General features: G+C 61.7%; 27 protein-coding genes, 3 rRNA genes and 1 pseudogene. 15 read left to right on the top strand and 16 right to left on the bottom strand.

Annotated elements, in window-relative coordinates:
* Together IX761_RS25325 and IX761_RS25320 are read left to right on the top strand one after the other, a co-directional pair.
* Window positions 1–1,039 (top strand): PAAR domain-containing protein (locus tag IX761_RS25325; RefSeq protein ID WP_228533971.1); only part of this gene is annotated, 1,039 nt, incomplete at its 5' end.
* A gap of 903 nt (window positions 1,040–1,942) precedes the next feature.
* The gene (locus IX761_RS25320) at window positions 1,943–2,254 is read left to right on the top strand and encodes a hypothetical protein (RefSeq protein ID WP_194792225.1); all 312 of its coding nucleotides are present in this window, start codon (window positions 1,943–1,945) and stop codon (window positions 2,252–2,254) included.
* Between the two features lie 94 nt (window positions 2,255–2,348).
* On the opposite strand, the gene ycaC (IX761_RS25315) is transcribed toward IX761_RS25320, so the two are convergent.
* On the bottom strand, window positions 2,349–2,978 hold the full coding sequence (gene ycaC, locus IX761_RS25315; protein WP_194792224.1) for an isochorismate family cysteine hydrolase YcaC: 630 nt from the start codon (window positions 2,976–2,978) through the stop codon (window positions 2,349–2,351).
* A gap of 211 nt (window positions 2,979–3,189) precedes the next feature.
* Between ycaC (IX761_RS25315) and IX761_RS25310 the strand changes: the two genes are divergently transcribed.
* A complete protein-coding gene (locus IX761_RS25310; RefSeq protein WP_194792223.1) occupies window positions 3,190–4,101 on the top strand; it encodes a LysR substrate-binding domain-containing protein in 912 nt (303 codons plus the stop codon).
* Window positions 4,102–4,333: 232 nt separating this feature from the next.
* Here the strand turns inward: IX761_RS25310 and IX761_RS25305 are convergent, their stop codons facing one another.
* From IX761_RS25305 to ycaC (IX761_RS25295), 3 genes are all read right to left on the bottom strand, one after another.
* On the bottom strand, window positions 4,334–6,307 hold the full coding sequence (locus IX761_RS25305; RefSeq protein ID WP_194792222.1) for an amidohydrolase: 1,974 nt from the start codon (window positions 6,305–6,307) through the stop codon (window positions 4,334–4,336).
* A gap of 64 nt (window positions 6,308–6,371) precedes the next feature.
* Window positions 6,372–6,923 carry an antibiotic biosynthesis monooxygenase gene (locus IX761_RS25300; protein WP_194792221.1) on the bottom strand — a complete coding sequence of 184 codons (552 nt, stop codon included), beginning with the start codon at window positions 6,921–6,923 and terminating at the stop codon, window positions 6,372–6,374.
* A 58-nt stretch (window positions 6,924–6,981) separates the two neighbouring features.
* Window positions 6,982–7,611 carry an isochorismate family cysteine hydrolase YcaC gene (gene ycaC, locus IX761_RS25295; protein WP_194792220.1) on the bottom strand — a complete coding sequence of 210 codons (630 nt, stop codon included), beginning with the start codon at window positions 7,609–7,611 and terminating at the stop codon, window positions 6,982–6,984.
* Between the two features lie 256 nt (window positions 7,612–7,867).
* On the opposite strand from ycaC (IX761_RS25295), the gene IX761_RS25290 reads away from it, so the two are divergent.
* Entirely contained in the window at window positions 7,868–9,295 is a 1,428-nt protein-coding gene (locus IX761_RS25290; RefSeq protein WP_194792219.1) for a mechanosensitive ion channel family protein, read from the top strand.
* Window positions 9,296–9,471: 176 nt separating this feature from the next.
* Here the strand turns inward: IX761_RS25290 and IX761_RS25285 are convergent, their stop codons facing one another.
* From IX761_RS25285 to IX761_RS25255, 7 genes and pseudogenes are all read right to left on the bottom strand, one after another.
* Window positions 9,472–10,335 carry an ABC transporter permease gene (locus IX761_RS25285; protein ID WP_194792218.1) on the bottom strand — a complete coding sequence of 288 codons (864 nt, stop codon included), beginning with the start codon at window positions 10,333–10,335 and terminating at the stop codon, window positions 9,472–9,474.
* A gap of 13 nt (window positions 10,336–10,348) precedes the next feature.
* Entirely contained in the window at window positions 10,349–11,212 is an 864-nt protein-coding gene (locus IX761_RS25280) for an ABC transporter ATP-binding protein (protein ID WP_194792217.1), read from the bottom strand.
* 6 nt (window positions 11,213–11,218) lie between these two features.
* A complete protein-coding gene (locus tag IX761_RS25275) occupies window positions 11,219–12,238 on the bottom strand; it encodes an ABC transporter substrate-binding protein (RefSeq protein ID WP_194792216.1) in 1,020 nt (339 codons plus the stop codon).
* 18 nt (window positions 12,239–12,256) lie between these two features.
* Window positions 12,257–13,158 (bottom strand): annotated as a pseudogene (locus IX761_RS25270) (TauD/TfdA dioxygenase family protein).
* A 247-nt stretch (window positions 13,159–13,405) separates the two neighbouring features.
* The gene (locus IX761_RS25265) at window positions 13,406–14,764 is read right to left on the bottom strand and encodes an HlyD family type I secretion periplasmic adaptor subunit (protein ID WP_194792227.1); all 1,359 of its coding nucleotides are present in this window, start codon (window positions 14,762–14,764) and stop codon (window positions 13,406–13,408) included.
* A 7-nt stretch (window positions 14,765–14,771) separates the two neighbouring features.
* Window positions 14,772–16,928 (bottom strand): type I secretion system permease/ATPase, encoded by a 2,157-nt coding sequence (locus IX761_RS25260; protein ID WP_194792215.1) that lies wholly within the window; start codon window positions 16,926–16,928, stop codon window positions 14,772–14,774.
* Window positions 16,929–16,973: 45 nt separating this feature from the next.
* Window positions 16,974–18,311 (bottom strand): TolC family outer membrane protein, encoded by a 1,338-nt coding sequence (locus IX761_RS25255; RefSeq protein ID WP_194792214.1) that lies wholly within the window; start codon window positions 18,309–18,311, stop codon window positions 16,974–16,976.
* Window positions 18,312–18,659: 348 nt separating this feature from the next.
* On the opposite strand from IX761_RS25255, the gene IX761_RS25250 reads away from it, so the two are divergent.
* The 5 genes from IX761_RS25250 to IX761_RS25230 all read left to right on the top strand — a co-directional run bounded on the left by IX761_RS25250 (window position 18,660) and on the right by IX761_RS25230 (window position 37,633).
* Window positions 18,660–26,573, top strand: coding sequence for a retention module-containing protein (locus tag IX761_RS25250; protein ID WP_194792213.1), 7,914 nt, complete (start codon window positions 18,660–18,662; stop codon window positions 26,571–26,573).
* A 32-nt stretch (window positions 26,574–26,605) separates the two neighbouring features.
* On the top strand, window positions 26,606–27,379 hold the full coding sequence (locus IX761_RS27445) for an immunoglobulin-like domain-containing protein (RefSeq protein WP_194792212.1): 774 nt from the start codon (window positions 26,606–26,608) through the stop codon (window positions 27,377–27,379).
* On the top strand, window positions 27,279–29,519 hold the full coding sequence (locus IX761_RS27440; protein WP_323744615.1) for an immunoglobulin-like domain-containing protein: 2,241 nt from the start codon (window positions 27,279–27,281) through the stop codon (window positions 29,517–29,519). Before IX761_RS27445 ends, IX761_RS27440 begins: the two co-directional genes overlap by 101 nt.
* Window positions 29,491–37,131 carry an immunoglobulin-like domain-containing protein gene (locus tag IX761_RS25235; protein ID WP_194792210.1) on the top strand — a complete coding sequence of 2,547 codons (7,641 nt, stop codon included), beginning with the start codon at window positions 29,491–29,493 and terminating at the stop codon, window positions 37,129–37,131. The genes IX761_RS27440 and IX761_RS25235 overlap by 29 nt, the downstream gene beginning before the upstream one ends.
* A gap of 160 nt (window positions 37,132–37,291) precedes the next feature.
* A complete protein-coding gene (locus tag IX761_RS25230; RefSeq protein WP_194792226.1) occupies window positions 37,292–37,633 on the top strand; it encodes a tryptophan synthase subunit beta in 342 nt (113 codons plus the stop codon).
* A 195-nt stretch (window positions 37,634–37,828) separates the two neighbouring features.
* On the opposite strand, the gene lapD is transcribed toward IX761_RS25230, so the two are convergent.
* On the bottom strand, window positions 37,829–39,781 hold the full coding sequence (lapD, locus tag IX761_RS25225; RefSeq protein WP_194792209.1) for a cyclic di-GMP receptor LapD: 1,953 nt from the start codon (window positions 39,779–39,781) through the stop codon (window positions 37,829–37,831).
* Window positions 39,782–39,791: 10 nt separating this feature from the next.
* Complete coding sequence (lapG, locus tag IX761_RS25220; RefSeq protein ID WP_194792208.1) at window positions 39,792–40,553, bottom strand: cysteine protease LapG; 762 nt, start codon at window positions 40,551–40,553, stop codon at window positions 39,792–39,794.
* 199 nt (window positions 40,554–40,752) lie between these two features.
* Here lapG and IX761_RS25215 point away from each other — a divergent pair, with 199 nt between their 5' ends.
* From IX761_RS25215 to IX761_RS25190, 6 genes are all read left to right on the top strand, one after another.
* Window positions 40,753–41,445, top strand: coding sequence for a GntR family transcriptional regulator (locus IX761_RS25215; RefSeq protein ID WP_194792207.1), 693 nt, complete (start codon window positions 40,753–40,755; stop codon window positions 41,443–41,445).
* A gap of 74 nt (window positions 41,446–41,519) precedes the next feature.
* Window positions 41,520–42,044: a hypothetical protein gene (locus IX761_RS25210; protein ID WP_194792206.1), complete on the top strand. Its 525-nt coding sequence runs from the start codon at window positions 41,520–41,522 to the stop codon at window positions 42,042–42,044.
* A 600-nt stretch (window positions 42,045–42,644) separates the two neighbouring features.
* The gene (locus IX761_RS25205; RefSeq protein WP_194792205.1) at window positions 42,645–43,421 is read left to right on the top strand and encodes a DUF3050 domain-containing protein; all 777 of its coding nucleotides are present in this window, start codon (window positions 42,645–42,647) and stop codon (window positions 43,419–43,421) included.
* Window positions 43,418–44,347 (top strand): diiron oxygenase, encoded by a 930-nt coding sequence (locus tag IX761_RS25200; protein ID WP_194792204.1) that lies wholly within the window; start codon window positions 43,418–43,420, stop codon window positions 44,345–44,347. The genes IX761_RS25205 and IX761_RS25200 overlap by 4 nt, the downstream gene beginning before the upstream one ends.
* A gap of 10 nt (window positions 44,348–44,357) precedes the next feature.
* The gene (locus tag IX761_RS25195) at window positions 44,358–47,789 is read left to right on the top strand and encodes an amino acid adenylation domain-containing protein (RefSeq protein ID WP_194792203.1); all 3,432 of its coding nucleotides are present in this window, start codon (window positions 44,358–44,360) and stop codon (window positions 47,787–47,789) included.
* Window positions 47,790–47,815: 26 nt separating this feature from the next.
* The gene (locus IX761_RS25190) at window positions 47,816–48,283 is read left to right on the top strand and encodes an SRPBCC family protein (RefSeq protein ID WP_194792202.1); all 468 of its coding nucleotides are present in this window, start codon (window positions 47,816–47,818) and stop codon (window positions 48,281–48,283) included.
* A gap of 218 nt (window positions 48,284–48,501) precedes the next feature.
* On the opposite strand, the gene rrf (IX761_RS25185) is transcribed toward IX761_RS25190, so the two are convergent.
* The 3 genes from rrf (IX761_RS25185) to IX761_RS25175 form a co-directional block, all read right to left on the bottom strand.
* Window positions 48,502–48,617, bottom strand: a 5S ribosomal RNA gene (gene rrf, locus IX761_RS25185).
* Between the two features lie 109 nt (window positions 48,618–48,726).
* A 5S ribosomal RNA gene (gene rrf / locus IX761_RS25180) occupies window positions 48,727–48,842 on the bottom strand.
* Between the two features lie 130 nt (window positions 48,843–48,972).
* A 23S ribosomal RNA gene (locus IX761_RS25175) occupies window positions 48,973–49,196 on the bottom strand; the annotation flags it as partial.

The raw sequence follows: 49,196 nt of genomic DNA, 5'->3' as shown, positions 1-49,196 counted from the left end.
GCCCCAACAAGCCTTCACCCCCGCCCATGCCACGGCGACACCCGGCGGGCTTGAGCCCGGTTTCCACATCGTCCAGCGCAGCAGTTCGTTCCCGGAGCTGATCCTGCGGTTGACCGACGGCCACGGCTCGCTGCCCATCGCCCGCTTGCAGCGCCTGAACCCGACCTATGCGCAAGGGTTCAAGGCGGGTGAGATCTTCGTGATCGGCGACCCGGACAACGGGCATGCCTGTACGCGTGAGGAGGCCGAGTTGATGGCTGCGGCGAACAGGGCACGAGCGGCGCTAACTGACCTCTCTCACGAGGAGGCCAACTTCATGATGCGTCATCAAGCGGAGATAGCCGGGTTACTCAGCGATGTGAGCTTAGCCATGGGAGTTAGCCAGGCGGTTATGGCGAAGTCCCTCAGTGAGTTGAAGGACACATTACATCACATAGAAAAGCTACACCAAGATCAGTTCCGCAAACACGGTCACCTTCAAAGCGATATCTTTTTCGCAGAAAGAAAGAAGCTCTTCAACACGCTGGACACAACACTAAGAACAAGCTTCCTCAATAAACAATTAAACCTTGGCACATACGAAACGCTACGTCGGGACTTGGGGTTATCCAGTAAAAGTTTGGTGCACCATTGGAGCAAAGCAGGCATAGCTGGCGATATCCCAGGGTATGCAACCCATCTTGACAAACTGGCAAGCATGTCGAAATACCTTAAGGCGGGTGGCCGAGTGGGTGTAGCACTGGGAGGAGCAAGTTCGTTCTTAAAAATTTATGAAGCTTGCACCGCAGGCAATAAAGAGGCTTGTAACAAAATAGGATTTACCGAGACCGGGAGCTTTATGGGCGGCCTAATTGGAGGGGCCGCGGGCGGGGCTGTGGGTGGCAAAATTGCAGGGTATGCCTGCTTAGGCCTTGGCGCCGGCGCGCCTGCATGCTCAGTCGTAGTGGTAGGCATCAGCTCCCTAGCAATGAGCTTGGTCGGGATGCACAGTGGTGAAAAGACTGGAGAGGTTATCTATGAGCTCCTTGAACAACATTGAAATATCAAGAAAAACACTTGAACTCATAATCTTAGCAACACCATTTACCCTAGGACTTAGTGGATTCTTAATGACTGTACAGCTAGCCCGCTCAGGCCAATTCTATATATTGATACACTCCCTTAGGAACAGCCACTGCCTTGTAACTGCGATTCAAACATGGGGAATGAGCAGTCTAAAGTCGAAAATATCCGTGGTATCAATGCTGAGTGGGGTTGTGCTTCACCCTTCCTATTTTGTGAAGCGCGGCCTTCTAAACGCTAATGACGCTAAAAATCTTCCCGCATACCTAAAGCTCAGAATGAGAATCGCTTCATGGCTGCTTCTTTTAAGCGTTTCATGGCTTTTACTCCTCGCGATATTTCATCACTAGAACACTTGAAGGTACCGCAACGACATGATCACATCACTTCAAGACTTCAAGAACCTACCTCCAGCCATACGCTTGATTCTCTCAGCCGGACCTATAGTCCTAGGCACAATAGGCGTCCTAATGAGTACGCATATCGCAGCCGGAAAAGACTTCATCACCCTCATAACTGCGCTACCCAAAACTATCGAGCTCGACCCCTTAGGGGGATCTTTCAATTCGCGATTCCTAAAATTCAGGTGCCATCTCGTTCACCGCCTTTGCGCCGTGATGCTTTTCCCAAAATACAGCATTCGAAATAAGATGCTTGACCCTGAGGAATACGCGGCCTTCCCGACACTCTTGCGAAAACGAATGGTTATTGCAACCTGGCTGACCATTGTAAGCTTTCTCTGGGGCGCCATTACTTACACCCTAATTAAAAGTAGCACGCAGTGATGGGCTTTCAATTGACTAGCACTGACTATTGGCAAGTCGGGCTAACCCTGAGCCTATTAGTAACACCATTCTGCCTATGCAGCATCGGATTGATCATGAGCAGCTACATAGCCCACAGCAAAGACTTCCACACCCTAACGACAGCACTTTCAAAGAGCATTAACTTGGATCCATTAAGCAAAAGTCTTCACTATGGCTCTCCGCGCTTCAGATCAATCCTGATTCCCAGACTGTCCGCGACCCTGGTCTTTCCGATGTTTAGCATCAGAAAAAACATGCTAGACGCAGGAGAGTACGCCGCCATGCCTAAAGGACTCAAATTCCGCATATTGAGTGCCTTCTGGCTCACCGCCATTGGGTTTGTCTGGATTCTAATTTCCGCTGGCATGATCACATTTGCTGACTAACAAAAAATCACCTAATGGAACAATGAGCACCATGCCCCCTGAAAACCAAAGGCCGGCATCCTTGGAGGATGCCGGCCTTTGGTAAGCGTTTCGATCACTCACCCGCCGTCAGCGCGTTATAGCTGGTGATCAGGTTGCGGTAGTCCGGGATGTGGTTGGAGCACAGCGCCGCCAGCCCTTCGATGTCGTTGCGCCAGTCGCGGTGCAGCTCGCAGGCCACACCAAACCAGGTCATCAGCTGGGCACCGGCCTGGCTCATGCGGTTGTGGGCGGCGTCGCGGGTCATCGCATTGAAGGTGCCGGAGGCGTCATTGACCACGAACACTTCGAACTCTTCTTCCAGGGCCGACAGCGCCGGGAAGGCCACGCACACTTCGGTCACCACGCCGGCGATGATCAGCTGCTTCTTGCCGGTGGCCTTCACCGCCTTGACGAAATCTTCGTTGTCCCAGGCGTTGATCTGGCCGGGGCGGGCGATATACGGGGCGTCCGGGAACAGGGCTTTGAGCTCTGGCATCAGCGGGCCGTTGGGGCCTTGCTCGAAGCTGGTGGTGAGGATGGTCGGCAGGTTGAAGAACTTGGCCAGGTCCGCCAGGGCCAGCACGTTGTTCTTGAACTTGTCCGGCTCGATGTCGCGCACCAGCGACAGCAGGCCGGCCTGGTGGTCCACCAGCAGTACGGCGGCGTCGTCTTTGTTCAGGCGGTTGTAGGTGAATTTGCTCATGGTCGTTGCTCCTAAAGGTTTGAATGTTTGCCGTGCGTTGGGTGTTTCGCGTTGATGAGCAAAGATTAGATTCATCACCTTTGAGGCGGTAGACTGCAAAAACTGGCCTTAGCGTTCTGTTTTATGAACGATAGACGGGCGGTGAAGGCTTCGCGGGTAAACCCGCTCCCACAGCGATCGCGCTGGCCAGCTCAACAACCGGAGAACTGCATTGGAAGACCTCAACTCCCTCTACTACTTCACCCAGGTGGTCGAGCACGGTGGCTTCGCCCCGGCTGGGCGGGCGCTGGACATGCCCAAGTCCAAGCTCAGCCGGCGCATCGCCGACCTGGAGGAACGCCTGGGCGTGCGCCTGCTGCACCGCACCAGCCGACACTGTTCGCTGACCGAGATCGGCCAGGCCTACTACAACCGTTGCCTGGCCATGCGCGTGGAGGCCGAGGGCGCGGCGGAGATCATCGAGCGCAACCGCAGCGAACCGCGCGGGCTGGTGCGCATCAGTTGCCCCACCACCCTGCTCAACTCCTGGGTCGGGCCGATGCTCACTCGCTACATGCTCAAGTACCCGCAGGTGGAGCTGTTCATCGAGAGCACCAACCGCCGGGTCGACCTGTTGCACGAGGGCTTCGACGTGGCGTTGCGGGTGCGCTTCCCGCCGCTGGAGAACACCGACATGGTGATGAAGGTGCTGAGCAACAGCACCCAGTGCCTGGTCGGGCATCCGTCGCTGCTGGCGCAGCTACCGCAGGGCTTCGCGCCGCAGCAACTGAGCGCGCTGCCCAGCCTGCATTGGGGGGGTGCCCAGCGCGAGTACCAATGGGAGCTGTTCCAGGGCGAGGACAGAAGCCACAGCCTGGTGATCCCGCACACGCCGCGGATGGTCACCGACGACCTGTTCGCGCTGCGGCATTTCGTGTTGGCAGGGGTGGGGATCGCGCACCTGCCATGCGTGGCCGTGCGCGAAGACCTGGCCCAAGGGCGGCTGGTGGAACTGCTGCCGGGGTGGAACCCGCGCTGCGGCATCGTCCATGCGATCTTCCCGTCGCGCCGGGGGTTGCTGCCGTCGGTACGGTCGTTGATCGACCATTTGGCCGAGGAGTTCGCGATCAGCGATATGGCTTGAGGGGGCATCAGGCAATTCCGCACCCACACAGACAGCACAGTCAATTGCCTTGCACTGACCTTCTGTAGGAGCGGCCTTGTGTCGCGAAAGGGCTGCGAAGCGGCCCCAGGTTTCACCTGAGTGGCGAATATTGCCGGGGCTGCTTTGCAGCCCTTCGCGACACAAGGCCGCTCCTACACAGAGCCTGTGCAAGCCCAAGGGATGTGGTAGCCGATGGGCCAGCAAAATAACGTCAGAACGCGAAGCACGAACAACCCAGCGCACCCCAGAACCCCTGGAAGTCACTCACCGGTACGCTGGAATGCCGTGCCTTTTCATGGCTGTGCGCATGCACCCCGCAAGGCCCGACGCACTGGTGCACGGCGGCGGCCAGCGGCGCGCCCGCGCGCCAGTGCCCTGGCACCTTCGCCACTGGCGACCACTCTGGCACCACCGGGATCTGCGCCGGCCCCAGCTTGTCGAAATCACCCGCGGCATACACCACCTTGCCATCGACCACGGTCAGCACCGAGTCGATCCACTTGATCGCCTCTTCCTCGACACTGAAGTAGTCCGCCGACAGCGCCGCCAGGTCGGCGAGCTGGCCCACTTTGATCTGCCCTTTCTTGCCCTGCTCACTGGAGAACCAGGCGCTGCCGTGGGTGAACAGCTGCAACGCGACATCGCGGCTCAGGCCACCGTCCGGGTACAGCTCAAGGCCGCCCACGGTCTTGCCGCTGACCATCCAGTACAGCGAGGTCCAGGGGTTGTAGCTGGACACCCGCGTGGCGTCGGTGCCCGCGCCCACCGGCACGCCCTCGGCCAGCATGCGCTTGATCGGCGGGGTGGCCTCGGCGGCCTTGGCGCCGTAGCGCTCGACGAAATACTCGCCCTGGAAGGCCATGCGGTCCTGGATGGCGATGCCACCGCCCAACGCCCGCACCCGTTCGATGTTCTTCGGGGTGATGGTCTCGCAGTGGTCGAAGAACCACGGCAGGCCGTTGAACGGGATGTCGCGGTTGACCTTCTCGAACACGTCGAGCATGCGCGAGATGGACTCGTCATAGGTGGCGTGCAGGCGGAACGGCCAACGCTGCTCGACCAGGTGGCGCACCACCGGCTCCAACTCCTGCTCCATGGTCTGCGGCAAATCCGGACGCGGTTCGAGGAAGTCCTCGAAGTCGGCGGCGGAGAACACCAGCATCTCGCCGGCACCGTTGTGGCGCAGGAAGTCGCTACCGTCGCCCGGCTTGACCTTCTGGGTCCAATTCTTGAAGTCGGCCAGTTCTTCCTTGGGCTTCTGGGTGAACAGGTTGTAGGCGATGCGCACGGTGAGCTGGTGGTTGTCGGCCAGTTCCTGGATCACCTGGTAGTCGTCAGGGTAGTTCTGGTAGCCGCCGCCGGCATCGATGGCGCTGGTCAGGCCCAGGCGGTTGAGCTCGCGCATGAATTGGCGGGTAGAGTTGACCTGGTACTCCAGCGGCAGCTTCGGCCCCTTGGCCAGGGTGGCGTAGAGGATCGCGGCATTGGGCCGGGCGATAAGCATGCCGGTGGGGTTGCCGAACTTGTCGCGCTGGATCTCGCCACCGGGTGGGTTGGGGGTGTCCTTGGTGTAGCCGACCGCCCTGAGCGCGGCGCGGTTGAGCAGCGCACGGTCGTACAGGTGGAGGATGAATACCGGGGTGTCGGGCGCGGCCTGGTTGATCTCTTCCAGGGTGGGCAGGCGCTTTTCGGCGAACTGGAACTCGTTCCAGCCGCCGACCACCCGCACCCATTGCGGGGTCGGCGTGCGCTCGGCCTGGTCCTTGAGCATGCGCAGGGCGTCGGCCAGCGACGGCACGCCTTCCCAGCGCAGCTCCAGGTTGTAGTTCAACCCGCCACGGATCAGGTGCAGGTGCGAGTCGTTCAGGCCTGGGATCACCGTGCGCTGCTTGAGGTCGATGATCTGCGTGCGGGTGCCCTTGTGGGCCATGGCTTCGGCGTCGCTGCCCACGGCGATGAACCTGCCGTCCTTGATGGCGACGGCGCTGGCCTGGGGTTTCTCACGGTCGACGGTGTGCAGTCGGCCATTGAACAGAATGAGGTCGGCGGACATGGGATCTCCTGAAACGGCGGCATGGGCGGAATCGGTGAACGGCAGCGCGCTCCACAGCGCGCCGGCGGCACCCAGCACGGTGCTTTTGGCGAGGAAGGTGCGGCGGCTCTGGTCGGTGGGGTCCTGGCTCATGGTGTTCTCCGTCCGGGTGGTTTCGGCAGGCGGTTGAAGGCTAGCAACGGATTGCCACAGGCGCTCAGCGGCGCAACCAGTCGGCGCAGCGGCGCGTTACCCAGGGCATGATGAAGAACACCACCGGGAGGATGACGCACAGGTTGACCAGCAGGTTGCTCGGCAGCCGGCCCCCGAGCAGCGGAAAGCGCTCGAACAGCGGCGCCAGCAGCATCGGCACCAGCAGGGTCAGCGGGCAGATCACCAGGTAGGTGAGCACGGCCTGCTTCCAGCGCGGTGGGGGCGTCGCCCCGCTGCTGGCCGGGGTGAACCAGAACTCCGCATCGTCATGCACCTGGGTCTGGTCACCCTCCTCCAGCAACGGCAGCACTTGCGCCACCAACGCCTGGCGCTCGGCGGAGTCGACCCAGGCCTGTAGCTGGCCGGCCTCGGCAAAACGCACCACGGTGGTGAACTGGCGGCCGCCGTCGTCGGGGCGGATCACGTTCACATCCAGGTGCCCCGGTTGCCGGCGGGCCACGCCAACGGTGTGACGAAGCCAGGCTTCGTACTGCACCAGGGCGTCGGCACGTACCTTGTGCTGGATGACCAGCGTGACCACGGTGCTGTTGTTCATCGCGCTGTACCTTGAGCGGGGTGAGGCCAGGCGCCGGGCTGGCGCCTGGCGGGGCGGCTTACTTGCTGGCGGTCAGGGCGTTGTAGCTGGTGATCAGGTTGCGGTAGTCCGGGATGTGGTTGGAGCACAGCGCCGCCAGCCCTTCGATGTCGTTGCGCCAGTCGCGGTGCAACTCGCAGGCCACACCAAACCAGGTCATCAGCTGGGCTCCGGCCTGGCTCATGCGGTTGTGGGCGGCGTCGCGGGTCATCGCATTGAAGGTGCCGGAGGCGTCATTGACCACGAACACTTCGAACTCCTCTTCCAGGGCCGACAGCGCCGGGAAGGCCACGCACACTTCGGTCACCACGCCGGCGATGATCAGCTGCTTCTTGCCGGTGGCCTTTACCGCCTTGACGAAGTCTTCGTTGTCCCAGGCGTTGATCTGGCCGGGGCGGGCGATGTACGGGGCGTCCGGGAACAGGGCTTTGAGCTCTGGCATCAGCGGGCCGTTGGGGCCTTGCTCGAAGCTGGTGGTGAGGATGGTCGGCAGGTTGAAGAACTTGGCCAGGTCCGCCAGGGCCAGCACGTTGTTCTTGAACTTGTCCGGCTCGATGTCGCGCACCAGCGACAGCAGGCCGGCCTGGTGGTCCACCAGCAGGACGGCGGCGTCGTCTTTGTTCAGGCGGTTGTAGGTGAATTTGCTCATGGTCGTTGCTCCCAAGGGTTTGAATGTTTGCTGTGCGTTGGATGTTTCGCGTTGATGAGCAAAGATTAGATTCAACACCTTTGGGGCGGTAGATAGCGGAAATTGGCTTTAGCGTTCTGTTTTATGAACGATGAAGTGCGCGGCTTCTTCGCGGGTTTACCCGCGAACAGGCCATCCGCTACAACCCCGCCCCATTGCCTGCCCCCTCAACCTGCTCTATTACTACCCATCAGCCCTCCCCCGCACCGAGACCACCATGCTGGCCCTCATCCAGTCCTACCCGCTGTTGCTCGGCATCCTGCTGATCTTCCTGGACCTGCTGCTGTGGCAGTTGATACCGCTGCATCACCACGTCTGGCGCATCGCCTCGCGCCTGCTGATCTTCCTGCTGTTCAGCGCCGTGCTGCTGACCGCCGGCATGAGCCCGCTGCAACCCGCCCCTTGGGCTGACGATGTGTCACGCAACCTGCTGGCCACGGTGCTGGCGATCGGCTGGTGGCTGTTCGGCGCGCGTACGGTGACGGTGGTGTTCGGGCTGCTGCTGGTGGCGCGTGGCAGCCACGGCGGGCGCCTGTTGCAGGATGTGGTCGGGGCGCTGATCTTCCTGGTCGCGGCGGTGGCAGCGGCGGCCTATGTGATGCAGTTGCCGGTCAAGGGCCTGCTGGCCACCTCGGGGGTGATGGCCATCGTCATCGGCCTGGCCTTGCAGAGCACCTTGGCCGACGTGTTCTCGGGCATCGTGCTGAACACCACGCGGCCGTACCAGATCGGCGATGCGATCTCCATCGACGGCACCGAGGGCAAGGTGGTGGATATCGACTGGCGCGCCACCCGGCTGATCACCGGCAACAGCAGCCTGGCGGTGATCCCCAACTCGGTGGCGGCCAAGGCCAAGATCCTCAATTTCAGCCGCCCGGCCGAGGTGCACGGGGTGTCGATCAGCGTGGTGGTGCCGGCCAAGGTGCGCCCGCAACATGTGTTCGACGCCCTGGAGAAAACCTTGCAAGGCACCAGCATCCTGCTGGATAAGCCGGCGCCCAAGGTGACGGTGAAAGCCTCGACGCTGGAGGCGGTGGAATACGAGGCCAGCGGTTTCATCGCCGACATGTCGCGCAAGACCGAAGTGCGCAACCAGCTGTTCGACCTGGCCCACCGCCACCTGGAGGCCAGCGGGGTGATCTGGAACCTCGAGCTTGGCGCGCAACCGCGCAGCCGCCAGCGCGAGTTGCTGGACGAAGTGCGGGTGTTCCGCTCGCTGAGCAACGAGGAGCGCGACAGCCTGAGCCAGCGCATGACCACGGTGGAATACCCGGCCGACCAGGTGATCCTGGGGATCGGCGAGCGCTCCGAGCATGTGCTGCTGATCAGCCGCGGGGTGGTGCTGGCCTCGGTGCGCGATGGCGAGCGGTTGATCGAGGGCGGGCGCATGGGGCCGGGGGAAGTGCTGGCGCTCGAAGGCCTGCTGGACGACGAGGCGTCACCTGTCGAGTTCCGCGCCTTGAGCGGCTGCGTGTTGTACCGCATCGACAAGGAGCAGATGCGCGGCTGCCTGGTCCAGAGCGGCGATGTGAAGTCGGCGCTGACCAAGTTGCAGCGTTTCCGTCGGCAGAAGCGTGAATCACTGTTGCTGCAAAAGCCGACGGTGGTGAAGAAAGGCGGTTTCCTGAGCTGGCTGCATAAATGACCGGCCCGATTGCCCTAGTGTCCTGTCTCGGAAATAGGCTGTTCACTTTTGGCGGCGTCTTGGGCGTCCGGCCGGCGTTGCCACTCCTCGCCATAGCCCTGCTATGACTCGTCGCGGCGCCTTGGCCGAACACCCAAGCCACTCGCCAAAAGAGAACGTATTTCCGAGACAGGACACTAGCGCTGCATCCCCCAGCGCCGCACCGTCAGCCGCTCCAGGGTGTTGAACACCAGCCCTTCCACCAGCAACCCGATCAGGATTACCACCGCCAGCCCGGCGAACACCTTGTCGGTGTACAGCTCGTTGCGGTTCTGGAAGATGTACCAGCCCAGCCCACCCTTGCCGCTGCTGGCGCCGAACACCAGCTCGGCGGCGATCAGCGTGCGCCAGGCGAAGGCCCAGCCGATCTTCAGCCCTGAGAGGATCGACGGCAGCGCCGCCGGCACCAGGATGTGCAGCACCAGGCGCAGTCCGCGCAGGCCGTAGTTGCGCCCGGCCATGCGCAGCGTCTCGGACACCCCGAGAAAACCTGCGTAGGTGTTCAGCGCCAGCGCCCACAGCACCGAATGCACCAGCACGAAGATCAGGCTGTTGTCGCCCAGCCCGAACCACAGCAGCGCCAGTGGCAACAGGGCGATGGCCGGCAGCGGGTTGAACATCGAGGTCAGGGTACCCAGCAGGTCGCGGCCCAGCTGGGTCGACACCGCCAGGCTGGTCAGGCCGAAGGCCAGGACGATCCCCAGTAAGTAGCCCTTGAGCAGCACCACCAGCGATACGCCGATCTTGGCGAATATTTCGCCGCTGAGCAGCCCCTCCCCCAGCGCCGTGGCCGTCTGTACAAAGCTTGGCAGCAGCAGGTCGTTGTCGGTGAAGCGTGCCACCAGCTCCCATAGCCCGGCCAGCAGCACCAGGATAATCGCTTTGCGCAGCCAGCCTTGCTGCCACAGGCGCTGGGCCAGCGGCAGATCACGCTCCAGCGGCACCCCAGGCAGGGGTTGCAGCTGCACTTGGTATTCCTGGCGAACAGCAGTCGTCGTCATGCCAAGGCTCCTGTCAGTAGACGATGCGGATATCGTTGAAGCCGAGGTCGCTGGCCAGCTCCTGCGTTTCGGCTTCGTCGAACAGCAAGCGGTGGATACGCCGGGCGCTGGCTTGGAAGTCGCTACCACCCAGGCTGCCAAGGTCGTACTGATGGCTGTGCACTTCGGCCCGCACCCGGCCCGGATGGGGCGACAGCAGCAGGATACGGTTACCCACCACCAACGCCTCTTCGATGGAGTGGGTGACGAACAGCAAGGTGAAGCGCACCTCCTCCCACAGCAGCAGCAGTTCTTCCTGCATCTTGCGGCGGGTCAGGGCATCGAGGGCGGCAAACGGCTCGTCCATCAGCAGGATCTTCGGCTGGGTCGCCAGCGCCCGGGCGATGGCCACACGCGCCTTCATGCCGCCGGACAGGGTATGCGGGTAGGCATCAGCGAAGGCCGCCAGGCCGACCTTCTCCAGGTAGTGCAGGGCGCGCGCCTCGGCCTCGGCACGCTTGAGCTGGCCGGACACCAGCAGCGGGAACATCACGTTCTGCTTCACCGTCTTCCAGGGCGGCAGCTGGTCGAACTCCTGGAACACCACGATCCGGTCGGGCCCAGGGCCGCGGACCGGCTGGCCTTGCAAGAGGACCTGCCCTTCACGGGGCTCGATGAACCCGGCCACCGCCTTGAGCAAAGTGGACTTGCCGCAACCGGACGGCCCCAGCAGTACGAAACGGTCGGCGCGGTCGACTTCGAAGCTGACCTGGTGGGTGGCCCGCACCACGCGTTGGGCGGTGCGGTATTCGAGGCTGAGGTTCTCCACCGCCAGCAGCGGTGGGCTGGCGACACAGCTCAGGTTGCTGGCCGCGTGGCCTGGCAATGGGGCGGTCATGCTCGGTCAGCTCCCTTGCAGCGGGTGTTCATCCTGGAAGAAGTAGTCCTTCCACGACGCCGGCTTGTTCTTGATCGCACCGACCCGGTAGAGGAAATCGGCCAGCTTGTAGGTGTTCTTCGGGGTGACGGTGAATTCGTAGCGCGGGTTGTCGATCAGCTTGATCAGCTCATTGCGATCGATCTTGGCCTTGGTCACGCGGATATAGGTGTCGGCGGCGGCCGCCTTGTCCTTCTGGGCAAAGTCGGCGGCTTCGGCCAGGGCATCGACGAAGGCCTTGTAGGTCTTGGGGTTGTCCTGGCGGAATTTTTCGGTGGCGAACAGCAGGGTCGGCGAGTTGGGGCCGAGCAGGTCGTAGCTGTCGAGCACCACGTGCACGTTCTTGTTGGCCAGCACCTGGTCCTGGAACGGCGGGTTGGAGAAGTGCCCGTTGAGCTCGGTACCGCCGGCCAGCAGTGCGGCGGTGGCATCCGGATGGGGCACGGCCAGCGTGTACTTGTCGAGGCGGTTGTAGTCCTTGTCGCCCCACTGCTGGGCGGCGGCGTATTGCAGGAAGCGCGACTGCACCGAGACGCCCACCGCCGGTACGGCGATACGGTCCTTGTCGGACAAGTCGGCGATGGTCTTCACCTTGGGGTTGCTGCTGACCAGGTAGTACGGGAAGTTGCCCAGCGAGGCCACGGCCTTGACGTTCTGCCGACCGTGGGTGCGGTCCCAGACGGTGAGCAGCGGGCCGACGCCAGCGCCGGCAATGTCCACCGAGCCGGACAGCAGTGCGTCGTTGATCGCCGCGCCGCCGGACAGCTGGGCCCAGTCGACTTTGATGTCGATGCCCTGCGCCTTGCCATGCTTCTCGATCAGGTGCTGGTCGCGCACCACATTGAGCAGCAGGTAGACGATGCCGAACTGTTCGGCAATGCGAATTTCGCCCTCGGCATGGGCCACGGTCGGTGCCGCGAGGCTGCCGATGACCAGGCTGGCGCCCAGGCCAATGCTTGCCGCCAGGCGGCTGATGGAGTTGCGCATGATGAAGTTCCTCAGTCGTCAGTACGGGGCGTCGCCCTGGATGGTGGTGCGGTACAGCTTGCGCCGCAGGTGCGCGGGGCAGCCGGCGGCCAGGTGAATCAGCGAACGGTTGTCCCAGAACACCAGGTCGTTGGGCTGCCACTGGTGGCGGTAGATGTTCTGCTCGAGCACGCTCAGGGCGTACAGCTGCTGCAGCACGTCGCGGCTTTCATCGTCGGGCAGGCCGACGATGCGTGTGGTGAAGCCTTCGCTGACGAACAACGCCTGACGGCCGTTTTCCGGGTGGGTGCGTACCACCGGGTGGATGACCTCCTGCACCTGGGCCAGTTGCTCGGCGCTCAGGGTCGGGCGCCAGTTGCCTTCGAACTTGGTCTCGGCATAGCGCGCGGTGTAGGAGTGGGCAGCGTCGCGGCCCTTGATGACCTTGCGCAGGGCATCGGGCACCGCGTCCCAGGCTTTGTGCATGTCGGCGAACAGGGTGTCGCCGCCTTCGCTGGGCAGCTCCTGGGCATGCAGCATCGAGCCGAGGCTGGGCAGCGCCTTGTACGACAGGTCCGAATGCCAGAACTTGCCGGCATCACCGAGGCCTAGGTTGCGACCGTCCTCGACGATGTTGGAAACGATGAGGATTTCTGGGTGGCCGGCGAGCAGGAACTGCTTGAGCACGTGGATCTGCAACTCACCGAAGCGCGGCGGCTGAAGGCGATCTGTTGTTCGGGGGTGATGCGCTGGTCGCGGAACACCAGTACGTGATGGTCCAGGTGGGCGCGGTGGATTCGGTTGAAATCCCCGGCGTTGACCGGTCGGCTCAGGTCCAGGCCGACCAGCTCGGCGCCGACGGCACCGGGGAACGGGCGGATTTCAAAGGTTTGCGGCAGGGCGCTGTCGATGGACGACAAGGCGTTCGAGGCGGCTGGCATTGGTCACTCCCACGCAAGTGCGCGACATCAGGGCGCGCAACGATCGGAAACGCACGGGGATTGCCCGTGTGGGTTCGAGTCGTGCGGCGCGCCGATTGGTCGGCAGGTACGCAGTGGAGTGACTATATGGGAATAAGAAAAAGAATTTAAATACCGTTACGGCATATTCATATGAGGTGAATGTGTGAGGTTCGCCAGCAAGGCTGGCTCCTACGGGTTTGGGGTGCACCCGTAGGAGAGAGCGTCCTCAGCGCTCGCGCAGGGCCTCGCTGCGGGCCTTCATGATCGGCTTGAGCAGGTAGCTCATGATGGTTTTCTTGCCGGTCATGATGTCCACGGTGGCCACCATCCCCGGGATGATCAGCAGCGGCTTCTCGTCGGTGCCCAGGTGGCTCTTGTCGGTGCGCAGCTTGATCAGGTAGTAGGTGGTTTTCTTGTCTTCATCGGTGATGGTGTCGGCACCGATCTGCTCGAGCTTGGCCTTCATCCCGCCATAGATGGTGTAGTCGTAGGCAGTGAACTTGACCGTGGCCTCCTGGCCGGGGTGGAGGAAGGCGATATCCTTGGGCAGGATCTTCGCTTCGACCACCAGGGTGTCGTCCAGCGGCACGATCTCGATGATGTCGCTGCCCGGCTGGATCACCCCACCGATGGTGTTGACCAGCAGCTGCTTGACGATACCGCGCACCGGCGAGGTGACCAGGGTGCGGTGCACGCGGTCATCCAGCGCCTTGCTGGTGGCAGTGGCCTTGTTCAGCTCGGTACGCGCTTCGTTGAGCTGGGTGAGCGCCTCGCTGCGGAACTTGCCGCGGGTCTCTTCGATCTTGCTCTCGACCTCTTTGATCGCCGCCTCGGCGCGGGGGATGGCCAGGGTGGTGGAGTCCATCTGGCCACGGTTCTCTACTTCGGCGCGGCGCAGGCGCAGCACTTCCACCTGGGAGATCGCACCCTGGGCCACCAGCGGCTCGGACATCGAGATCTCTTGGCGCAGCAACTGCAGGCTGTTGGCGTACTGGGCGCGCTTGGAGGTGAACTCGCGCAATTCCTGCTGCTTCTGCACCAGTTGCTGCTGCAGGCCCCCCAGTTCGTCCTGTAGCTGCTGGCGACGGCTCTGGTACAACGACTGTTCGTTGGCGGCCTGGTTTGGGGCGGCCTTGCGCAGCTCTTCGTCGATCTGCAGCGGCTTGTCTTCCACCTCGGCGCTCAGGCGCTGCACGCGCAGGGCCATGGCCAGGCGCGAGGCCTCGGTTTCGTCGACGTTGGAGGCGAAGCGGGTTTCATCCAGGCGCAGCAACGGCTGGCCGACTTCGACCACCTCCCCTTCCTTGGCGAAGATCTCGGCGACGATACCGCCCTCAAGGTTCTGGATTTTCTGCACCTTGGACGAGGGGATGGCCTTGCCCTCCCCGCGCGTCACCTCGTCGATGGGCGCGACGCTGGCCCAGACGATCAGGAACAGGAAGAAGGCGATGATGCCCCAGATGGTCAGGCGCACCACCCGTGGGGCGTCCTCGATCAGTGCCTTGTTGACCTCGGGCAGCGGTTGCCCGGCCAGTGATTCGGAGCCTTTGAAATAGCGGCGCAGGCTGTCCTTGAAACGCCCCATATCCAGCTTATGCAACACTGATCTGCCCCTTCTTCAGCGCATCCATGACGGCGGCTTTCGGGCCATCCGCGACTATCTGCCCACGATCGATGACGATCAGGCGGTCCACCAGCGACAGCAACGAGGCGCGGTGGGTGACCAGCAGCACCGTCTTGCCTTCGATGACCGCGCTCAGACGCTGCTTGAGGCGCTCTTCGCCGGTGTTGTCCATGGCGCTGGTGGGCTCGTCGAGCAGCAGGATCTGCGGGTTGAGCAGCAGCGCCCGGCCCAGGGCGACGTTCTGCCGCTGGCCGCCGGAGAGGTTCTGGCCACGCTCGCCGACTTGCAGCTCGTAGCCATCGGGGTGCAGGCGGGCGAATTCATGCACGCCGGCCAGCTCGGCGGCTTGCAGGATCAGCTCGTCCTCGATGTAGCGCGCGCCGCTGACCAGGTTGTCGCGCAGGGTGCCGGCCAGCAGCTGGATGTCCTGGGGCACGTAGCCGATGTTGTGGCGCAGCTCGCTGACGTCGATCTGGCGAATGTCCACGCCGTCCACCAGCAGCGAGCCGTTGTCCGGTTCGTACAGGCCGACGATCAGCTTGGCCAACGAGCTCTTGCCCGAGCCGCTGCGGCCGATGATGCCAACCTTCTCACCCGGGCGGATGTTCAGGTTGATGCCCTTGAGCGCCTGGTTCTGCTGGTTGGGGTAGGTAAACTCGACGCCGCGGAACTCGACGGCGCCTTGCAGCACCTGGCGGCTCAGCGGGCGCTCCTCGAAGTTGCGCTCTTGAGGCAGCTCCATCATCTGGTCGGTGGCGACCATGGTCACCTTGGCCTGTTGATAGCGTGCCAGCAGGCCATTGAGCTGGCTCAGCGGGCCCAAGGCGCGGCCACTGAGCATGTAGCAGGCCACCAGGCCGCCCATGCTGAGGTTGCCGTCAATGATCAGGTACACGCCGACACAGATCATCGCCACCCCGGCCAGTTGCTGAATCAGCAGGGTGATGTTCATGGCCAGGCCCGACAACACCTTGACCCGCAGCTCCAGGCGGCTGAGGGTGCCGAGGGTCTGCTCCCACATGTACTGGCGCTCGCTCTCGGCGTTGTTGACCTTCACCGCGTCCAACCCGGCGAGGGTCTCGATCAGGCTCGACTGGCGCTCGGAAGCCAGCGCCATGGTGCGCTCCATGGTCGACATCAGCGGTTTCTGCAAGGCGTAGCCGATGCCCAGCGCCAGCGGGAAGGCCAGGATCGGGATCCACACCAGGTGCCCGCCGATGATGGCGATGACCAGCAGGATAAGCAGGGTGAATGGCAGGTCGATCAGGCTGGTCAAGGTCAGCGAGGCGAGGAAGTCGCGCAGGCCCTGGAACTCGTGGATGTTCTGGGCAAAGCTGCCGACCCGTGCCGGGCGGTACTTCATCGACATGCCAACGATGCGCTCGAACAGCGTGGCCGAGATGATCAGGTCGGTCTTCTTGCCGGCCAAGTCCAGGCACAAACTGCGCAGGCCCTTGAGAATCAAGTCGAACACGTAGGCGACGGCGATACCGACGGCCAGCACCCACAGCGTCGAGGTGGCCTGGTTGGGCACCACGCGGTCGTACACGTTCATCACGAACAACGGCGCGGCCAGGGCGATCAGGTTGATCACCAGGCTCGCGGCGATGGCGTCGATGTACAGCCACTTGCTGCGCATCAGGGTGTCGCGGAACCAGGAGCGGGCGCGCGGGATCAGGTTGCCGTGGTTGACGTCGTACTTGTGCTGCGGCTGGGCGAAGAACACCTTGCCGCTGTAGTCGCTCTGCAACGCCTCGCGGGCGACCAGCACCTCGCCGCCGTCACTCTCGCTGAGCAGCACGCGCGCGGTGTCGGCACTCTCCCAGCCAACCAGGACGGCGCTGCGGCCTTCCTTGAGCAGCAACATCGCCGGCATGGCGATGGTCGGGATCTGTTCCAGCTTGCGTTGCAACAGCCGCCCTTGCAGCCCGGCCCGGGCGGCGGCACGGGGCAGCAACTCGGGGCTCAGGCGCTGGGCCGGCAATGGCAGGCCGGTGGTCAGCATGGCCCGGCTGGCGGGCTTCTGGTGCAGGACACACAGGGTCAGCAGACTGTCCAGCAAGGGATCGTCATGCTGACTGCGTGGATCGTGGTTGAGCTGGACTCGGCTGACTTCGGATTCCACGCGGCGCTCTCTTCATCCTTGCGGGGGTGGTCCAAGGGACGCCTGTCAGTTCATGCCTGGCAGGTTCACCTTGGGTTTCAGGTCGTTCTGCACAACGGAGGCCATCGGTGCGACGACACCCTGGCTCTTGAGCAGTTGGCCAATGGTCGCCTTGATTCGGTACTGAGTAAACATTTGTATGTTCTTCACCTCTACCAGACGGCGCTGGGCGGTGAAGGTTTCATTTTCGCTGTCCAGCAAGTCGAGCAAGGTGCGCTCGCCCAGGCCGAACTGTTGCTGGTAGGCGGTACGCACCCGGTTGCTGTGGTCGACATATTGCTGCGCGATCGGCCGCTGGGCATTGGCGTTCTCCAGAGCATTCCATGCCAAGCCTAATTCCTCATTGAGCTGGCGCAAGGCGTTGTTGCGAATGTCCAGGGCCTGGTTGGCCAGGTACGACTTGGATTCCAGGTCCGCCTTGTTGCTGCCGCCGGCGTACAGGTTGAAATTCATCCGCAGCATGGCCTGCCATTCATTGTTGTGGCCGACGGCGCCATCGAGGTTGTTGTCGGCCGTTCGTCCGAGTTCGGCATCAAAACGCGGATAGAACGTAGACTTCGCCGCTTCGTATTGTTTTTCCGCCGCCGCGATGTCCGACTCTGCGGAGCGCAGGATCGGGCTGCTCTCGATCAACTGATGGCGTGCCTCGTCCAGCGTGGCCGGCAGCAGGTCGACAAATGGCGCGGGCGTGCTTAACTCGTCGGGCATTTGCCCGACGACGCTCAGGTAATTGGTGTTGGCATCGGCCAGGTTGGTCTGTTCGGTGATCAGGTTGTTGCGCGCCTGGGCCTGGCGCGCTTCGGCCTGATCAAGGTCGGCCATACGGCCTACGCCGCGGCTGGTGCGCAGTTTGATCTGGTCGAGGATGCGGTCGTGGTTGCGCAGGTTGTCTTCGGCCAGGCGCACCATCTCGCGGCGCGTCAGCACGTCCAGGTAGACCTGGGCGACGGTCAGGGCGGTGCGTTCGGAAGTACCCAGCAGGGAGTAGGCCCGGGCGTTGACGGTGGCTTGTTGACGCCCGACTTCGCTGGAGGTGGCGAAGCCGTCGAAGACCATCTGCCGCATGCGGATGGCCGACTCGCCACGGTTGAGCGTGTCCCAGCGGTTGCCGGTGCTGGGGCTGTCGGTGCCCTCGCGGCCGTAGCCGGCGGTCACGTCGACCCGCGGCAAATAGCCGCCCTTGGCGGCCCGCAATTGATAGTCGGCGGCCACGCGGGCGTTCACACCGGCCTGGATTTCCGGGTGCACCTCAAGGGCCTTTTGCATGGCCTCGGGCAAGGTTTGTGCTTGAACGAACGTAGCGGCGAGAGCTAAAGGAAGAGCGGTAAACAGTGACGCACGCATTTTTGCTGGTTCCCGAAAGAGCTGTTGTCCCAAATCACAGCCGAGGCAGTGCCTGCCTTGGAAAATGGCAACCCGATTCTTTGGGTAGGAAGCTTGCGAACAGGCAGCGCGACTAGTACGAAAGAAAGGGCTGTAGCTGGCCAAATATCAATGTGACATTACCTTGGCGATTGTTTAGGATGGCTGCCAGAAGGTCAATAGTTTGGCATAAAGTTAATAGCCAATCGTTATAGACGTAAAATTGACACATTAAGTGTCAAAAACATTTTCGACACATTCCATCAGTCGCCGCCGTCGAATGCCGGCCTGGCATGGAAGCCCCACTGAACGGGTAGCCCGGAGAGTCCAATGAGCACTGTTGTTGCCATCGTCAAAAGCATTATTGGCCAAGTCATCGCGGTATCCCCAGAAGGCATCCGACGCGTACTGATCGAAGGCGATCGCCTGCTGGCCGGCGAGCACGTCGAGACCGGCGCTGGCGGCGCTGTCACCCTCGAACTGGCCGATGGCCGCCTGCTCGACCTGGGCCGCGACACCCAGTGGAGCGCTGACGCCCCCGACAGCAGCACCGACCTGAGCGAGGCAACCGCCCAGGCAGCGCCGTCGGTTGAAGAATTGCAGCAGGCCATCGCCGCTGGCGCCGACCCGACCACCGAGCTGGAAGCCACTGCAGCAGGCCCGGCCGCAGCAGGCGGTGGCGCCGTGGGGGGTGGGCACAGCTTCGTGCTGCTCGAGGAGACCGCCGGCGTGGTCGACCCGAGCATCGGCTTCCCCACCGGCCCGATAGGCTTCGCTGCTGGCCTGGCCAACCAAGAGATCGGCGGCGTAGACCTCAATGGCGCGGCCGTAGGTACAGGCACCGGCACCACGACGACGAACACGCCCTTCGCCACCGGCATCAGCCTCAGCGCCACCCCTTCGATCACCGAGGCGGGTGGCGTCATCGTCTATACCGCCACCGTTGGCCGCGCTCCGCTGAGCGACCTGACCGTCACCCTGTCCAACGGTGCAGTCATCGTGATCCCGGCGGGCCAGACCAGCGGCACCGTCAATGTCGGCATCGCCCCGAACGACACGCCCTACCTTGATGCCAGCCAGATCTCCACCACCATCACCGGCACCAGCGGTGGCAACGGCCTGATCGTCACGCCCAGCACCACGCCAGCCGTGACCCAGGTCACCGATACCCTCGACACCACCACGGTGACGGTCACGGCGCAGCCGGCCAAGGAAGGCGACGCCAATGTCGTGTTCAACTTCCAGCTGAGCAATCCGCCGCAGGCGGGCAGCACCACTACCCTGACCGTCAACGTCGGCGGCACGGACTACACCGTGCAGGTGGATGCGAGCGGCAAAGGCACGCTGAACGTGCCAAATACCAATGGCAACGATGCCTTCAAGGATCCGAGCACGGTCACCGCCACCGTAACCAAGGTGGAAGGTGGCAACTACGAAGCGGTTGATCTGAGTGGTGCCACACACACCGCCACCGTCGAAGATGTGGTCGATAACACCACCGTGACCGTCACCGCTGACCCAGCGAAAGAAGGCGACGCCAATGTGGTGTTCCACTTCCAGCTGAGCAATCCGCCGCAGGCGGGCAGCACTACGACGTTGACCGTGAATGTCGGTGGCAAGGACTACACCGTCCAGGTAGACGCTTCGGGCAAAGGCTCGCTGAATGTGCCGAACACCAACGGCAGCGACGCCTACAAGGATCCGAGCGAAGTCACTGCCACTGTCACAAAAGTGGACGGCGGCAACTATGAAGCGGTTGACCTGAGTGGTGCCACGCACACGGCGACCGTCGAAGATGTGGTCGATAACACCACCGTGACCGTCACCGCTGACCCAGCGAAAGAAGGCGACGCCAACGTCACCTTCCACTTCCAGCTGAGCAATCCGCCGCAGGCCGGCAGCACCACTACGCTGACCGTCAATGTGGGCGGCAAGGACTACACCGTCCAGGTTGATGCTTCTGGCAAAGGCAAGCTCGACGTCCCGAACACCAACGGCAACACCAATGACTTCTACAAAGATCCAACCGAAGTCACTGCGACTGTCACCAAAGTCGAGGGCGGTAACTACGAAGCGGTGGATCTGACTGGTGCCACGCACACCGCGACCGTTGAGGATGTGGTGGACAACACCACCGTCTCGGTAACCGCTGACCCAGCGAAAGAAGGCGATGCCAATGTCACCTTCCACTTCCAGCTGAGCAATCCGCCGCAAGCCGGCAGCACCACCACCCTGACCGTCAATGTGGGCGGCAAGGATTACACCGTTCAGGTGGATTCGACTGGTAAGGGTAAGCTCGACGTCCCGAACACCAACAGCAACACCAACGACTTCTACAAAGATCCGACCGAAGTCACTGCCACTGTCACCAAAGTGGAAGGCGGTAACTACGAAGCCGTGGATCTGAGCGGTGCCACGCACACCGCGACCGTCGAAGATGTGGTGGACAACACTACCGTCTCGGTAACGGCTGACCCAGCGAAAGAAGGCGATGCCAATGTCACCTTCCACTTCCAGCTGAGCAATCCACCGCAAGCCGGCAGCACTACCACCCTGACCGTCAATGTCGGCGGCAAGGATTACACCGTCCAGGTAGATTCGACTGGTAAAGGTAAGCTCGACGTCCCGAACACCAACAGCAACACCAACGACTTCTACAAAGATCCGACCGAAGTCACTGCCACTGTCACCAAAGTCGAAGGCGGCAACTACGAAGCCGTGGATCTGAGCGGTGCCACGCACACCGCCACCGTCGAAGATGTGGTCGATAACACCACCATCTCGGTAACCGCTGACCCGGCAAAAGAAGGCGACACCAACGTCACCTTCCATTTCCAACTGAGCAATCCGCCGCAGGCCGGCAGCACCACCACCCTGACCGTCAATGTCGGTGGCAAGGATTACACCGTAGTCGTCGATGCCTCCGGCAAAGGCAAGTTGGATGTGCCGAACACCAACGACAACACCAACGACTTCTACAAAGATCCAACTGAAGTCACTGCCACCGTCACCAAGGTCGAGGGCGGTAACTACGAGGCTGTTGATCTGAGTGGGGCCACGCACACGGCGACCGTTGAAGATGTGGTCGATAACACCACCGTCTCGGTAACCGCTGATCCGGCGAAAGAAGGCGACACCAATGTCACCTTCCACTTCCAACTGAGCAATCCGCCGCAAGCCGGCAGCACCACCACGTTGACCGTCAATGTGGGTGGCAAGGACTACACCGTAGTCGTCGATGCCTCCGGCAAAGGTAAGCTGGATGTACCGAACACCAACGGTGAAGACTTCTACAAAGATGCAACTGAAGTCACGGCTACCGTCACCAAAGTAGAAGGTGGCAATTACGAAGCTGTAGACCTGGGCAATGCCAAGCACACCGTTACTGTTGAAGACACCATCACCCCTGATGGCACTACAACCGTCACCGTTACTTCCGATCCGGCCAAAGAAGGCGACACCAACGTTACCTTCCACTTCCAGCTGAGCAATCCGCCGCAGGCCGGCAGCACCACCACCCTGACCGTTAATGTCGGTGGCAAGGATTACACCGTACAGGTGGATTCGACTGGTAAAGGCAAGCTCGACGTCCCGAACACCAACAGCAACACCAACGATTTCTACAAAGATCCGAGCGAAGTCACTGCCACTGTCACCAAAGTGGAAGGCGGTAACTACGAAGCCGTGGATCTGAGCGGTGCCACGCACACCGCGACCGTCGAAGATGTGGTGGACAACACTACCGTCTCGGTAACGGCTGACCCAGCGAAAGAAGGCGACGCCAACGTCACCTTCCACTTCCAACTGAGCAATCCACCGCAAGCCGGCAGCACCACTACACTGACCGTTAATGTCGGTGGCAAGGATTACACCGTTCAGGTGGATTCGACGGGTAAAGGCAAGCTCGACGTCCCGAACACCAACAGCAATACCAACGACTTCTACAAAGATCCGAGCGAAGTCACTGCGACTGTCACCAAGGTCGAGGGCGGTAACTACGAAGCCGTTGATCTGAGTGGCGCCACGCACACCGCGACCGTCGAAGATGTGGTGGATAACACCACCGTGACCGTCACCGCTGACCCAGCGAAAGAAGGTGACACCAACGTCACCTTCCACTTCCAACTGAGCAATCCGCCGCAAGCTGGCAGCACCACCACCCTGACCGTCAATGTCGGTGGCAAGGACTACACCGTGGTTGTCGATGCCTCCGGCAAAGGCAAGCTGGATGTACCGAACACCAACGACAACACCAATGACTTCTACAAAGATGCAACCGAAGTCACTGCCACCGTCACCAAAGTCGAAGGCGGCAACTACGAAGCCGTGGATCTGAGCGGTGCCACGCACACCGCGACCGTAGAAGATGTGGTGGACAACACCACCGTCTCGGTAACGGCTGACCCAGCGAAAGAAGGCGACACCAATGTCACCTTCCACTTCCAGCTGAGCAATCCACCGCAGGCCGGTAGCACCACCACCCTGACCGTCAACGTGGGCGGCAAGGACTACACCGTGGTCGTCGATGCCTCCGGCAAAGGCAAGCTGGATGTACCGAACACCAACGACAACACCAATGACTTCTACAAAGATCCGACCGAAGTCACCGCCACTGTCACCAAAGTGGAAGGCGGTAACTACGAAGCCGTGGATCTGAGCGGTGCCACGCACACCGCCACCGTCGAAGATGTGGTCGATAACACCACCGTCTCGGTAACCGCTGACCCAGCGAAAGAAGGCGACGCCAACGTCACCTTCCACTTCCAGCTGAGTAACCCGCCGCAGGCCGGTAGCACCACCACCCTGACCGTGAATGTCGGTGGCAAGGATTACACCGTACAGGTGGATTCGACTGGTAAGGGCAAGCTCGACGTCCCGAATACCAACGACAACACCAACGACTTCTACAAAGATCCGACCGAAGTCACTGCCACCGTCACCAAAGTGGAAGGCGGTAACTACGAAGCTGTTGATCTGAGTGGTGCCACGCACACCGCGACCGTCGAAGATGTGGTCGACAACACCACCGTCTCGGTAACCGCTGACCCAGCGAAAGAAGGCGACACCAATGTCACCTTCCACTTCCAACTGAGCAATCCGCCGCAAGCTGGCAGCACCACCACCCTGACCGTTAATGTCGGCGGCAAGGACTACACCGTACAGGTGGATTCGACGGGTAAAGGCAAGCTCGACGTCCCGAACACCAACAGCAACACCAACGACTTCTACAAAGATCCGAGCGAAGTCACCGCGACTGTCACCAAGGTCGAGGGCGGTAACTACGAAGCCGTTGATCTGAGTGGCGCCACGCACACCGCGACCGTCGAAGATGTGGTGGATAACACTACCGTCTCGGTAACGGCTGACCCAGCGAAAGAAGGCGACGCCAACGTCACCTTCCACTTCCAACTGAGCAATCCACCGCAAGCCGGCAGCACCACTACGCTGACCGTTAATGTCGGTGGCAAGGATTACACCGTTCAGGTGGATTCGACGGGTAAAGGCAAGCTCGACGTCCCGAACACCAACAGCAATACCAACGACTTCTACAAAGATCCGACCGAAGTCACTGCGACTGTCACCAAGGTCGAGGGCGGTAACTACGAAGCCGTGGATCTGAGCGGTGCCACGCACACCGCGACCGTTGAAGATGTGGTCGACAACACCACCGTCTCGGTAACCGCTGACCCAGCGAAAGAAGGCGACGCCAACGTCACCTTCCACTTCCAGCTGAGCAATCCGCCGCAGGCCGGCAGCACCACCACCCTGACCGTCAATGTCGGTGGCAAGGACTACACCGTCCAGGTGGATTCGACTGGTAAGGGTAAGCTCGACGTCCCGAACACCAACAGCAATACCAATGACTTCTACAAGGATCCGACTGAAGTCACCGCCACGGTCACCAAGGTCGAAGGCGGCAACTACGAAGCCGTTGATCTGAGTGGTGCCACACACACCGCGACTGTTGAGGATGTGGTTGATAACACCACCATCTCGGTAACGGCTGACCCAGCGAAAGAAGGCGACACCAACGTCACCTTCCACTTCCAGCTCAGCAATCCACCACAGGCCGGCAGCACCACCACGCTGACCGTCAATGTGGGCGGCAAGGATTACACCGTGGTCGTCGATGCCTCCGGCAAAGGTAAGCTGGATGTGCCGAACACCAACGACAACACCAACGACTTCTACAAAGATCCGACTGAAGTCACTGCTACGGTCACCAAAGTGGAAGGCGGCAACTATGAAGCCGTTGACCTGGCTGGTGCCACGCACACCGCGACCGTCGAAGATGTGGTCGATAACACCACCATCTCGGTAACCGCTGACCCGGCGAAAGAAGGCGACACCAACGTCACCTTCCACTTCCAGCTGAGCAATCCACCGCAGGCCGGCAGCACCACCACGCTGACCGTCAACGTCGGTGGCAAGGACTACACCGTGGTTGTCGATGCCTCCGGCAAAGGCAAGCTGGATGTACCGAACACCAACGACAACACCAATGACTTCTACAAAGATGCAACCGAAGTCACTGCCACCGTCACCAAAGTCGAAGGCGGCAACTACGAAGCCGTGGACCTGAGTGGTGCCACGCACACCGCGACCGTCGAAGATGTGGTCGACAACACCACCATCTCGGTAACGGCTGATCCGGCGAAAGAAGGCGATGCCAACGTCACCTTCCACTTCCAGCTGAGCAACCCGCCGCAGGCCGGCAGCACCACTACGCTGACCGTCAATGTCGGTGGCAAGGACTACACCGTGGTCGTCGATGCCTCCGGTAAAGGCAAGCTGGATGTGCCGAACACCAACGGCAACACCAACGACTTCTACAAAGATCCGACTGAAGTCACCGCGACTGTCACCAAAGTCGAAGGCGGCAACTACGAAGCCGTGGATCTGAGCGGTGCCACGCACACCGCGACCGTCGAAGATGTGATGGACAACACCACCGTCTCGGTAACGGCTGACCCAGCGAAAGAAGGCGACACCAATGTCACCTTCCACTTCCAGCTGAGCAATCCACCGCAGGCCGGTAGCACCACCACCCTGACCGTGAATGTGGGCGGCAAGGACTACACCGTGGTCGTCGATGCCTCCGGCAAAGGCAAGCTGGATGTACCGAACACCAACGACAACACCAACGACTTCTANAAAGATCCGACCGAAGTCACCGCCACCGTCACCAAAGTCGAAGGCGGCAACTACGAAGCCGTGGATCTGAGCTTCTATAAAGATCCGACCGAAGTCACCGCCACGGTCACCAAAGTCGAGGGCGGCAACTACGAAGCCGTTGATCTGAGTGGTGCCACGCATACCGCGACTGTTGAAGACGTGGTCGATAACACCACCATCTCGGTAACGGCTGACCCAGCGAAAGAAGGCGACACCAATGTCACCTTCCACTTCCAGCTGAGCAATCCGCCGCAAGCCGGCAGCACCACTACGCTGACCGTCAACGTGGGTGGCAAGGACTACACCGTAGTTGTCGATGCTTCCGGCAAAGGCAAGCTGGATGTACCGAACACCAACGACAACACCAATGACTTCTACAAAGATGCAACCGACGTCACTGCCACCGTCACCAAAGTCGAAGGCGGCAACTACGAAGCCGTGGATCTGAGCGGTGCCACGCACACCGCGACCGTAGAAGACGTGGTGGACAACACCACCGTCTCGGTAACGGCTGACCCAGCGAAAGAAGGCGACACCAATGTCACCTTCCACTTCCAGCTGAGCAATCCACCGCAGGCCGGTAGCACCACCACCCTGACCGTGAATGTGGGCGGCAAGGACTACACCGTGGTCGTCGATGCCTCCGGCAAAGGNAAGCTGGATGTACCGAACACCAACGACAACACCAACGACTTCTATAAAGATCCGACCGAAGTCACCGCCACGGTCACCAAAGTCGAGGGCGGCAACTACGAAGCCGTTGATCTGAGTGGTGCCACGCATACCGCGACTGTTGAAGACGTGGTCGATAACACCACCATCTCGGTAACGGCTGACCCAGCGAAAGAAGGCGACACCAATGTCACCTTCCACTTCCAGCTGAGCAATCCGCCGCAAGCCGGCAGCACCACTACGCTGACCGTCAACGTGGGTGGCAAGGACTACACCGTAGTTGTCGATGCTTCCGGCAAAGGCAAGCTGGATGTACCGAANTCTATAAAGATCCGACCGAAGTCACCGCCACGGTCACCAAAGTCGAGGGCGGCAACTACGAAGCCGTTGATCTGAGTGGTGCCACGCATACCGCGACTGTTGAAGACGTGGTCGATAACACCACCATCTCGGTAACGGCTGACCCAGCGAAAGAAGGCGACACCAATGTCACCTTCCACTTCCAGCTGAGCAATCCGCCGCAAGCCGGCAGCACCACTACGCTGACCGTCAACGTGGGTGGCAAGGACTACACCGTAGTTGTCGATGCTTCCGGCAAAGGCAAGCTGGATGTACCGAATACCAACGGTGAAGACTTCTACAAAGATGCAACTGAAGTCACGGCTACCGTCACCAACGTAGAAGGTGGCAACTACGAAGCTGTAGACCTGGGCAATGCCAAGCACACCGTTACTGTTGAAGACACCATCACTCCTGATGGCACTACAACCGTCACCATTACTGCCGACCCGGCNAAAGAAGGCGACNCCAACGTNACCTTCCACTTCCAGCTGAGCAACCCGCCACAGGCCGGCAGCACCACGACCCTGACCGTGAATGTGGGCGGCAAGGACTACACCGTCCAGGTGGATGCGACTGGTAAAGGCAAGCTCGACGTCCCGAACACCAACAGCAACACCAACGACTTCTACAAGGATCCAACCGAAGTCACTGCCACCGTCACCAAAGTTGAAGGTGGTAACTACGAGGCTGTTGATCTGAACGGTGCCACGCACACCGCGACCGTTGAAGACGTAGTCGATAACACCACCGTCTCGGTTACTGCCGACCCAGGGCAAGCTCGACGTCCCGAACACCAACAGCAACACCAACGACTTCTACAAGGATCCAACCGAAGTCACTGCCACCGTCACCAAAGTTGAAGGTGGTAACTACGAGGCTGTTGATCTGAACGGTGCCACGCACACCGCGACCGTTGAAGACGTAGTCGATAACACCACCGTCTCGGTTACTGCCGACCCAGCGAAAGAAGGCGACGCCAACGTCACCTTCCACTTCCAGCTGAGTAACCCGCCGCAGGCCGGCAGCACCACTACGCTGACCGTCAATGTCGGTGGCAAGGACTACACCGTGGTCGTCGATGCCTCCGGCAAAGGCAAGCTCGACGTCCCGAACACCAACAGCAACACCAACGACTTCTACAAAGATNCAACCGAAGTCACCGCNACCGTCACCAAAGTCGAAGGCGGTAACTACGAAGCCGTGGACCTGAGTGGTGCCACGCACACCGCGACCGTCGAAGATGTGGTCGACAACACCACCATCTCGGTAACGGCTGACCCGGCGAAAGAAGGCGACACTAACGTCACCTTCCACTTCCAGCTGAGCAATCCGCCGCAAGCCGGCAGCACCACCACGTTGACCGTCAACGTTGGTGGCAAGGACTACACCGTGGTCGTCGATGCCTCCGGCAAAGGCAAGCTGGATGTGCCGAACACCAACGGCAACACCAACGACTTCTACAAAGATCCGACCGAAGTCACTGCCACCGTCACCAAAGTGGAAGGCGGCAACTACGAAGCGGTTGATCTGAGTGGTGCCACGCATACCGCGACTGTTGAGGATGTGGTTGATAACACCACCATCTCGGTAACGGCCGACCCAGCGAAAGAAGGCGACGCCAACGTCACCTTCCACTTCCAGCTGAGCAATCCACCGCAGGCTGGCAGCACCACCACCCTGACCGTGAACGTCGGTGGCAAGGATTACACCGTAGTGGTCGATGCCTCCGGCAAAGGTAAGCTGGAGGTACCGAACACCAACGACAACACCAACGACTTCTACAAAGATCCGAGCGAAGTCACCGCGACTGTCACCAAAGTCGAGGGCGGTAACTACGAAGCGGTTGATCTGAGTGGTGCCACGCACACGGCGACCGTTGAAGATGTAGTGGACAACACCACCGTCTCGGTTACGGCTGATCCAGCGAAAGAAGGCGACGCCAACGTCACCTTCCACTTCCAGCTGAGCAATCCGCCACAGGCCGGTAGCACCACCACCCTGACCGTCAACGTTGGTGGCAAGGACTACACCGTCCAGGTGGATGCTTCGGGCAAAGGCAAGCTGGATGTGCCGAACACCAACGGCAACACCAACGATTTCTACAAAGATCCAACCGAAGTCACCGCCACCGTCACCAAAGTCGAAGGCGGCAACTACGAAGCCGTTGATCTGAGTGGTGCCACGCACACCGCGACCGTAGAAGATGTGGTGGACAACACCACCGTCTCGGTAACGGCTGACCCAGCGAAAGAAGGCGACACCAACGTCACCTTCCACTTCCAGCTGAGCAACCCGCCGCAGGCCGGCAGCACTACCACCCTGACCGTCAATGTGGGTGGCAAGGACTACACCGTGGTCGTCGATGCCTCTGGCAAAGGCAAGCTGGATGTGCCGAACACCAACAGCAATACCAATGACTTCTACAAAGATCCGACTGAAGTCACCGCCACTGTCACCAAGGTCGAGGGCGGCAACTATGAAGCCGTTGACCTGGCTGGTGCCACGCACACCGCGACCGTCGAAGATGTGGTCGATAACACCACCATCTCGGTAACCGCTGACCCGGCGAAAGAAGGCGACACCAATGTCACCTTCCACTTCCAGCTGAGCAATCCGCCGCAAGCCGGCAGCACCACTACGCTGACCGTCAACGTGGGTGGCAAGGACTACACCGTAGTTGTCGATGCTTCCGGCAAAGGCAAGCTGGATGTACCGAATACCAACGACAACACCAACGATTTCTACAAAGATCCGTCTGAAGTCACTGCGACTGTCACCAAGGTCGAGGGCGGCAACTATGAAGCCGTGGACCTGAGTGGTGCCACGCACACCGCGACCGTAGAAGATGTGGTGGATAACACTACCGTGACCGTCACCGCCGACCCGGCGAAAGAAGGCGACACCAACGTCACCTTCCACTTCCAGCTGAGCAACCCGCCACAGGCCGGCAGCACCACGACCCTGACCGTGAATGTGGGCGGCAAGGACTACACCGTNTGATCTGAACGGTGCCACGCACACCGCGACCGTTGAAGACGTAGTCGATAACACCACCGTCTCGGTTACTGCCGACCCAGCGAAAGAAGGCGACGCCAACGTCACCTTCCACTTCCAGCTGAGTAACCCGCCGCAGGCCGGCAGCACCACTACGCTGACCGTCAATGTCGGTGGCAAGGACTACACCGTGGTCGTCGATGCCTCCGGCAAAGGCAAGCTCGACGTCCCGAACACCAACAGCAACACCAACGACTTCTACAAAGATGCAACCGAAGTCACCGCCACCGTCACCAAAGTCGAAGGCGGTAACTACGAAGCCGTGGACCTGAGTGGTGCCACGCACACCGCGACCGTCGAAGATGTGGTCGACAACACCACCATCTCGGTAACGGCTGACCCGGCGAAAGAAGGCGACACTAACGTCACCTTCCACTTCCAGCTGAGCAATCCGCCGCAAGCCGGCAGCACCACCACGTTGACCGTCAACGTTGGCGGCAAGGACTACACCGTGGTCGTCGATGCCTCCGGTAAAGGCAAGCTGGATGTGCCGAACACCAACGGCAACACCAACGACTTCTACAAAGATCCGACCGAAGTCACCGCGACTGTCACCAAAGTCGAAGGCGGCAACTACGAAGCCGTGGATCTGAGCGGTGCCACGCACACCGCGACCGTCGAAGATGTGATGGACAACACCACCGTCTCGGTAACGGCTGACCCAGCGAAAGAAGGCGACACCAATGTCACCTTCCACTTCCAGCTGAGCAATCCGCCGCAGGCCGGTAGCACCACCACCCTGACCGTCAACGTTGGTGGCAAGGACTACACCGTCCAGGTGGATGCTTCGGGCAAAGGCAAGCTGGATGTGCCGAACACCAACGGCAACACCAACGATTTCTACAAAGATCCAACCGAAGTCACCGCCACCGTCACCAAAGTCGAAGGCGGCAACTACGAAGCCGTTGATCTGAGTGGTGCCACGCACACCGCCACCGTTGAAGATGTGGTCGATAACACCACCATCTCGGTAACCGCTGACCCGGCGAAAGAAGGCGACACCAATGTCACCTTCCACTTCCAGCTGAGCAATCCACCGCAGGCGGGTAGCACCACGACCCTGACCGTCAATGTGGGCGGCAAGGACTACACCGTCCAGGTGGATGCTTCGGGCAAAGGCAAGCTGGATGTGCCGAACACCAACGGCAACACTAATGACTTCTACAAAGATCCGACTGAAGTCACCGCCACTGTCACCAAAGTCGAGGGCGGCAACTACGAAGCCGTTGATCTGAGTGGTGCCACGCATACCGCGACTGTTGAAGACGTGGTCGATAACACCACCATCTCGGTAACGGCTGACCCAGCGAAAGAAGGCGACACCAATGTCACCTTCCACTTCCAGCTGAGCAATCCGCCTCAGGCCGGCAGCACCACGACCCTGACCGTCGATGTCGGCGGCGTGACCCGTACCGTCAGCATCGACTCGACCGGTAAAGGTACTTTGGTCGTCGCCAACACCAACGGAGAAGACGTCTACCTCGACGCCAGCTCGGTCACCGCCAAGGTCACTGCCGTCAACGGCGGTAACTTCGAGAACGTCAGCCTGACCGGTGCAACCGCTACCGCGACCGTTGCGGACACCATCCAGACCACCACCGTCTCGGTAACGGCTGATCCGGCGAAAGAAGGCGATGCCAACATCACCTTCCACTTCCAGCTGAGCAACCCGCCACAGACTGGCAGCACCACGACCTTGACCGTCGATGTCGGTGGCGTGACCCGCACCGTCAACATCGATTCGACCGGTAAGGGCACTCTGGTCGTCGCCAACACCAACGGAGAAGACGTCTACCTCGACGCCAGCTCGGTCACCGCCAAGGTCACCGCGGTCAACGGCGGCAACTTCGAGAGCGTCAGCCTGACTGGCGCGACCGCTACCGCCACCGTCGCAGATACCATCCAGACCACTACCGTCTCGGTAACGGCTGATCCGGCGAAGGAAGGCGATGCCAACATCACCTTCAACTTCCAACTGAGCAATCCGCCGCAGGCTGGCAGCACCACCACGCTGACTGTTGATGTCGGCGGCGTGACCCGTACCGTCAGCATCGACTCGACCGGCAAAGGTACTCTGGTCGTCGCCAACACCAACGGCGAAGACGTGTACCTCGACGCCAGCTCGGTCACCGCCAAGGTCACCGCGGTCAACGGCGGCAACTTCGAGAACGTCAGCCTGACCGGTGCGACCGCTACCGCCACCGTCGCAGATACCATCCAGACCACTACCGTNTCGGTAACGGCTGATCCGGCGAAGGAAGGCGATGCCAACATCACCTTCAACTTCCAGCTGAGCAATCCGCCGCAGGCTGGCAGCACCGCCACGCTGACTGTTGATGTCGGCGGCGTGACCCGTACCGTCAGCATCGACTCGACCGGCAAAGGCACCCTGGTCGTTGCCAACACCAACGGCGAAGACGTCTACCTCGATGCCAGCTCGGTCACCGCTAAAGTCACCGCGGTCAACGGCGGCAACTTCGAGAACGTCAGCCTGACCGGTGCGACCGCTACCGCGACCGTCGCCGACACCATTCAGACCACTACNGTCTCGGTAACGGCTGATCCGGCGAAGGAAGGCGATGCCAACATCACCTTCAACTTCCAGCTGAGCAACCCACCGCAGGCTGGCACCACCACCACGCTGACCGTCGAAGTCGGCGGCGTGACCCGCACCGTCAGCATCGACTCGACCGGTAAAGGTACTTTGGTCGTCGCCAACACCAACGGCGAAGACGTGTACCTCGACGCCAGCTCGGTCACCGCCAAGGTCACCGCGGTCAACGGCGGCAACTTCGAGAACGTCAGCCTGACCGGTGCAACGGCTACTGCGACCGTCGCCGACACCATTCAGACCACCACCGTCGCGGTAACGGCTGACCCAGCGAAGGAAGGCGATGCCAACATCACCTTCAACTTCCAGCTGAGCAACCCGCCGCAGGCTGGCAGCACCACCACGCTGACCGTCGATGTCGGTGGCGTGATCCGTACCGTCAGCATCGATTCGACCGGCAAGGGCACCCTGGTCGTCGCCAATACCAACGGCGAAGACGTGTACCTGGATGCCAGTTCGGTTATTGCCAAGGTCACCGCGGTCAACGGCGGCAACTTCGAAAACGTCAGCCTGACTGGTGCGACCGCTACCGCCACCGTCGCCGACACCATTCAGACCACTACCGTCTCGGTGACCGCCAACCCAGCGAAGGAAGGCGATGCCAACATCACCTTCAACTTCCAGCTGAGCAACCCGCCGCAGGCTGGCAGCACCACCACGCTGACTGTCGATGTCGGCGGCGTGACCCGTACCGTCAGCATCGATTCGACCGGCAAAGGCACCCTGGTCATCGCCAACACCAACGGCGAAGACGTGTACCTCGATGCCAGCTCGGTCACCGCCAAGGTCACTGCGGTCAACGGCGGCAACTTCGAAAACGTCAGCCTGACCGGTGCAACGGCTACCGCGACCGTTGCCGACACCATCCAGACCACTACCGTCTCGGTAACCGCCAACCCGGCGAAAGAGGGCGATGCCAACGTCACCTTCAACTTCCAGCTGAGCAACCCGCCGCAGGCCGGCAGCACCACCACCCTGACCGTCGACGTCGGTGGCGTGACGCGCACCGTGAACATCGACGCCACCGGCAAAGGCACCTTGGTCGTCGCCAACACCAACGGCGAGGACTTCTACAACGATGCCAGCACCCTCACCGCCACCGTAACGGCGATCAACGGCGGCAACTACGAAGCCACCAGCGTGACCGGTGCAACCACCACCGCCACCATTGCCGACACCATCGACACCACCACCCTGTCGATCAGCGGCACCACGGCGGTCGCCGAGGGTAACAACGCCACCTACACCCTGACGCTGACCAACCCGGCCAAGACCGATGTCACGGTCAAGCTGGTCTACACCGGCACCGCGGCCAATGGCTCGGACTACACCGGCGTGGCCACCGTGGTGATCAAGGCCAACAGCTCGTCGGCCACCTTCACCATCCCGACCTTCAAGGACAACGTCGCCGAAGGCACCGAACAGTTCACCGTGAAGATCGACTCGGCCAGCGGCGGCAACTTCGAGAACCTGGCCATCAGCAGCGGCGCCGGCAGCGTCACCACGCAGATCTTCGAACCGGCCCCGGTGCTGGACCTGGACGCCAACGACTCCAGTGGCAAGAACGGCGCCGACTACCAGACCACCTTCACCGAGAACCAGCCGGGCAGCGGCGTATCGATCGGCGATATCGACGTGTCGATCACTGACTTCGACAGCTCGATGCTGACCGGTGCCACGGTGACCCTGACCAACCGCCAGCCGGGCGATGCGCTCAACCTGGGCAACAGCGTCAACGGCATCAGCATCAACGCCAACAGCACCGACGGCAAAGTGGTCCTGACCTTGAGCGGCACGGCGTCGCTGGCCGACTACATCCAGGCCATCAAGAACATCACCTTCATCAACAACAGCGAAGACCCGAGCACCACGCCGCGCATCGTCACGGTCACCGTGACCGATGGCGTCAACACCTCGAACACCGCGACCACCACGATCAACGTGGTGGCGGTCAACGATGCGCCGACCAGCACCGGCGGCGCAGTGACCGGCACCGAGGACACCGAGCTGACGCTGGGTTGGAGCGACTTCAAGGTCAGCGACGTCGACTCGCCGACCAGCAGCCTGGGCATCACCATCACCAAGCTGCCGGATGCCGGCACGCTGAAGCTGTACAACGGCACCAGCTGGGTGGATGTGAAGGTCAACCAGACCATCAGCCAGGCCGACATCGCCGCCGGCAAGCTGAAGTTCGTGCCGCTGGCCAACCAGTCGGGTGCCGATGGCTATGGCGGTACCGGCGTGGGCAACAAGCAGGCCGACTACGCGCAGATCAAGTACAAGCCTACCGACGGCAAGGACGCGGGCAGCGAGGCCACGCTGAAGGTCGACATCAACCCGGTGGCGGACCAGCCGACCCTCAACATCGGCAACAACAACGTCAACTCGCTCGGTTTGCTCAAGGAAACCTGGAACAGCCTCACGGGCCTGGGTACCAACGGCAACGGCATCACCGGCGATGCGTTGAAGAATGTGTTCGCCAACTCCGGCAGCGCCAGCAAGAGCGAGACGGTCACCACCGTCGACTCGGCCAGCGCCGTCACGGCGGGCACAGGCTCCAAGACCTCCGGCCTGATCTACCTGGAAGCCGGCAAGACCTACACCTTCAGCGGCACGGCCGACGACAGCCTGCAGATCGTCATCGGCGGCCGTAACGTCGCCGGCGCCACCTGGGGCTCGGGCAGCGGCAGCATTTCCGGCAGCTTCACGCCGGGCAAGAGCGGCTACTACACCCTGGAAATCTACAACGCCAACCAGGCCGGGCCAGGCAGCCTGGACGTCAACATCAAGGTGGGCAACGGCGCGGTCACCGACCTGAACAGCGCCAACATCCCGATGTACCCAAGCGTGACCGACCTGACCAATGCTGGCGTGACCGTTTCCGACCTGCACGGCAGCAACGGGCAGGGCTACTACGACGGCTACAAGCTCAACGAAGGCGGCGAGAACGGCGCGCCGGTCAAGCTGGTGAGCATCAGCACCGGCCTGACCGACACCGATGGCTCCGAAACCCTGAGCGTCAAGCTCAGCGGTATCCCGGCAGGCTCGGTGATCGCCGACAACGCCGGCCACACCTTCACCGTCGGCAAGGACGCGGTGGACGTCACCGGCTGGAACCTGGGCAGCCTGACCATCAAGCCGCCGGCCTACTACTACGGCCAGTTCGACGTGAAGGTCAGCTCGACCTCCACCGAGAGCGTCGGCGGCAGCACCGCGACCACTGAAGGCACCATCAAGGTCACCATCACGCCGCAGGTCTACAGCACCAGCAACTTGTCCTCGGACAGCGACAACATCACCGGCACCGATGGCAACGACGTGGTGGTAGCCGATGTGAACGGCCTGCACGTGGTGCCGGGGCAGAACTACAACATCGCCTTCATCGTCGACACCTCGGGCAGCATGGGCTCGTCGGGCGTCGATGCGGCGAAGAAGTCGCTGGAGTCGGTGTTCAAGACCCTGGCCGCCAGCGTCAAGGGCGACCAATCGGGCGTGGTGAACATCCTGCTGGTCGACTTCGCCACCCAGGTGAAGAGCACCGTTTCGGTGACCCTGGACGACGCCGGCCTGCAAAAGCTGTTGAGCGCGCTGAACACCCTCAACGCCAACGGCGGCACCAACTACGAAGATGCCTTCAAGACCACCGCCAACTGGTTCCAGGGGCTCAAGGATGCTGGCAGCACCGGTAGCAACCAGACCTTCTTCATCACCGACGGCAAGCCGACCTACTACCAGTCCGGCGAGCAGCCCAACCCAACGCTGGGCAGCACCGGCACCAGCTTCGACAACTACCTGGCGTCCATCAACTACAAGGCCGGCGTGACCGTCAGCAAGTACCTGGACAACTACAACTACATCACCATCGACAGCGGCGGCAGCCTGACGGTACAGACCTACGGCAACAATGGCTGGCGCACGTCGCTGTCGGGCGATATCCGCGCCGACGGTATCGGTGGCTATGAACTGTCCTCGCGTTCGGGCAGCGGCAGCAGCACCAGCGATGCCACCTGGAACAACGCGACCGACAGCTTCAAGCTGCTCTCGGGCCTGTCCAACGTCGAGGCCATCGGCCTGAACAGCGACGTCAAGACCAGCGACCTGAAGCCGTTCGACTCCGATGGCGTACCGCAGACCAACATCGACCCGAGCAAGCTGGCCGAGGCGATCCTGGGCCATACCGAAGCGACCTTGCCGGGTAACGACCGGGTCGATGGTGGCGATGGCAACGACATCATCTTCGGCGACCTGGTCACCTTCGACTCGATCGCAGGCACCGGTGTCGAGGCGATCCAGGCCTATGTCGCCGGCAAGCTGAGCCTCGATGTCGGTGCCGTGGACGCACGCACCATGCACCAGTACGTCACCGAGCACTACACCGAGTTCGATGTGTCGCGCAGCAATGACGGTTCGGACACCTTGATGGGTGGCGCGGGCAACGACCTGATCTTCGGCCAGGGCGGCAACGATTACCTCGACGGTGGCAAGGGCAACGACATCCTGCTCGGCGGCACCGGCAACGACACCCTGCTGGGTGGTGAAGGCAATGACCTGCTGTTCGGTGGTGCCGGCAACGACACGCTGATCGGTGGCAAGGGCGACGACATCCTCAGTGGCGGCGCCGGCGCCGACACCTTCGTGTGGAAGGCGGGCGACCTGGGCAAGGATGTGATCAAGGACTTCAACTTCAAGGAAGGCGACCGCCTCGACCTCAGCGACCTGCTGCAGGGCGAGAAGGCCAGCACCATCGACAACTTCCTGAAGATCACCACGGTGGGGGGCGAGTCGACCCTGCAGGTGAGCACCGAAGGCAAGCTCAACGCCGCCGGTGGCCTGGCCAACGCCGACGTGACCATCAAGCTCGAGGGCGTGAACTGGTCGAACACCACGATCAATTCGCTGATCAGCGGTGGCGACCCGACCATCAAGATCGACAACTCCAACAGCTGACCCCTACCCCGCCAGCGGCCGGCAACGGCCGCCAGCGGGGCAATGGGCTTCCCCAGCCGTTGCCGTACCCGCATACTCGTGCACCGGGCCTACACGCCCGGTGAACTTTGCCTATGCTGCTGACTACCAAGAAGGACTCATCGTGACGAGGGAAGACGCCATGTTCTACGTGCAACGCGACGACGCTGGCCAGTTGACGCGGGTAGAAGCAGCCCCCTATGCCGAGTACACGGAAATCCTCCCGGCCGACCATGCCGAGATCCAGGAGTGGTTCGCCGACGATGTGGTCGAGAACAGCCTCAAACAGCTCAAGCAGAGCGACCTGGACATGATCCGGGTGCTGGAGGACCTGATCGAGGTGCTGACCGCCAAGGGCGTGTTCAGCATCACCGACCTGCCGCCGGGGGCCCAGGCCAAGTTGCTCAACCGCTCCACCGCGCGCAAGGCGCTGGGTAGCTTGAACAATTTGATCGAGGAAGATGAGGAAGGCGGGTTGATCTGAGGGTCGCCCCTTCGTCGGCAAGCCGGCTCCACCTCATGGCTTGCATTTCTCCTGTAGGAGCGGCCTTGTGCCGCGAAAGGGCTGCATAGCAGCCCCAGCGATAATTGATACAGCGGTGATACCGTGGGGCCGCTTTGCGGCCCGTTCGCGGCACAAGGCCGCTCCTACAGAATCCTGTGCAACTACAGGCTTGAGCTAGGCATTTTTCCAGGGCGCCGGCTCGCCCACCAACTGCCCCTGGATGCCCTGCACACCCATCTCGCGCAGCACTTTCAACTCCCCTTCGGTCTCGACCCGCTCGGCGATCAGCGGCAGGTCGATGCTGTGCGCCGCACGTTGGATAGCCTCGATGAACAGGCGCTTGTGCCGCTCGTGGTCGATGTTGCGGATGTAACCGCCATCGATCTTGAGGTAGGCAAGGCCAAGGTGGGCGAGGTTGCCAATCATGCTGAAGCGGCCGCCGAAGCGCTGCAGCGCCAGGCTGAAACCCAGCCCGCGCAGGCGGCGGGTGAGCTGTTCGAGCACGGCTTGCTCGGGTAGCTGCTCTTCGCCGATCTCGAAGGTCAGGCGTGGCCCGAGGCTCGCATGCTGGCCCAGCAGCTCGTAGACCCGCTGCAACGCCTGGGGATCAGCCAGAGTGGCGGCGGAAAGGTTGAGCGCCAGCGCCTGGTCATGGCCGCGCAGGTGGCGAAGGACCTTTTCCAGCACCAGCAGGTCGAGCCGCGCCATCCAGCCAAAGCGCTCGAGCCAGGGCAGGAAGCGCCCGGCGGCCAGGGCTTCGCCTTGCGCGTCGTGCAGACGCGAGATCACCTTGTAATGCAGCACCCGCTCCGGCACCTGGCAGTCCACCACCGGCTGGAAGAACAGCTCGAACTGCCCCTTGGCCAGCGCCTGCTCCAGGCGCGAGTGCCAGGCATGATGACTGTCGGCGGCCTGGGCCGCAGCGCCCTGCTCCAGGCATACCCAACCCGGCTCCGGCTGGCTTTCGGCACGGGCCAGTGCCTCGTCGGCGAGCTTGAGCAGGGCCTGTGGCGCATCGCCGGGGCTGTAGGGCGCCAGGCCAATGCAGGCCACCGGGTCGACGTCGCTGGCGCCGGTCTGATGCAGGCTCTGCAGGGTCGTGCTCAGCGCCTGGGCCAGCTGGATCGCTTCCTCGTGGACCATGCCCGGCGCCAGCACGGCGAACTCGCCGCCGCGGCTGCGGGTGATCAGGTCGTTGGTTTCCGGGTAGCTGGCACAGGTGCGTCGCAGCTGCTCGCCCACCGCCTGAAGCAGCTGGTCGGTACGCTGGCCGCCCAGGCGTGCGTTGAGGCCGGCCAGGTCCTGCACACGCAGCAACAGCAGGTAACCGGCGCGGGCTTCCTCCACGTTGCTGACCCGGGCATTGAGCTGCATTTCGAAATAGCGGCGGTTGGCCAGGCCCGTGAGACTGTCCTGGTAGGACTCGGTGCGCAGCTTCTCGCTGCGCTCGGCCTGCTCGCTGAACAATGCCTTGAGCTTTTCGACCATCTGGTTCATGGCCTGCACCACGCGACGCAGTTCGGGGGTGCGCGGCAGCTCCGGCAGGCTGAGGAATTCGCGCCGGGCGATGGCGTGGGACTGCGCGACCATATAGTCCAGCGGCCGCAGCTGGCGGCGCAGCAGCAGCGCACCGAGCACCGCACTCAGCGCACCGCACAACAGCAACCAGCCCAGGCTGCCCAAGGCGCTCTGCCAGAGCTTGGCCAGGGCGAACATCGGGTGGCTGACCACTTCAACCCGCGCCGCCTGTTGCCAGCCACGGCTGACGATGGCATCGCCACCGGCCGGTTCCAGGCCGATCAGGTGGATGAACCAGGCCGGTACACCGCCGCTATCGGGTTCGGCGTGACGCTCCACCAGCACGGCGTTGGAGCCCAGGTCGACGACCTTGATGCTTGCGTAGTAGCCGCTGTCGAAGATCGAACTGACCATCAGCTCGACCATGGCCGGGTCGTCGATGTTCGGTGTCAGCGACAGCGCCAACGCGGTGGCCGCATCCTGGGCGTGGGAGCGCAGCTGATTGACGTACTGGCTGCGCGAGCTTTCCAGGCTGACCATGAAGCTGCCACTGAAGGCGACCACCAGGAACAGGCAAATGGCTAGCAGCAATTGTTTGAACAGTGACATCTGTGCTCCTTCAGTAAACCGGTTCGGCCGGGAACCCTTCGGCCTGCATTTTTTTCAGCAAGTCCTGCCAGCGTGACAAGCGCTTGGTGTCGCCGACTTTCTTGTTGCCGCCGGCGCCGGTCAGCCACAGGCCTTCACCGTTGAAGGCGTACACCGGCAGCAAGTCGGTGCGCTGGCTGGCCGGCTTGATGGCGTCCATCAGGCTGTCGAGCACCAGCGGCTGGGCCTGTGGGCTTGAATAATAGGTCAGGACCATGTGCGCCCGGTTCTGGCGCAGGGCTTTTACGTAGGTGATACGCAGCTTTTCGGCGGGGATGCCCATGCGCCGCAGGCTGAAGTACTTGGCGATGGCGTAGTCTTCGCAGTCGCCGGCACCCTTGATCAGCGACTGCACCGGGGTGGCCCAGTAATCGACTTCGTGCCACAGGTCGATGTCTTCGACGTAGCGCAGTTGCTTGTTGAAGAACAGGTTGACGACCTTCAGCTGTTCCAGCTCGCTGCCCTGCTTTTGCGCCGCCATCAGGTTCTGCCAGGCATCTATGCGGCCCTGGCCGGGCCCCAGGGGCCCGTACAGGGCCTGGGCGCGGCGGCTGATCTGGGAGAAGTCCCAATCCGCCTGCGTGCCGCCCAGCCAAAGATAGCCGAGCAACAAGGCAATACCGAGGCGACGCAGGGTCGCAGTGTGAGCCCAAGGTATCGCCACTGCGAACACCCGTTCAGATTCGTCGAAAACAGCGATGGTGCGGGCTAGCGCGATAAAAGACAATGGCACCTTGCGATCACCCGCCAACCGTCGGCAAAGCCCTTTGATGCAGGCGTCTGGCCATAGCGGTGGCTTCCCTTGGCCGACGACTTGCTTCACGATAGTCATTGTGTGGCCGTGCCACCTCCCTCGTTCCACAAGGCGTTTGACAACCGCCCCCTTCCCTCACTAGGGTTATTGGATCCAATCTTGCTGAGGCAGACCCCGCGTGGCTGAGAAAATCAAACTCCTGAGCGCCGTCCTGGGCAGCGAACAGGTCCCTGCGCACCTGGCTCGCAGTGTGATCGAGGAGCGCCTGCGCAGTGCCATCCTCGATGGGCGCCTTCCACCAGGTACCGCGCTGCGTCAGCAAGAACTGGCCACGCTGTTCGGCGTCAGCCGCATGCCGGTGCGCGAAGCGTTGCGCCAGCTCGAGGCGCAGTCGCTGCTGCAGGTGGTGATGCACAAGGGCGCCGTGGTCGCGCCGCTGATCGGCGAGGATGGGGTCGACACCTACGGGCTGCGGGTGATCCTCGAATCCGAGGCCCTGCGCCAGTCCATCCCCTTGCTCGACGCCGACGACATCGCCCTCGCCCGCAGCTATATCCAGCAACTGGAGAACGAGACCCGCCACGCCGAGATCGGCCGGCTCAACCGCTTGTTCCACATGACGCTGTACAGCAAGGCGCACAACCAGAAGCTGCTGCGCCTGATCGAGATCGAGCTCAACGAGGAAGAACGCTTCCTGCGCTTCCACCTCTCGTCCATGGGGCTGGGCAAGCTCACCCAGGACGATCACATCGCCTTGGTCGATGCCGCCAGCGACAAGCTTGTGGATGAGGCGGTAAGACTGCTGGAAGTGCATCTGAACACGGCTGCTCGGACCATCAGGAACTACCTGGACAGGCAAGCGGCCGGCTGAGCCAGGCACAGCGCTGACAGGTGATGCGGTAAAGAGGAATGGCAGTGCATACTCGACGGGAAGCACCGGGAGAAATGCCCAGGATTCGCCTGATATGCCTGGCCTGCGATCGCCGGCAGCTGGCCCGGTATCAAACCTGGGCCCACGTTCTGGGCGAGCCGATCGAGCTGGTCGCCGTCGACATCACCGCCCTCACCCACACCGACCAGATCTGCGCCACGCAAACCCTGATCGATCACCTCGAATCATTTCTTGAACAGCCTCATGCCATATTCGGCCAGCAACAGGGTGGTTGCCTGGCACTGGCGCTGACGCAACTGACCCAGCAACGCTTTCCTGGCCAGACCCGGCATCTCTTTGTTTCAGGTTGTGACTGCCCTGGTCCTGCCGCATCTGACGTTTGCGAGCATGGCCTCCAGGTGCCGGTCACCGTTCTCTACCCTTCGGGATCGCTACCCACCATGCTCGGTTGGCAGGACCTGGCCCATCGCGAGCTGGAACTGATTGAGCTTCCGGCCGAAGCCGTCGATGCCCCTCTGCTCGACCAACGCCTGGTGAGCATCGTCAGCACCCACCTGCGGCTGCTCAGCCTGCAGTAATTGCAGCGGCCAACCTGGCCGCGGTTGAGGTACTTCCCATACTCCGCCTGCCACAAGGCATGGCGGTACCCGCCTTTTGAGCACACTCTACACATCGCAGCGGCCGCTGATCACCTCAAGCGGACCTGGCTGTCTGCATCACGTCCACCAACAGAAGGAGCCTGACCCCGGGGCAAGGACCGCATCACGATCAGCCGCCCCTGAACAGTACGACCTCCCCTACTCCCGTTTATCAGTGCTCCGAGTGAGGCATTCACTCTGCGTTATGTTTTTCTGATATTTATTTATCGGAAGGAGTACTTATTATCCAAATAAAACTTCCAGATAAGTTTTAGCGCACACTCTTTTTAACGAAAAAGTTAAACTTTCAAATAAATAAAAAAACAATTGCAAGTCTCTTTGCCCTTGCTCTAACTTCTATGGCGTTGTGTGCAAAAAAGCCCGGCACTACCGTGAACGCCCGGCCACACAGCGCTCTACAGCCTGCGCACATTGCCTAACTGCGAAACTTCGTTCGAGGTATCCGCTCGCCCCGCGTATGGGGATCGGCAATTCGCAGGGTCTGCCACGCCTGAAACTTTCTAATGAACGGACCTTTACATGAGCACATTGAAGAGCACCCTCACCCATAAGAAACATGAACTTTCCCGGCACCCGTTGTTTTCTGAAATCGATACGATGGATAACTTGCGGCGGTTCATGGAAACCCATGTATTCGCCGTATGGGACTTCATGTCGCTGACCAAGCGCCTGCAACAGGAGCTCACCTGTGTCAGCCTGCCCTGGCTCCCCCCTGCCGACCCCGCGGCCGCGCGCCTGATCAACGAGATCGTGCTGGGCGAGGAGTCGGACGATCGTCTCGACCACGGGCATTACAGCCACTTCGAGCTGTACCTGGACGCCATGCGTGAAGTGGGTGCCTGCACTCAGGCGATCGAGCGCTTCATCGCCCTGCAGCGCCAGGGCATCGATGCCGTCAGCGCCTTGCAACGCGCAGAGGCCAGCGAGGCGGCGCAGCATTTCGTCCGCGACACCCTTGAGGTGGCCCTGGATGCCCCCGCTCACCGCGTTGCCGCGGCCTTCCTGCATGGCCGCGAGAGCGTCATCCCGGCGATGTTCCAGCAGATCCTCGATGAATGGGGGATCGGCATCGAACAGGCGCCTACCTTCCGTTACTACCTGCAACGCCATATCGAGGTGGACTCGGAAGACCACGGTCCGGCCGCCGAGGAGCTGCTGGCGCGCTTGGTGGACCACGACCCGGCGCGCCAGGAGGATGTGTACGCCGCCGCCATCGCCGCAGTCGACAGCCGCATGGCCTTGTGGAACCGCCTGCGCGCCGCGTTGCATGCCCAGCTCGCCGAGGTCGCACCATGAACACCGCCGAATACCGCTCGTTCGCCGATGCCTGGGAAGAGCGCGCCACCATCCGCACCCGGCCCCGGCGCCGGGTGGAGGATGACCAGCGGCTGATCTACCCGCTCAGCCGCCAGCCGTTGGTGCTCGGCGCCACCTTCCAGCGCGAATGCCCGCACCTGCGCGATTTCGTGTTGGTGCAAAGCCTCTACAAATTCATCAATGACGTGGTGATCTTCGAGACCGAGATCGTCGACCGCACTGCCCGACGCATCGCCAAGGACCGCTTCGCCGTGCGCTTCCCGTTCGCCTGCCGCTATGACGCGATGACCGTGGTAGTCGACGAGGACTATCACGCGCTGGTGGCCATGGACTTCCTGCAACAGACCATAGCCCTGACCGGTATCGAGCCGATCGCCCTGCCCCGGGAGATCGAACTCAGCCGGGCGATCCCGGCAGCGCTGGCGCAGGTACCCGACGCGCTGCGTGATCCGCTGGAGCTGATCTGCGTGGGGATCGCCGAAAACACCCTGACGGATGATGTCGCGGCTTTCGCCCGCGATGAATCAGTAAAACCTTCGGTGAAGGGGCTGATGGCCGACCACCTGCTCGACGAGGGGCGGCACTCAAGCTTCTGGGCCCGGCTGACCCGCCTCTACTGGCAGGCGGCGCCAGAGGCCGACCGCCAGGCGCTGGCCGAGGTGCTGCCGGTGTTCCTGGCCCAATACCTGACCAATGATATCCAGCAGGCCTTCGATTTCGCCCTGATCGACGCGCTGCCGGTGAGCGAGCCCGTACGCCGGGCCCTGCGTGAGGAAACGCAGGGGGTGGCCTACCCGATCAATCACCAGCACCCCCTGCTGGGCAACATCCTGCGCTTCTTCCGCGGCAGCTCGATGCTCGAGTCGGCCTGCGTGCAGGACGCGCTTGGCGACTATCTGCCATGAGGACCCGTTCATGAGACGCCTCGACATACTTCTGGTGGGCGCCAGCCTCGCGCTGGGGAAGCTGGCCAAGTCACTCGACGAGCATGGCCATGGTATCGCCATGGCCGACAGCGGCGAGGCCTTGCACGGGCAATTGGCCCATAGCCCGCACTTGGTAGTGGAAGACGGTAGCCTCGCGCTTGCCAGCAACCACTGGCAGGGCTTGGGCGACACCCCGCTGCTGCGGCTGCGCCTGGGTGTCAGCTTCGCCGAAACCCTGCCGCGCCTGGAGGTGCTGTGCTGGTGCGGCAGTGCCAGCGCCCAACGCCTGATCGACCGCGTGCCGGTGCACGCGTCGGCTTCTGGCAATGGCCGGCAACTGTGTGAAGACGCCGAGCTGGCCTTGTGCGACCAGGTGGCGTTGCAGGTCACCCGCTTCGCCCGCTACCCGCATTACCTGCTGGAGGCACCGGCGGTAGATCCCGGCGCGCAAGAACGCGAGCAGGGCTTGGGCTGGCTGGAAACCCTGGCCTACCGGCACCCGTTCAATCGCACCCTGCGGGCCGACCTGCTGGAGAAGGCCGAAGGCAGCCTGATTGGACAACTTGAACACAGCCTGCGCCGCTATGCCGACGTTCCCGCCGTGAGCCATGGAGGGCAGCACTACAGCTACGGCCAGTTGCATGGCCGCGCTGCGGCTATCCAGCAGGCCTTGCTGCCGTTGCTACCAGAGGGTGGGCAATGCCCGCCGGTGGTCGCGGTGTGCATGGCCAAATCCCTGGAGCTGTACGCCAGCCTGTTGGCGCTGCTGGGATGCGGAGCTATCTACCTGCCCTTGGACCCGGCTACCCCGGCTGAACGCCGTCAGCGTATCGTCAAGGATGCTGGTGCCTGCTTGCTACTGCACGACGGCCAGGTGCCTGCGGACATTGCACACTTGAGTGTGCATGACCTGCAGCCGCTCGATGCCACTTCGTTGCCGAGCCTGGCGCAGCGCGAGAGTCAACCGGAACAGCCCTGTGTGGCCATCTACACATCCGGCACTACCGGGCAGCCCAAGGGCGTGCTGCTCAGCCAGCGCAACCTTTTGCACTTCATCGCCTGGTACCGCACTCATGTGGAGCTGGACGGCCACAGCCGGGTATTGCAGTTCTCCACCATCGGCTTCGATGCCTCGTTGCTGGATGTCCTGCCAACCTTTGTGTGTGGCGCGCAGCTGGTGCTGCCCAGCGAAGACCAGCGGCGAGACCCGCAGCAGCTGGTTCGACTTATTCACAGCCAGGCCGTCAGCCATGCATTCCTTCCTCCGGCACTGCTGAGCATCCTGCCGCGTGGCGTTCACCTGGGCCTGCGGCACCTGATCACCGGTGGCGATGTCTGCGAGCCCGAAGTCATCGCCCGCTTCTCCAGCCAGTGCCGGATGCACAACATCTACGGGCCGACCGAGACCACGGTGCTGGCCACCACCCGGGTGTTCGCTGCCAACGACAGCAATCGCAACCTCGGCCTGCCAATCGCCAATACCCAGGTACTGATCCTCGACGAGCACTTGCGGCCGGTGCTGGAGCAGGTGGCGGGCGAGCTGTACATCGTCGGCCCTGGGGTGGGTGTCGGCTATTTGAACAACCCAGCTTTGACCGCCGCACGCTTTGTTGAACTGACGCTGCCCGATGGTCGCTCGCTGCGGGCCTATCGTACCGGCGATATCGGCAAATGGACGGCACAGGGCATCGAACTGTGTGGCCGGCAGGACAACCAGGTGAAGATCCGCGGTTTCCGGGTGGAGCCGGAGGAGATCGAGCATTGCCTGCGCGAAAGTCGCTTGTTTGCCCAGGTGGCGGTGGTGGTCGATGCGCAGCGTCGCCTCCTGGCCTTCGCCGCCCAGGCCGAACAGGACGATGCCGAGCGTCGGTTGCGCGAACATGCCGAGCGGCACCTGCCCGACTACATGCGCCCGATGTTCTATCAGGTGCTGGAGCAGCTGCCCTACACCGCCAATGGCAAGGTGGACCGCCCAGCCTTGGCAGCACGCCCGCTGGCTCTGCCGGCGAGCCGGGACATGCAGCCTCGCACGGCCAGCGAGCATCGCCTGCGCAGCCTGTGGAGCGAGCTGCTGGAGCTACCGCAAGCCGACATATCCATCGATGACAGTTTCTTCAACCTCGGCGGCCACTCGATCCTGCTGTCGCGCCTGCTGCTTGAGGTTCGCCAGCAGTTCGGCCGGGGGGTGGCCATCAACCGCTTCATCGAACAGCCGACCTTGCAGCGCCTGGGCGCGCTGCTGGACGGCGATGACGAGGGGGCGCAGGTCACCCAGGCACGCCTGGAACAGGATGCCAATCGAGCGCTGGGCTTGCAGGTGCTGCCGATAGAGTGCCTGGGCGACGTGCACAAGGTAATCGTCACCGGCGCCAACAGCTTCCTCGGCGTGCACCTAGTCGAGGCGCTGCTGGAATGGGGGGCCAGTGAAGTAGCCTGCCTGGTGCGCAGCGCCGGCGGTCTGACAGCTGAACAACGCTTTGCCCAGGCGCTTCAGGATAACCACATCGTCTTGGATATGAGCCGAGTGCGAGTGTTCGAGGCTGACTTGCGCCAAACACGGCTGGGCTTGTCCCAGCTCGACTACGACTACCTGGACAACAGCTACGGCGCCCTGCTGCACAACGCCGCCCAGGTGAACCATGTGCTCGACTACCAGGCGCTGGCCGCCGACAACATCGAACCGCTGTTCGAATGCCTGCGGCTGTGCGAAGGACGGCGCAAGAAGGTGTTCAACTTCGTCTCGACGCTGTCCGCCTGTAGCGCTGTCGACGATGACGGGCGCGTACTGGAGGACGACCCGGCGAGCAGTCCGCCCCTGTATATCCGCAATGGCTACAACCTGAGCAAATGGGTCGGCGAGCGCATTCTCAGCCGCGCCCGCCAGCAGGGGGTGTGGGTCAATCTGTTCCGACCGGGGAACATCACCTTCGACAGCCGCACAGGCGCCTGCCAGCCCCAACGCAACCGCCTGATGCTGATGCTCAAGGGGTCATTGCAACTGGGGCAGGTACCGGCCCTGGATATCGACTTCGACCTCATGCCTGTGGACTTCCTCGCCCGCTTCATCGCTTTCCACAGCAGCCGTCACCAGGCCGCCCAGTGCGTGTTCAACCTGCACAACCCCGAGCCGCTTCGCTGGCGGGACTATCTCGCCTCGTTTGGCGAGCAGGGGCATGCGTTCGAGCTTGTCAGCATCGAACAGTGGCAACAGCAACTGAGCCGGGTCGATCGCGGTAACGCGCTGTATGACGTGCTCGGCTTCTACCTGGACGGCTTCGAGGAAGACATCGGCGATATCTCTGGCATCGCCCACGACAACGCCCGTGCCGGTGTACGGCGCATGGGCACCCACTATCCGAGCAAGAGCCCGGAGCTGCTCAGCCGTGGCTGCCGCTACCTGGCCGACATCGGCTTTATCTGACCCTTTATCAACAGGAGCAATACCGCATGCAAACACTCAAACCCGATACCCTGATCCGCAATCCTGAGGGCTGCCTGGTAGTGTCCAGCGTGGATATCGCCGCACCGGCGGCTAGCGTATGGAACATCGTCGGCAACTTCGCAGGGTTCCCGGTCTTCATTCCAGCGCTGGCACATATCGAAATGACTGGCAGCGGCGTGCGTTCGGTGCGCAAGAAGCTGTTCAAGGATGGCAATGTGGTGATCGAGCAACTGAATACGCGGGACGAGCAGGCGATGAATATGACCTGGAGCCTGATTTACACCAGCTTGAATATCGGCAACCTGTGGGCGGCGATGGAGGTAGTCGCGATCGATAGCGATCACAGCCGTGCTACCTGGACCATCCAGGCCGAGCCATGGGAAGGCGGGCCAGAGGCGTTGCCTGGGTTCCAGGCGTTTCTGCAGGGGTTTGCCGATGAGGCGATGGGGAATGTCAGGAATCTGTTGAGCTGATCGACTGGCAACAAAGAGCCGCTCCAAATGGAGCGGCTTTTTTATATCTGGAACAACCCGATCCGTAGGAGCCAGCCTTGCTGGCGAACAGCTTTGGCACCGCGGCGTAAGGTTCGCCGGCAAGCCGGCTCCTACGGGTTGGGGTGAGCTGGATTTACCTGACGCGGAAAAGACAAAACCCCTATCTGCCTGCGCAGATAGGGGTTTTGCGAAATGAATCTTGACGATGACCTACTCTCACATGGGGAAACCCCACACTACCATCGGCGATGCATCGTTTCACTGCTGAGTTCGGGATGGGATCAGGTGGTTCCAATGCTCTATGGTCGTCAAGAAATCCTGTGTGCCGAACCGTCCCGAGGACGTGTCAGCGAATCTCTGTACTCTCTACTTAAAGACAAAACCCCTACCTGCATGCGCAGATAGGGGTTTTGCGAAATGAATCTTGACGATGACCTACTCTCACATGGGGAAACCCCACACTACCATCGGCGATGCATCGTTTCACTACTGAGTTCGGGATGGGATCAGGTGGTTCCAATGCTCTATGGTCGTCAAGAAATTCGGTTGCCGGTCTGTCTTTGCAGACAACCCAGCCAATTCGGATATGTGANNTTGTGAAGTTGCGAACTTTCGGNTCTTTCGTCTTCACCACCACAATCTGCAGTTGCAAATTGCTTGGGTGTTATATGGTCAAGCCTCACGGGCAATTAGTATTGGTTAGCTCAACGCCTCACAGCGCTTACACACCCAACCTATCAACGTCGTAGTCTTCGACGGCCCTTTAGGGGATTCAAGATCCCAGTGAGATCTCATCTTGAGGCAAGTTTCCCGCTTAGATGCTTTCAGCGGTTATCTCTTCCGAACATAGCTACCCGGCAATGCCACTGGCGTGACAACCGGAACACCAGAG

The sequence above is a fragment of the Pseudomonas sp. UFMG81 genome (assembly GCF_015354575.1).
Lineage (GTDB): Bacteria > Pseudomonadota > Gammaproteobacteria > Pseudomonadales > Pseudomonadaceae > Aquipseudomonas.
This window is presented reverse-complemented; position numbering and strand designations above follow the sequence as displayed.

Coding starts and splice junctions, on each gene's coding strand:
- IX761_RS25280 (WP_194792217.1), bottom strand. CDS start 11,212: ATGACCGCCCCATTGCCAGGCCACGCGGCCAGCAACCTGAGCTGTGTC.
- IX761_RS25275 (WP_194792216.1), bottom strand. CDS start 12,238: ATGCGCAACTCCATCAGCCGCCTGGCGGCAAGCATTGGCCTGGGCGCC.
- IX761_RS25230 (WP_194792226.1), top strand. CDS start 37,292: ATGTTCTACGTGCAACGCGACGACGCTGGCCAGTTGACGCGGGTAGAA.
- IX761_RS25200 (WP_194792204.1), top strand. CDS start 43,418: ATGAACACCGCCGAATACCGCTCGTTCGCCGATGCCTGGGAAGAGCGC.
- IX761_RS25190 (WP_194792202.1), top strand. CDS start 47,816: ATGCAAACACTCAAACCCGATACCCTGATCCGCAATCCTGAGGGCTGC.
- ycaC (WP_194792224.1), bottom strand. CDS start 2,978: ATGAGCAAATTCACCTACAACCGCCTGAACAAAGACGACGCCGCCGTA.
- IX761_RS25265 (WP_194792227.1), bottom strand. CDS start 14,764: ATGGGGCGTTTCAAGGACAGCCTGCGCCGCTATTTCAAAGGCTCCGAA.
- IX761_RS25255 (WP_194792214.1), bottom strand. CDS start 18,311: ATGCGTGCGTCACTGTTTACCGCTCTTCCTTTAGCTCTCGCCGCTACG.
- IX761_RS25305 (WP_194792222.1), bottom strand. CDS start 6,307: ATGAGCCAGGACCCCACCGACCAGAGCCGCCGCACCTTCCTCGCCAAA.
- IX761_RS25210 (WP_194792206.1), top strand. CDS start 41,520: ATGCCCAGGATTCGCCTGATATGCCTGGCCTGCGATCGCCGGCAGCTG.
- IX761_RS25205 (WP_194792205.1), top strand. CDS start 42,645: ATGAGCACATTGAAGAGCACCCTCACCCATAAGAAACATGAACTTTCC.
- ycaC (WP_194792220.1), bottom strand. CDS start 7,611: ATGAGCAAATTCACCTACAACCGCCTGAACAAAGACGACGCCGCCGTC.
- lapD (WP_194792209.1), bottom strand. CDS start 39,781: ATGTCACTGTTCAAACAATTGCTGCTAGCCATTTGCCTGTTCCTGGTG.
- IX761_RS25285 (WP_194792218.1), bottom strand. CDS start 10,335: ATGACGACGACTGCTGTTCGCCAGGAATACCAAGTGCAGCTGCAACCC.
- IX761_RS25320 (WP_194792225.1), top strand. CDS start 1,943: ATGAGCAGCTACATAGCCCACAGCAAAGACTTCCACACCCTAACGACA.
- IX761_RS25290 (WP_194792219.1), top strand. CDS start 7,868: ATGCTGGCCCTCATCCAGTCCTACCCGCTGTTGCTCGGCATCCTGCTG.
- IX761_RS25195 (WP_194792203.1), top strand. CDS start 44,358: ATGAGACGCCTCGACATACTTCTGGTGGGCGCCAGCCTCGCGCTGGGG.
- IX761_RS25300 (WP_194792221.1), bottom strand. CDS start 6,923: ATGAACAACAGCACCGTGGTCACGCTGGTCATCCAGCACAAGGTACGT.